Here is a 56373-nt window from a genome sequence, read left to right on the forward strand (position 1 = left end):
AGCGCGCCGCGCAGCATCATCAGGCGCAGGGAGTCGCCGCCCAGGGCGAAGAAGTCGTCGTCGATGCCCACGGTGTCGAGGCCGAGGACGCGTGCCACGAGTACGGCGGCGCGCTCCTGGTCGGCGGTGGTGGGCGGGGTGCAGGGCACATCGAGGGCGGGGCGGGTGCGCGGTGACACGCGCAGTGCGCCCCGGTCGACCTTGCCGCTGCCGAGCAGCGGCAGGGCGGGGACCGAGGCCAGGTGCGCGGGCACCATGAAGTCCGGGAGCCGGGCGGCGAGATGCTCGCGCAGCCGCTGGGGCGGGACCTCGTCGTGCTCGGGCACGACGTAGGCCGCGAGGACGGCGCCCTGGTCGGGGTCCGGGATGCCGACGACGGCCGCGTCGGCGATGTCCGGGTGCGTGCGCAGTACGGTCTCCACCTCGGCGGGTTCCACCCGCTGTCCGCGGACCTTGACCTGGTCGTCGGCGCGTCCGAGGTACTCGATCTGGCCGTCGGGCAGGTGGCGGGCGAGGTCTCCGGTCCGGAAGAGGACCTCGGGGCCGGTGGGGTCGATCCGATTGGGGCGGAAGCGCTCGGCGGTCAGGTCCGGGCGGCCGAGGTAGCCGTCGGCCAGCCCGGGTCCGCCGGTGTGGATCTCACCGACGACGCCGGGCGGCACCAGTCGGCCCGCCGTGTCGCAGAGGTAGGTCCGCATGTCGAGCGGAACGCCGACGACGGTCCCGACCGCGCCCTCGGGTCGGGGGGCGGTGAGCGGTCCGGTGCGGTGGCACACGTAGTCCGCCTCACTGAGGGTGTACGTGTTGTGGACCTCGAAGCCGAGGGCGCGCAGTTCGTCCTCGAGGTCCTGCCCGAGGGCCTCGCCGCCGACGAAGACGTGGCGCAGTGCGGGCGCGGTGCGGAACGCGGGCTGGGTGAGCAGCAGCCGCAGCATGGACGGCACGAAGCTGACGGTGGTGATGCGCTGGTCGTGGATGAGTTCCGCGAGGTGGCGGTCGTCCCGGTCCTTGCCGGGGGCCGCCAGCACCGCCGTGCCGCCGGTCGCCAGCGGCCAGGCGAATTCCCGGAAGCTGATGGGCGACTTCAGCAGGTGCCGGTCGTCCGGGCCCATGCCGTACATCCCCTGCTCCAGCCGGATGCGCGAGGTGTGCATGCGGTGCGGACGGACGACGCCCTTGGGGGTGCCGGTGCTGCCGGAGGTGAACAGGACGTAGGCGGTGGTGTCGGGGCGGGCCCGGTCGTCGGGGGCACCGGGCGGGCCGTCGGCCGCGCCGGGGTCCGGTGCGCCGTCGAGGAACGCTGCGGCATCGAGGGCCCGGTCCGCGACGGCCCGGTGACCGGTCGCGGTGGTCAGCGTGATCGCGGGCGCGGTGACGCGCAGGACCTCCTCGGCCCGCAGGTCCGGCAGGTGCGGGTCGAGGTGGACGAAGCCGGCCCCGGCCTTCCAGATTGCGAGGATGGCGGTGAAGAGCGCGAGGTCCCGGTCGCCGGTGAGGACCACGAGGTCACCGGGCCCGGCGAGGTGTGGGCGCAGCCGGCGGGCGAACCGGTCGGAGGCGGCGTCGAGTTCGCCGTACGTCAGCTCGGCGGCCCCGTCGCGCAGGGCGATCGCGTCGGGGGTGCGGGCGGCCTGCTCACGGATCATGCGGTGCAGGGTGGTGTCCGCGTGCGGGGTGGGTGGTGCGTTCCAGGTGTCCAGCAGCAGTTCGCGCTCGTCCGGCAGGAGCAGGTCGACGGCTCCCGCGGTGGTCGAGGGCTCCCGCGCCGCGCGGTCGGCGAGCAGGGCCAGGTGCCGGGCCACGTGTTCCGCGGTGGTGGCGTCCACGAGGGCGCCGTCGTAGGCGAGGTGGAGGTCCGGGCCCTCGGCGGCGGCGGTCCAGACGGGTCGTCCGAGGGCGGGCGGCTCGGTGTCCGGGCGGGCGGGGAGCACCGCCGCGTACGGTGCGCCGTCGGACGGCAGGGCGGCGTCGACGGCGCGGGCGGCCGCGGTGAGCTGTGCCAGGGTGGCGCTCTCCTGGTCCTCGGCGGGGAGGTAGCACCGCGATGTCGAGCCGGTGGCGCCGAAGACGTCCCAGCCGGTTCCGTAGCGGTGGAGCAGCAGATGGGTCAGCGCGGCGAGCGCCAGGTGGCCTTCGGGTCCGTCGAGCAGGGCCGCCGCGGGTGCGGACAGGGGGGTGGTGCAGCGCGCCGGGCGGGGCGGGGTGGCGGCGCGTACGCGGTGCGGCAGGACGATCATCGGGGTCCCCCGCTCGCGGCCGGGGTCATGGCCGAGGCCGTGCCGGCCGCAGGTGGTGTGGCGCCCCGGCGCTGCAGGACGGAGCGGGCCGCGGCCATGCCGGTGGCGGCGCCGTACGTGATGCCGATGATCTTCGAGGAGCTGTCGCCGACGAAGTACAGGCCGGGGACGGAGGACTCCAGGTCGTCGGAGAGGTCCAGGTCGGGGAAGAGGCGTTCGACGACGGGCGCCGCGACCGTGGCCGTGCCTGGAACGAGCCCCGGGTGGAGGGTGTTGAGCCGGTCGACCATGGCGAGGACGTCGCGGACGGTGGAGGCGGGCAGGCAGTCGCGCAGGTCGCCGTGGTGGTAGCTGATGAGGCTGGTGGCGAGCGGTCCGTCCGGGGCGGGCCGTCCGGCCAGCTCGTCGACGGTGCTGACGACGGGCCTGCCGGAGCCGTGGGCGGCGACGCGCCGGGCGAAGGCGGCGGCGTGTTCGGTGCCGTCGCTTCCTTCGGGCAGGTCGACGGTGGTGAGGATGCCGAGGTTGGACTTGGTCGTGGGCTGGTTCAGGCAGTGCTGCCCGTCGAGCGCGACGGCGTCGAGGAAGCCGTACTGCATGACGCGACCGCCTTCGCACACGCAGAACGTCCGGACCGAGTGGCCCTCTTCGTTGAGGAACGACAGTTTGGGGTTGTGGCAGCCGTCCAGCAGGGGCGCGAGGTCCTCGCGGGCCGCCTCCAGCCGCACGCCCAGGTCGACGCGGCCGCTGGGCCGGTGGCGTACGCCGATCCGTCCGGCGAGGTCGCGCACCCAGGGCAGGCCGAGCTTGCCGACGCCGACGATGACGTCGTCGGCGCGGAACACGGCGGGCCCGTCGGGGGTGTCGGCGCGGACGTGGAAGCCGCCCCCGGTCAGCGGCTCGACATCGGTGGCCCGGTGGCGCAGCAGGACGCTGCCGCCGCCGTGTTCCAGTTCGGCCTTGAGCCGGGCGATGACGACGAGGGAGTCGTCCACGGTGACGCTCTGCGAGTACGCCGTGTCGACGTGCTGGAAGACGGTGCCGTCGCCGAGGAGGGCGCCGTCGGCCTCGTGCGCCGGTCCGGCGGGCGGCAGGCCCAGCTCGTAGAGGATGCGGTACGCCTCGGAGATGAGGTCCTGGGCGCGGTCGAAGGAGCCGAGGGCGCGCTCCAGGCCGCTGTAGGAGCGGACCGTCCCGTCGGGCGCCGTCTCGATCTTGGAGCGGGTGAGCGAGGAGATGTATCCGAGGTTGGTGTCGAAGTGGAACGCCGCGCCGCCGAGTCCGGTGAGGCAGGTGCAGCGCGCGCACTGCAGGCGGAACTTCTCCGCGTCGCGGACCGTGCGCCCCTTCATGCGGGCCACGAGCCGGGGGCACAGGCTCTCGGTCATGTCGCCGCCCGCTTCGAGGAGGACGACGCGCCGGCCCGCCCGGACCAGGGTGAGCGCGGCGAACAGTCCGGCGGGGCCGCCGCCGATGACGACCGTGTCCGCGGGCGTGGTGCGGGTCTGCTCAGACATGGCTGCTCCCGTGGTCCGTGGGGCGCCGCTCCAGGTAGCGCTCGATAAAGGTGCGGTAGAAGAGCCCGCTGGTGTCGCGGCCTTCGGCCTCGATGCGCTCGATGAGCCACTGGCAGGTGAAGGGCAGCAGGTCGAGGACGCGGCCGGGGTGCTGCCCGGTGAGCGCGGCGTAGTGGTCCAGTCCCTGCCGCAGGACGGACCGGAACCAGTGGTCGGAGGCGAAGACCTGGTCGTAGAGCCAGTCGAAGCCGTGTTCCGGGTAGTCCGGGAAGACCGGCAGGGCCGTCGTGACGAGCAGGTTCACGACGTCCATGGCGGCGATGCCGGTGGCACGGTAGTCCTCGAAGTCCAGCACCCGGGCGGAGCCGTCACGGGCGTCGTAGCGCACGTTCCACGGGCCCAGGTCGCCGTGGGTGGGCGCGAGCAGGGCCGTGCGCAGCGCCTCGTCGGCGTGCGGGACGCCGAACTCGGGTTCGCGGACGTACGCGGCGGCCGTCTCGAGGGCCTGGTCCGCGGTGGTCGCCGGGCCGGACGTTCCTCCGGACAGGTGCAGTTCGGCCACCCGTTCGACGGCGGGGCGCAGCACCTGCCACAGGGTGCCGGGCCCGTCGGTGCCCGCGACGGCGGTGGGCAGGTCGACGCCGGGCAGGTGGGTCATGGTGAACCCGCCGCACAGGGCGTCCAGCGGCACGGGGCTTCCGAGGGGGGCGGGGGCGGGGAAGCCGCGCAGGATCTCCAGCTCCCGGGCGAGTTTCGGATCGGTGACGGACAGCGGGACCTTGGCGACGGCGACGGGCGCGCCGTCGATGTCGAGCCGGACGAAGGTGCGGCGGCGGACCTTGCGGGCGCCGGCCGGTGTCCAGGTGGCCGAGCGCACGCGGTCGGGACCGGGCTCGGGGGTGCCGGTGCGTTCCAGGTGGGCGGCGAGCATCAGCCGGGCCACCTCGTCGGTGTCGACGCTGCGTTCGGTCAGGTCGGCGAGGTCCGCGGGGGCGGGCGGGGGCGGGACGGGGGTGCGGGTCATGCGGTGCTCCCGGCGGTGGCGGGGGTGAGGTCGACGAGGTCCAGGAGTTCGGCCAGTGCGGGTCCGCCGAGCAGGGCGCCGAGTTCGTCGACGGCGGCGCCGCGTTCCTCTTCCGTCAGCTCCTGGTAGGCGGTCAGGCGCGTGTCCAGGTGGTCGGCGAGTCGGCGGTAGCCGGACTCGTCCGTGAGCAGTTCGCGGGTGAGCCGGTCGAGGGCCTTGGTGCCCTCCAGGTCGTCCTCGGGGACGATGAACCTGCTGCCGAGGTCGGTGAGGCTGGCCGCGATGTCGCCGGCGACGGTGCCGCGCAGGGCCCTCAGGTTGGCGATGTGTCCGTAGTGCTGCTCCGGGAGCAGCAGCGGGAGCCGGCGCAGGATGACGGACTCGTGCAGCGAGGTGAGGCTCGGCGGGACGGCGTAGAGCGGGGCGTGGGCGAGCTGGCGCAGGAACTCCGTCTGGGGCAGGAAGGCGTACTCGACCTCGACGTCGCCGTGGGTCTCGGTGACGCCCTGGCGGAACGCTCCGCCGCAGACCAGGATGCGGCCGAGTTCGGGCCGGGCCACGGCCAGTTCGGAGACCCAGCGGCGCACGAGGTCGAGGTAGGCGTTGTGGGACTCGTAGTCCAGGAAGAAGTTCTGGAAGCCGCCGAGGTTGATCAGCAGGCCGGCGGGCCGCTCCGGGGGCGGTTCGGTGAGGGCGCCTTCCAGGGCGCCCCGGTCGACGATGGGACCGCACAGCTCGATGTGGTCGGCGCCCGTCGCGGCCAGGGCGGCGATGCGCGCGGGGACTCCGGGGAAGTTCTGCGCGTAGGACCGGCGGGCGAGGAGGTGCGCCAGCAGGATGCGCTCGTGCGGGGCGAGGGTGTCGAAGACGTAGCGGGCGGTGTCGTGGTCGGCCCAGTGGACGAGCTGCGCGCGCGCCGCCAGCTCCTCGAAGCTGCGGTCGGTCAGCCAGAAGCCGAGGAGGCTGTCGAAGAAGAGCACGGGTCGGCCGGCGCGCACCGCTCGGAAGACGAGCTCGGCGTCCATGACGCTGACCACGAGGTCGGCGTCGGCGAGGCCCTGTGCGAGGTCCTCGTGCCGGCTGGTGTCGCCTTCGGTGATGCGGTGGAAGCGGTGGCTGTGGCGCCGGGCGAAGTCGAGTGCGACGCCTTGGCCGACGAAGTCGACGCGGCTGCCGGCGAGCAGGGGGGTGATGGCGACCAGCTTGGAGACGGGCCCGAATCCGCAGGCCTGGGCGCTGGAGAGGATCCTCATCGTCACGCTTTCCTCGTGTTCCTGGTGAACCGGCCGAGCACGGCGGACCGGATGCCGCGGCTGTCCACGCCGTAGAAGTGGAGAAGGTCTTCGTGGGAGGCGACCGGCGGGTAACGGTGGTCGGTCTCCAGGCGCACCAACGGGGGGCCGTCGCGGCCGAGGGTCAGTGCGGTGCGGTCCCCCAGGCCGCCGGGGCCCAGGGACTCCGCGGCGGTGACGACGAGCGCCCGGCGGCGGGCCAGAGCGCGGACGGCGTCCCCGGGGAAGGGGTGCAGGGTGGTCACGGAGGCCACGGCGGCGTCCACTCCGTCGGCGGCGAGGGCCTCGGCCGCGGCGAGGGCCTCGGCCACGCAGCGGCCGGTGGCGAGCAGCAGGACCTCGTCGCCGTCGCGCAGCAGCCGGGGGGTGCCCGGGTCGCCGTCGGACGCCGCGGCGGGCAGCGGCGGGTCCTGGCGCGCGGAGAGCCGTACGTACGCGGGACCGCCTGACGACAGCGCGCTGCGCAGGACGGACACGGCGTCGGCGGCATCGGCCGGGCAGTGCACGCTCATGTGGGGCAGCGCCGACATGAGCGTGATGTCGTCGGTGGCGTGGTGGGTGGGGCCGAGGGGCCCGTAGCCGAGTCCCCCGCCGACGCCGAGCAGGACGACGGGCAGTGCGGGCACGCACACGTCGAGGCGCAGCTGTTCGTAGGCGCGGCGGACGAGGAACGGGGCCATGGCGGCGGCGACGGGGCGCAGTCCGCTGCGGGCGAGTCCGGCGGCGACTCCCACGAGGTTGGCCTCGGCGATGCCGACGTCGAGGTACCGGCGCGGGTGGCGCGCCATGACGCCCTGGAACAAGGCCTGTCCGTCGGCGCCCAGGGTGATCAGGGCGGGGTCCGCGTCGACCGCCTCGGCGAGTGCGGCGGCGAGTGCGGTGCGCATGGTGGGCGGTGTGGTGGTCACGGCCGGCCACCTCGCGCGGCCGCCAGGGCGGGGACGGCGGGTGCGCCGAGTGCGGCGAGGGCCGTCCGGAGCTGCTCCGCGTCCAACGAGCCCATGTGCCAGGCGGGATCGCCCTCGGCGAAGGGGACGCCCTTGCCCTTGACGGTGTGCGCGATCAGTACCGCGGGGCCGTCGCCGGACCGGAGTCCGGCCAGGGCGTCGGTGACCGCGGCCGTGTCGTGCCCGTCGGCCTCGGCGACGCGCCAGCCGAAGGCCCGCCACTTGTCGGCGAGCGGTTCGAGTGCGTTCACGTTCTCGGTGTCCCCTTCCTGCTGGAGCCGGTTGCGGTCCACGACGGCGACGAGGTTGCCGAGGCGGTGGTGCGCGGCGAACTGCGCGGCCTCCCAATTGCTTCCTTCGTCGAGCTCGCCGTCGCCGGTCACGACGACGACCCGCTGGTCCCGGCCGGCCAGCCGCGCGCCGAGGGCCATGCCGCAGCCGAGGGACAATCCGTGGCCGAGGGCACCGGTCGCGGCCTCGACACCGGGCACGGAGTCGGAGGGGTGGCCGGGCAGGGTGGCCAGGTCGGCCTCGATGACGCCGAGTTCGGCGAGGACCGCGTACAGACCGTAGGCCCCGTGGCCCTTGCTGAGGACGAGCAGATCCCGGTCGGGCCAGTCGGGCCGGTCCGGGCGGTAGCGCAGGCCTCGGGTGTAGAGGACGGCGAGCAGGTCGGTCATGGACAGTGCGGCGCCGAGGTGGACCGCCTTGCGTGCGGCCAATTCGACGACCCGCTGCCGGGCACGCCGGGCCAGTTCGTCCGGGTGGAGCACGACGTCCTCCGGTCTGCCGCGACGGGGCGGCTCGTGGGTCGGGTGCGTATGAGCCGGCGGGGATCCGCTGAGGGAGCTCCCCGGGGCGGCCCGCGAGGCGGCGCCCCGACGCCGGGCGAGGCAGAGTCAAGCCGCTTCATGATTGCTTGTCAAGCTCAGTCACTAATCTAGTCACTAACGGGCCTTCATGGATGATCGAGAGAAGTGTCCGCGCATTGACATTCGCAAGTCGCGTGACATTGACTGAAGTCGAGAGCCCGCCCCGCGCCTTTCCCTTCATTTGCGCTGCCGTCCGGCGGGCAACCGCGAGACCCGAGGAGTTCTCAGTGAAACCCCTTGTCCATGCCGTGGTGGGCTGCGGTCGCGTAGCCCCCAACCACGTCGACGGATTTACCGCGCTGCCGAACGCCGAACTGCGCTGGGCCTGCGACCGCGACCTGTCCCGGGCGCGCACCCTGGCCCGGGAGTACGGCCTCCCGCGGGTGACCTCGGACGTGCGCGAGGTCTTGGCGGACCCCGAGGTCGACAGCGTCTCCGTCGCCGTCGACCACGCCGGACACCACGAACTGGTCGCCGCGGCGCTCACGGCGGGCAAGCATGTCCTGGTGGAGAAGCCGCTGGCCATGACCGTCAAGGAGGGCGCCGCCCTGACGGCCCTCGCCGAACGCGCCGGCCGCGTCCTGTCGGTCGTCTCCCAGCACCGCTACGACCCGGTCGTCACCGCCGTGCGCGACTGGATCGCCGACGGCCTGCTCGGACGCCTCGTATCCGGCACCGTCAGCCTCCAGTGCGGCCGAGACGACGCGTACTACGCCGAGAGCTACTGGCGCGGCACCTTCGCCGGCGAGGGCGGCTCCGCCCTGGTCAACCAGGGCTACCACGCACTCGACGTGACGCGCTGGCTGACCGGCGGCCTCACCGTGGTCGGCGCCGCCACCGGGCACACGGCTCCCCGTGGCGGCATGGAGACGGAGGACACCCTGGCGGCCGTCCTGCGAGGCACGCAGGGCGCTTTGGTGACGTACCAGGTCACGGTCGCGAGCAGCATCACCTGGCGCACCCGCATCGAACTCGTCGGCACCGGCGGCTCGGTCCTCTTCGACCTGGACCACCCCGGCACGCTGCACCTGGCCGAGGGCGGCGACGCGCTGCGCGCGGCGGCCCGCACCGTGCGCGGGCAGGTGTCACCCCCACCCGCCGGAATCGGCTACTACGGCATCTCGCACCGCCGGCAGATCGCCGACTTCGCCGCCGCGGTCCGCGACCCCCGGCACACCATGGCCGCCGACGGCACGGCGGGGCTCGATACCCTGCGCCTGCTCCGGGAGATGTACCGCACGGCCCGCTCCGGGGGCGGGGCCGCGGCACCGTCCGGGACCGCGGCCGTGGGCGCGGTGACGGCGCGTGGCTGAGATCGTCGCGGTCGCCGGGGTCCCGCACACCCCCGGCTTCCCCGCCCTGGCCCGCACCGACACGGCCGCCGGGGCGGACGTGGCACAGCGCTACGCGGCGGTCGACGAGGCGGTCGAACGGGCGGACGCGGACGTCCTCCTCGTCCTGACCTGCGACCACATCAACACGTTCACCCCTGACATGTGGCCCACGTTCGCCATCGCCACCGGGGACGGCGCGCTCGGTCCCAACGACGACGTCCCGGGCGTCCCCCCCACCGCGTACGCGCTCGACGCGGGCGTCGGTGCGACCCTCCACCGGGGCCTGGTGGGCCAGGACTTCGACCCGGTGGCCCTGCGCGGCCACTCGGTCGACCACTCCGTCGTGGTGCCGCTGCACTTCCTCAACACACGCGGGCTGCCCGTCGTCCCGGTGTACCTCAACGGCATGGTGGCGCCCCGCCCTTCGGCCGAACGCTGCAGACGGCTCGGCCGGGTGCTTCGGGGCGCCCTGGAGGACCTGCCGGGCCGCCGCATCGCGGTGGTCGCCAGCGGCAGCTTCTCCCTGGAGGTCGGCGGCCCCCGGATGCTGCCCGACCAGTTGTACGGCGTACCGCGGCCCGGCTGGGCCCGGACGGTCGCCGACCGGCTGCACCGCGGGGACCTGGACGGGCTGGTGGCGCAGACGACGGAGCGGCGCATCGAGGAGGCCGGCACGGTCGCCGGCGAGGTGCTGCCGTGGATCGCCGCCGCCGAGATGGCCGCGGACCTGTCCGTCGCCCACATGGACCACCGGGACGGCGAGGGACACGCCTTCGCGGCGTGGGGACCGGCCTGAACCTCCGCGGGCCGGCCGCGGGTCGCCCGCACGGTGCGGGCGAGGCGAACGGCTCCGGAACGCGATCGACGCGTGCCGGAGCCGCACGGGGCACACCACACACGACGAAAGGACCCCCTGATGAGCGTCCACGCGATCGACCGCCTCTGCTACGACATCGCGCACGAGCCGGGGACCCTGGAACGGCTGCGGGCGGACCCGCGGCGGGAGCTCGCGGACCGCCCGCTGACCGCCGACGAGCGGGACGAGCTGCTGCGGGGCGACGTCGCCGCCCTGTACCGCCGCGGGGCCCACCCGGTGCTGCTCGTACGGCTGGCGGCCTTCCGCGTACTGGGCCTCGACCCCGCGCTCTACGCCGCCCGCATCCGGGCGGCCGAGCCGCGCTTCAGCGTGCCGGCGCCGCCGGAACGGGAGTGAGCCACTCGTCGTGCTTGGCGGTGACGGCGCGGACCGTGTCGTGGTAGCACGCTTCCAGCGCCCGGGTGATCTCCCCCGCGGTCTTGCCGTCACCGAGGCGGAACCCGTCGACCTCCACGGCCGGCAGCACCTCCGCCGCGGTGCCCATCAGGAAGATCTCGTCGGCGAGGTACAGCTCCGTGCGCTCCACGGGCCGGACCTCGACGGTCAGGCCGAGTTCCTCCTCGGCCAGCTGGAACAGGGTCTTGCGGGTGATGCTGTCCAGGACCCCGCTGGCCAGGTCCGGGGTGATGATCCGGCCGCCCTTGACCAGGGCGATGCACGAGCCGGACGACTCCGTGACGTTCCCGGCGCCGTTGAGGAAGACGGGCCAGTCGGCGCCGCGGGCCCGGGCGTCGACATTGCCCAGCCGGCCGTTGTGGTAGTTCGAGAACACCTTCATCGATGCCGGCGAGGCACCCGGGTTGAAGCGGGGCCAGGAGCTGACGGCGAGCGTGCAGGTACGCCCCCGGCCGAGCTTGCTCTCGAACTCCCAGGTCTCGATGGCTATCTCGGCCGGAGTGCCGCGCGGCACCATCTGCTCCTTGTGCGTCCCGGCGGCGAAGCCCCACGGGCGCACGTAGAGGTCCTTGCCGCTGGCCTCCCACGAGGCGAGCAGCTCGACGGTGGCGGCGACGAGCGCGTCCGCGTCGAACTCGGGCTCCAGCCAGCTCAGCCGGAGCGAGTCCAGCAGCCGCTGCATGTGGTCGCGGAGCCGGAAGCCATGCAGGACCCCCCGCTCGGCACTCCAGTAGGAGTGCACGCCTTCGAACGCGGCGGAGACCGAGGCGTGCCCGACGGAACTGATGTGGACCGTCGCCTCTTCCCACGGCATGAAGGTGCCGTTGCGCCAAATCAAATGCCCGTATTCAGAAGACACACTTACCCCTATCGGCAACCCTCTGGACGTGGGCCCGCAGGGAGCCCTGACCGAACTCTAGATTTGGCCGTGAATCACTGTCAAGGTAGTCACAATTAACAGTCAATATCTGTGTCATGGGCGCGGTTCGGCCCACCGGGGACACCGCCGACACACTTCGCGCGGCGATCCGGCCGCGGAACGACCCCTCATCGAGGAGAACGGGCGCCACGTCCTCGTCCGGCACGCCACCGGCAGTCAGGGCCCGGACGTGGTCGGGGCGGCCGACCGGCAACCGACCGGCTGGCGGTGGGGCGTTGGTGGAGGGTGATGTCGATGCCGCACCAGGTGCGGAATCCCGTCGATCACCTGCCGGTGGTCCCGTGCCCCCCGACAGCGATTCCATGAACACGTCATCGTCGTCGACAACCGCCCACTCGATCTTGTTGAACGCCTCCACCTCTCCGCTGTCGGACGCATCCCTGCAACAGAGCTTCCGGTCCTGGTACGCCGGGTACTACGACTGCGAAGTGGCGGGAACAGCGGGTGCGGTGAGCCGGCAATGGTCAAGCACACCTGCCTCACCTACCCGCATTGTCCGAAGCCGCTACGCGACCGAGGCCGCCACCGAGCTCGCCTGAAGCCGACTGCACAGCACGGCCCTGCCACCCTCCTTTCGACCGGCAAGGCGGTGGCGCTGCCGCCTCTCGGCATTCGGGTCCTCCGGGCGCCCGACCGGACCTTCGCCAAGGCCCTCAGGGCGCTGGAGCGGTCGAAACAATCGGCGCGAAGGGCCTGATCCTGAACGCCGGTGCGCCTCCGGAACCGGCGAACAAGTGTGTCCCCCGAACGGGCGGCTCGGCGGGCACCCGCCTCCGGGTGGCCGGAGGATCAGTGTGGGAACACGCGATGGGAGCCGACCAAGGATGCCGAACACCGCCGGTTGCTCGAAGAGGGCGCGCATCGTGCTGTCAGGCGTGGTGGTCCTCGCCGGGGTCGTTCTGACCGGGTGCGGCGGCGATGCCCGCAACGCCGGGCAGGGGCCAGGAGCAGGCCCTCACCTCCAGGCAGCTCGCTCCGGCAGGGTAACCGTCGTCTACGAGGCCCGGACGGTCAAACCGGAGGACCGGGAGGCCGTGGCATTGATCCGGAACTCCCGTGTGCTGGAGCGGACGGCCGACTGGGTGAACAGGACCCTCGTCCTCCCGCACAACATGACCGTCAAGGTCACCGCCGACGTACCGCCCGGTGTCACCGACGCCGTCACCCAGCCCGACGGCAGGACCATCTTCATCCCGCCGTCGTTCCTGACCGACATCGAGAAGGCCCTCGCCAACGTGGTCAAGACCGTCGAACGGCCCGCCCCGTTCCCCGCGTCCGAGTACAACACCGACGATCTGACCGTACTGTCGACCGAGTTCATTTTCGGACATGAGATGGGCCACGCCTTCCAACGTCAGCTCCTCCTGGCCAACCTCGGCCTCGAAGAGGACGCGGCTGACGGCTTCGCGTCCTTCTACACCGTCAACGAGGTCGGGCCGGGCCCCTCGCTGGCTGCCGCGATCCTCTTCGACGAGCTCGCCCGGAAGGAAGGCCGCCTGACCCTGGAAGGCTTGGCGAGCGACCACCCCGTCACCCAGCAACGGGCCTTCAACTTCCTGTGCTACCTGGAGGGCAGCGACCCGAAGAAATACCAGCAGTCCCTGGTCGACAGCGGCTACCTCCCCAAGACCCGCGCCCCCTTGTGCCCACAGGCGTGGGCAATGCTGGACTACGGATGGTGGACCCAGCTCCAGCCCCACTTCAGCGCGGCATTCAGGGCGCAGGGCGGCGAAGAGCAGAGGAAGGCGCACGCGCGGCTGATCGCGGAGACGGAGGCTCTGGCGAAGCGCATCGACGAGATCCGCAGCGGCCACTGAGCCTGCCCGGCGCAGGCCCGTGATGCCCGGCCGGCGCCGCGCCCGGCGCAGAGCCGTCAGCCGCTCCGCAAGCGGTGAGGAGCATGCCGCTCGGCGACTCCATCACCTTCGGCGGGTCTCGGGGTCGACGCTCGCTTCCGCCGGCTTCTTCAACGTCACGAGCTGCTTGCGCATCATGACGAGGTCGCCCCACGCCAGCAGCCGTCGGCGCACCCTGTCTCCGACGGCGTCCCCGCTGCCCACCACAACCTTGACGACCACTCTGGTCCCGCCCTGCCGCGAACGCACGCAACAGCTCACGGCCATGTGGCCGTGGCGAGCGGCGAGGTGTTCGGGGAGCAGACCGGTGACATGCGTGTCGATCCCGAAGTCCGTGATCACGAAGACGAGGAACTGCTCAGTTCCGGAAGGCCGGGGAGGGGCCCCGGGGACTCTTCCGGCCGCGGAAGTCGGTGAGGTCGGCGACGTGGGTACGGCCTCACACAGCACGCCCGCCGATGTCGAGGTGACCAGGACGCTTCCCGGAGCGGCGGCAGCGGTCTGGTGGGAGAGCTGCACGACATAGGTTCCGGGGGCGCTCCGCCGTACCGTCGCGGTTCCCGACGCGCCGGCGCCCCGTACGCGCGCCTGGGCCGCCGTGGGCAGGAACGGGGGGTCGGTGGCGAGACGGGGTACCGAGAGGACGCCTTCGGCCGGGTGGAGGGGTCCGCGGGCTGGAGCGTCGCGCGGCACTGGGCGCGGTCGATGGGCCCCGGGCCGCGCAACGCATCGAGCGCGTCCCCAGGTCGGCACGGCAGCGTTGAGAAGGGTCCGCCGGGCGTGGACGACCGCGGCTGCCGTTCGGACCGAGCTCCGACGGACGCGGCGGCGGTGCGTGCCCTACGAGCTGGCCGTCGGGCTGGTCAGGAACTCGGACCAGACGGCCTTGCCGGTGAGGGCCTAGGCGGCTGATCGGCTCGTACAACCTCGGCTCGATGGCGAACGCCATGCCGCAGGCCCTCGGGGCCCAGCTCTGGGCACCCGACCGGCAGATCGTCGCCTTCTGCGGCGACGGCGGGCTGAGCATGTTGCTCGGCGACCTGATGACCATCACGACGTACCGGCTCCCGGTGAAGCTCGTCGTCTTCGACAACCGGCGGCTGGGCACGGTCAAACTGGAGCAGGAGCAGTCAGGACTGCCCGAATTCGGTACGCAGCTCGACAACCCCGATTGCGCCGCGGTCGCCACGGCCCTCGGCCTGACGGGCATCCGGGTCACCGATCCGACTGAACTCCACGACAGTGTGCGCCGGGCTTTCGAGACCCCGGGGCCGGTCCTGCTGGACGTACTGACCAACCCGAGGAAGTGGCCGTGCCGGGCAAGCCGACCGTGGCCCAGGGGTGGGGCTTCGCCATCGCCAGGGTCAAGGAGACCTTGTCGAGCCGCGAGGACTGAGGGAGCACCCCGGATCGGCGGTCAGCCTCCTCCGCCCGACTCGGGGAGCTGACGCGTCGGCTCCATCGTCTCCCGCCCTCGCCAATGCGTGGTCGTGCTGGAACGCCAACGTGACCGGCTGCCCTTTGTGTCCTGGAGCCGGTCGCCGCTTGGTTCTCAGCGACCGAGGCCGACCGTGTCGGCGAACGGGCTGTCGCTGAGGTGGGCGAGGAGATCTGTGGGATGCCGGTACACGGCCCGGGCCCCGGCCTCTTCGAGGTCGCCGCGGGGGATGCCGCCGCACAGGAGTCCCACGCAGGCGACGCCGGCGCGGCTGCCTGCCCGCATGTCCCAGATCGTGTCGCCGACGAAGACGGAGTCGCGCGCGCGTGCGTCCACGAGATCGAGGGCGTGGTACACCGGGTCGGGTGCGGGCTTGCCTTCCTCCACGTCGTCTGCGCTGGCCGTCGCGGTGATGGCGTCGTCGGCGTCGACGGCACGTCGCAGGGCATCGAGTTCGGCCTGCTGAGCGGAGGTGACGAGCACCACGCGCCAGCCGCGCCGGTCCAGCTCGCGCAGCAGATCGGCTGCCGCGGCCAGCGGCGGCAGCCGGTCGAAGTACGTGCCGTAGAGAGTGTCGTGCGCGGTGGTCAGCGTGTCGTCCTGGTCCGTGTCGCGGTCCTCACCCAGCAGATGCGCAAGGAGGTCCTCGCCAGGCAGACCGATCGCGCGGTGGATGTCGTGCATGGCGACGTCGTGGCCGCCCTGCCTCAGGGCCTCCCACCAGCACGTAACGTGAAGGTGGTTGGTGTCGGCAAGGGTTCCGTCGACGTCGAACAGTGCGGCCCGGTTCATGCGCGTCTCCCGCCGGGTTCAGTGGCCGAGCTTGCGCTTGAGTTCGGCCTCGTTCATGGAGGAGCGGCCGTGCAGGTCGCGGCGCTGGGCCTCCGCGTAAAGCTGGTCGTAGGTGTGTCCTTCCGAGCCGCTGTGGGAGCGCTGTCCGCCACGCTCCTGCGCACTCTCCTTGATGTGCTCGTACTGCCGCTGACGCTTCGGACTGGATCCTCGGGGCATGACGGACTCCTCTGCGAGGTGGGCGGCCGACGCGGCGGAGCCTTCGCGCGGCCGTTTCCGGATGGGGTGGAGCGGGATCCACAGACCCTGCCCTCCTCCGGAACGTCGAGGTCGAGCGGCGGCGGCCGGTGCCCGCGGCCCGCCGTCCTGGGTTGCCAGGACCGGATCATGTCGGGTGTCTACCCGCTCCTCCCCTTCGCACTCCTCACACCCCGGCGCCCGGGCTTGCCCCTGGCGGACGCGGGCGCGGACGGATCTCATCCGGGAAAACGCGCGGCGGGTTGAGGCCCGGTTTCCGGGTAGCCGCCCCTTGCCGACGTCAGATGTGTTCCATTGCCGCGGGCCACGGCCCGTCCGGGAGGTGACCGCGTGCTCAGTGCCGCATCGACGGCCGCGCAGACCCCACGGCCGGCAGTTTTCGCACGGTCCGGCGCGTACCGACCGCACGCCGATACACGGCTGCTGGCCGAAGCTCTCGCCCGGGAGGAACTGGCGCCCGTGTACGGCCGTGATGGCGATCGGCACCGGCGCTCGCGCTCCACGCAGCCGCCGTGGGAGCCCGTGTCACGGCGGTGGACGTGTCCTGGTCGGCCGTGATCGCCGCGCGCCAACCCGCCGTACGTTTCCTCCCCGCACCCGCGGCTGCCGACCCGCGAGCCGAGCGAGCCTGGGAGGCCGGTCGGACCGGACCCCTGTCATCCACAGGATCTGTGCGACGGCGACTTCGACGCTGCGGCCCGGCGGCGTTCTGCTCATGGTCCACTCCGGCATGTGCGACGCGCGGGCCACTGTGCGGCAGCTGGAAGGGATCGGGCTTACCGTCCGGGTGGTTCTCCGCACGCCTGAGCGGTCGCGCCAAGGCCCGCATGGTGGGCGTCGAGTACGACGAGTTCGGCGCCGGCCGCGCCGACCGCATCCACGCGCAGCTCTTCGCCGACCTCATGACCGCCCTCGGCCTCGACCCCGCATACGGCGCCCACCCGTACCGCGCCCCGGCAGCCCTGCTCGCCAACGTCGCCCGGCCGGCGCCGTACACGAACAGGCCGTACGCCACGAGGTCGTCTGCGGACTACTCGCGACGAGCCCGAGCCGGAGGGGGACGTCACCTTCGGGTGCGAGGAACAGCCGTCCCCCTCTCCTCGGTATCTGCCTCCACGATCATCTGACCGGTGCCGGTTCCGGTACGGCGTGTGCCTGGTGATCGCTCGCGGCCCTGGCCATGCGCAGGAGGCGGTTTCACAGCTCCCCCAGGGCCGGAAGCAGCTTCCTTGCGGACCACTCCAGGAAAGGCTCCTGCTTGTCGCCGCCGATCTGGATCAGGGCGACCTCGGTGAATCCCGCCTCGACGTACGGGCGTGCTGCTTCGACGAAGGCGTCCACGTCCTCGCCACAGGGGACGGCGTCTGCGACGTCCTCGGGCCTGGTGCGCTGCGAGGCCTGGGCGAAGGCCGCGGGGCCGGGGAGTTCCGCGTTGACCTTCCAGCCGCCGAGCGCCCAGCGGAACTGGTCGTGCGCCCGGGCCACCGCCGCGTCCCGATCGGGGTCGTAGGACACCGGGAGCTGGCCCACGCAGGGCTTGCCCGAGCCTCCGTACGCGCCGAACGCGGTCAGCAGCTCCTGATTCGGCTCCGTGGCGATGAGCAGATCGCCGTAGCGGCCCGCGATCTCGCAGGAGCGGTCACCGGAGACGGCGACCCCGATCGGGGGCGGAACGTCGGGGAGGTCCCAGAGTCTGGCGTTCTCCACGTCGAAGTGGGTTCCGTGGTGGCTGACGTACCCGCCGGCGAACAGGGAGTGGATGATCCCCACGGCTTCCTCGAGCATGTCCAGGCGGACGTGGGCGGCGGGCCAGCCCGCGCCGACGATGTGTTCGTTGAGGTTCTCGCCCGAGCCCAGGCCCAGCCGGAAGCGCCCCTGGGACAGGAGCTGCATCGTGGCCGCCTTCTGGGCGATCACCGCGGGGTGGTAGCGGAAGGTCGGGCAGGTCACGTACGTCATGAGCGGGATCCGGGAGGTGGCCTGCGCGGCGGCGCCCAGGACGCTCCACGCGTAGGGCGCGTGTCCCTGGGCTTCCAGCCAGGGGAAGGAGTGGTCGGAGATGACGGAGAAGTCGAACCCTGCTCGCTCCGCGCCCACCACGTGGTCGACCAGTTCCCGGGGCCCGGCCTGCTCGGTCATCATCGTGTACCCGATTCGCACCATGCCGGGCGCCTTACCGCTTCCGCCCCGTGGAAACGTGTCGGCCCGTCCGGCCGAGGCGGTGGCCTCAGGCCGGGTGACCGGGCTCCAGATGCTGCAGCTCCCGGTACCGGAGCAGCGGCGGCGGGCCCTCGTTCTGCGGGCATACTGCCACGGGTACCAGGAGGAAGCCCACGTGGTCGCCGCGCTCGATACGCCCTTCGATCCGGCCGGTGAACCACGTGGAGAGCTGCTCCAAGACCGGACTGCCTGCTTCTCCCGGACGCCATCCGACCCGCGCGAACTTGTCCACCCGGTCGCCCGTCTCCCCTCCGAAGAGCTCCGCCAGTGCCCGGTCCTCCCGGTGGAGCAGGTGCACGGTGAGGTACTCGGCCTCGCACGCGACGCGGTAGGTGTGGTTGGCGATCGACAGCCAGACGACGAACCTCGGCGGGTCGATGGAACACTGCGAGGCGAATCCCACGAGGCAACCCGCCCGCTCGCCACCGGATGCGGCAGTGACCACGTACATCGGGCCGTCGAGCGCGTCGGTGAAGGGGTCGAGCTCCGTCACGGCGCCTCCTAGGCAGGGGTGCGCTCACAGACCGAGGTCGAGGAAGGCCTTCTCCACGACCTCGGTGAGCGCGGGATGGATCCAGTACGCAGACGTGGCAAGGGTGGTGGCGTCGATGCCGAGCGTCGCCGCCAGGAGCAAGGGCTGGATCAGGGTGGCGGCCTGCGCGCCCATCAGGTGGGCGCCGAGGAGTCGTCCGGTGCCGGGCTCGGCGAGGACTTCGCAGAAGCCGGTGATGTCCTCCATCGCCCGGCCGTACGCGATGTCGCCGTAATCGGCGATGCATACGCAGTAGTCCAGCCCCTTGTCACGGCAGTCCTGCTCGGTGGCGCCGACCGAAGCGATCTGGGGCTGGGTGAAGACCGCCGCCGGCACCACTTCGTGGTCGCACGCGATCAGGTCGTCCGGGCGGCTGAGGTTGTGCGCCACGACCTCAGCCTCGCGGTTGGCCACGTGCTTGAGGGACACCGGCGAGCAGACGTCCCCCGGAGCGAAGACGCCGTCCGCGCTGCTCCGCTGATGGCGCTCGACGCGTACGCGGCCGTCCTCGTGGGTGGCGATGCCGGCCGCTTCGAAGTTCAGCCGGTCGCCGTTCGGGACCCGGCCAACCGCGACGAGCAGCATGTCGGCCTCGACCGCCGACCCGTCGTCCAGGGTCAGCCGCAGCGCACCCGGCCGTCCGCCGAGCGCCGTGCCCTCCCGGCCGTGCCTGAGGTCGTAACGGGAGCGGACCAGTGATGTGAACCGTTCTGAGACCGTTTCGTCCTGTGGGCCGAGCAGGCGCTCCTCCTTCTCCACGATGGTGACGGAGCTCCCCATCTCGGTGAACACCTCAGCCAGCTCAGCCGCAATGCAGCCCCCGCCGAGGTCGGCCAGGCGCCGCGGCGGAGCCTCGTTCCGCATGACGGTGTCGGAGGTCTCGTACGGCAGGCCCGCCTCCGCGTCGGGCGCAGGGACCAGGGGCCGACCGCCCGTAGCGACGACGATCCGCCCGGCGCTGATGTCGACGGGCCCGCCCGGCCGGTCGATCCGGAAGGTCTTGGGCCCGGTGAACCGGGCACCGTCCTCGTACACGGTGATCGAGTCCTCTTGCTCGCGATCCCTCCGCCCAGTGTCCCGTGCGGCGTCCAGCCGGCCGAAGACCCGGTCACGCCCACGGCATCCCGTTCCCGACGGGCCGCGGAACGCATTCAGACCGGGTTCACGCCAACCTCACGCAGAGTCCGCCTCTCGGGCGTTGTCCGGGTGGATCTGCTCTTCACGGCCGATGCCCGAACGGTGGCGCTTGGCACGGTGACCCCCGGCATCCGCGTCGTCCTCTACCCTCCCCCGGACGACGGCATCGTCCGCCTGGCGCCGGGCCTCACGGTCGCCGCTCTCGCCTACGGCTTCGGACGGCGTGGTCCGCGGCCGTCGCCCGGACTTCTCGTTGTCCGCCATCGCGTCCTCCTTCGGTGGTCCCTATCTCCCGCGACTACCCCACACCGACGCCCCGAAGCCTGTCGATCCGTGAGCGGCCATGGTCTCCGTGGCGGGCGGCAGCCTTCTCGACACGGTCGTCGTGACCTCTTCCGACGTCGCTGCCAGGGCAACAGGTGAGAGATCGGCCCGCAGCACCCGCGGCCTTGCCGGGGAGGTCCGGGCAGAGACCCGGAACAGCACTGCGTTACCGAGCCCGGAGCCTGGTGGAGTGCCTCGTCGAGCATGATCCGTACGGTGTCCATGTGAACGGCGTACACCCGGGCGGAGCTGCGCCCGGCTCTCACGCCGGCCAGGTACCGGACAAGCGCCGGACGGCCACGGCCCCCGACCTCTCCACGGCCGCTTTGACGAGGGCGAAAATCGCCCCTTGGATGGCGGCCGCGATCAGTATCTCGCGCCACTTCCGCTCTTCGTCCGTGGCGTTCGGCGCATCGCCTTCGTGGCCTGCGAGTTTCCACACCTTCTTGAAGAGCGCCCCGGACACAAGGCCGGCCCCGGCCCCGAGCGCCAGCCCGACCGGCTTGTAGGCGACTTTCGATGCCTTCATCTCAGACCTCCACGGCGACGGACCCCCACGGCCGCCCCTATCAGCAGGGCCGCCCCGGCCAGGAGCAGAAGCTCCAGGTCCCGGGCGACGGCATCGGCGCGTCCGGCCCTCGCCCCGACCATCGCGGGGACCGCGTCCTGTACGAGGCTTCCCGCATCGGCGGTCGTCCGGGGCATCCGGGTGGCGGTAGCGCTCGCTTCGGCGCCGACCCGTTCGATGGCCACGACCGCCCAGTGTCCGGCCGTTGTACGCGGGTACATGCGTGCGGCGACGTCTTTCATGCGCGTGACCTCTCTTCGTCCCGGCGGGGGCTCGTGCGGGTCGGAGTTCTCATGCCGGCGGCCCGGCAGGGTCACCGGGTGCCCTCGTTGCGCGTCTGCCCGTCCGCCGCCCATGCACACCGCGAATCACTCAGGACGGAAAGTCCATTGCGATCCGTCCCACCCGGGTCTGCGCGCCGCGAACGGGATCGTGGTCCCGGCCACTGCCTGCACCAGGGCGGCGGCGCCCGAACGCGGTGTGGCTCTTCGTCGCCTGCGCTTCGAGGAGCCGCACCGGCCGAACCCTGGGGGCTCTGCCATGGCCTGCTGGGCCTGCCGCCGGGTTCAATCCCCGGACCGGTCCCGCTTGCCCGCCCGGCGCTGGGCCCCAGTGCTCAGCGTAAGCGCGTCACCGGCCTCCCGGTCCTGAGCTGCTCGGGTCGGACCGGCTTCCGCCGGTCGTGCCACGTCTCTCGCGAAACCGGGACGCGGGCGGCAGGAGCCACATGTGACAGCCCGCCTGCCCCTCCCGCCCCGGTCTCCCGCTCGGCCGGCAGCGCGTCGATCTGCTCCACGAGACCCCCGCTAGCCACGGGGTTTGCCCGCTGCGGTCTTCCATCAGTTGCGCTTCCAGGCCGGGAGCCATTGGGCCACCGCCTTCACGGCGTACTGGGAGTCCATACGGACCTCGACGGGCGTCCCGGGACCAGGGACTCCAGCAGCCGTGAAAGCCATCGGCCAGCCGGGCGTTGTATAGAGCCGCCGATGCCGGGCAGGAGCGCCGGATCGTGGTGGTCCGGCTGCCAAGGCAGTACCCAAGCACTGGTCGGCCGGGGGCGCCACGACACCCCACAGGCAGGGCGCCGATGCCGAAGGCCTGCTCTCGGTCGTGACGGAGACCTCGTCCGGGCTGACCGGACTCGTCATGGTGGGACACGACCCGGGTGTCCACGAGCTGGTGACGCGTCTGTGCGGCGACGGTCCGAAGCAGCTTGTGCAGCGGGTGCACTCGATTCTGGGTACCCGGCGACGACTGAGTGTCCGGTTGCGGCGTGGGACCGTGCGATCGCCGGCAGCCGGCCTAGAACGCGCCGCGAGGGAGGGACTGGCCAACGGACGGACCGGCAGCCTGGGTGCGGGCGTTGCTGCCCGGGGCAAAGACCCGGAGGGCACACATCGTGCGCAACCTTTCGAGCGTCTCGGCTTGTTCTTCCGCCCGGTCCAGGAGCCACGCGAGCTGTGCCTTGTCGAGGCGGTCATCACCGTCTGCGAGGCTGCGCAGGCTGCGCCAGCAGGACCGCTTTCCTTCCACGCCCAGCCGCATCGCTTCGAGTTCGATGACGTCGCTGAGCGGCGAACGCAAGAAGAGGCGTCCGTTCAGCTTCAGGCGCCCCGCCTTCTCCCCCAGCCAGCCCAGGGCGGCTCGGGAACGTCGTACGGGTACCTCCAGGCTCCCCATGATCTCCTTAAGGGATTCCCGGTCCTGCTCGACTTCCCGAGCCAGACGTTCCAGCTGCGGGCCGAGGGGCCTGCCGTCATGGGCCTTCGCTGCCCGGTTCAGCAGCTCGAGTCCTGCGCTGGATCCCGCGAGGTGATCGTTGAGGTAGAGACCAAGCAGATGGGAGGAGTCCTGTGCCGATGGCGTGTGCATGATCGCACCTCCAGTGGATCGGTGCCGGGGGACGACGCCCCGAGTTGCGGCTACCCCCTGCCGGGCCGTTCCACGCACGCGCGCTTCGAGGCCTGTGGCGTTGATCAGCGCGCATCGGCGGGAGCGCGCGCCGGAAGTCCCCTGTCTGCGCAAGCTGGTCGCGGGAGGCCTCGGCGACGTGAATCTGCTGCCGCACGCCCCTGCCGCGCGGTCAACCGTCGGCGCCGCCGGCCGGTGTGCCTCCCGCCAACGCGCAACGTGGAGTCGGGGGTCTGCAAGGTCTACGCGGTCAGCGCGGGAACCGGCGCCGTTCGTGCCTGCGTTCGCCTTCCGGGGTGGCGAAGGACGACTCGTGGACGACCAGGCTCGCCTCGTCCGCGGGCACGGCCCGAACCAGCTCGTCATGGGTCGGATCGCCCTCCAGCTCCGTCACGAGGCCACCCGAATCCGTGTGCACCGCAGCCGGGGCCCTGCGTGTCCGGACGACGACTCACCGTCGATCTCCCCACCGACCTGACGTCCCCTTGGTTTGGCAACCGAAATCGCGGTCAGAAGCAGCACGTACGGTTTGTCCCCATCCCCCCGGGAGTGATCGGCTGTGTCGAAAAACGAGAAGAGCCGAGCCAAGGCCGAGCAGGCCAAGGGCAAGCTCAAGGAGACGGCTGGCCGTGCGGTGGGCAACGAGAGCCTGACCGCCGAGGGGCGCGCCGAGAAGGCGAAGGGCGACGCCCGCCAGGCCAAGGAGAAGATCAAGGACGTCTTCAAGGGTTGACCCGCCGAGGCGCCCGTCATGGTTCCCGTCCCGGGCCCACGGCGGGCGCACGGCCCCAGTATGGACAGCTGGCACCCAGACCGACTCATGGCCCGACCGGTCTGGCCAGCCCGGTCGGGCCCTTACCTTTACACCCACCAGCTGCGCGCGGCGTCGGAGCCGGGATCGGGAGGGGGTGCCGTACTGGCGGCCGCGGGCCGGTCGGTCGGGCACCCGCCACAGGGCGGTGGCGCGCCACGACACTCTTTCGAGAAGGAACTGCAAAGGGAACAGGCGAAGTTCGCCACCGAACCGGTGACTCGAAGCATCGACACCCGTGCTCGTGGCCGCCCTGGTCCGTGCCTTGTCGAGACCGCCGCCCGAGCCTGGCGCGACGGGGAGCCGCCCGCCCGCATCGGTACGCACCCGCTCCGGTTGGCGGCATGGCGGGCCGGCCGATCAGGGCTGGGCGGACCTCTTCTCCATCCCGAAACCATGAAGGGATCGCCGGTCTGCTGGAGCGGGGCAACGGGGCCCGTATCCAACGCGAGTCCTTGCCCACACAGGGCGACCTCGCCGCCGCCGTGATCACCCACTGCGCGCACATCACGGCCGACTCCCTCTCCTGACCCCGGACCAGATCGCCCCCAACGGTGGAGTCCCCACCCGGGACGTCCTACCGTGGGAACAGCGGCAGCTGGAGCGGCCATGATCGTCACGTCACTCTCGGACCCCGCGTCCGGATCGTCACGCTCGGCAACGAAGATCCTGCAGTGCCGACCGGGTCGTCGGCACCCGCGGGTGCCCCGTCGCGATGCCCGAATCTGAGCGGCCCGGCCGGATGTCGCCCTTCGGGCGCCTAGGCAGCGCGGTCCGTCGTGTCCGGGCCGGGCGCCGTTGGGGACGCGTGCGGGAAGTGGACCTGTGGCACCGCGCGCTGGGGTTCGCCGCGCTCGGGTTCCTCACGCTGGTACCGCTGCTGATCGTCATATCCGCGGCGGACGCCGCCGGCGGGCGGGGGTTCGCCCAATGGCTCGGGGACGGACTCGGCGTGTCGGCGGCCGCCAGGGTCGAGATCGAGCGGCTCTTCGCCCTCCCGGGCCAGGCATGGCGGACCACGACGGCGTTCGGCCTCGCCCTGCTCGCCGTGTTCGGCCTGTCATTCGGCACGCTGCTGCAGAACGGCTACGAAAGGATCTGGGACCTGCCCCCCGCCCGCTGGTGGGCCAGATGGCGCCACGTGCTGTGGCTCGCCGTACTCATCGGCGTCCTCTACCTGTCGGCATTCTCCCCGCCGTGGCGCGACTCCCCGGCCCGCGGCTACGTGACGTTCGCAATAGGCATGCTGTTCTTCTGGTGGTCCCAGCGGCTGCTGCTCGCCGGACGGATCCGGTGGACCGCCTTGTTCCCGGGGGCGGCGGCCACCATGGTCGGGCTGCTCGGGCTCCGGATCTTCTCCCGGCTGGTCTTCTCACCGCTGATCGCCTCCAGCGCCGTGACATACGGGCCCTTCGGAACCGTCCTCGTCATCCAGTCCTGGCTCGTCGCCATCGGCGTCGTCGTGTTCGGCGGCGCGCTCACCGGCCGATTGCTCCACGACGAGCTGCTGCGCCGAGCGAACCCCGCGGACGGTGGTCGCTGAGGAACCCCTGGTCAGCCGTACCGCCCGGGACGGAGGGCAGGGCGGCGCAGCACGCCCCCCGGCGGGCCGGCAGCCCGCCCAGGTCCCCGGCCCCGGCGCCCGCCGCGTTCACGAGATGCCGGAGCGAGTCCTGCACCGAGGAGTCCCGCCGTTCCACCAGTCCCCCTGAACATCAGCAGGGTCTCGCCCGATTCGAGTTCTGCGGAGTCGGCGTAGGCGTGGGCGTGGGCGAGTTGGTCCCTGGTCGGCCAGCGCGACCTCGGTCCAGTGCTGGGCGGATATGTTCTGGTTCTCCCCGCGCACAGCGCACAGCTGCTGGTCCGCGTCGAAGACGTGCTCGGCAACGACGCGATGTGGCGGGCGATTCCGTCGGGCCTGCGGAGGCCGAGATCGACCGGGGCGGGACAGCGGATGGCGCCTGCTCGATGGCGGTGAATTCAAACCCGGCTGCCGGGATCGGCGCCACCCGTACGGGTTTCCGCGGCGCCCACTGGGGCAGCCGCGTGACGAGAGACGAAGAGCCCCCGGAACGGAGGCCTGAAGATGTCAACCAACTCGCTGATAGCCGTCATCGTAGTGGCGGTGGTGGTCGTGCTCGCGCTCGCGGCGCTGCTGTGGATGCTGGCCCGGCGACGCCACCTGCGTGAACAGTTCGGGCCGGAGTACGACCGGACCGTCGAGGAGCAGGGCGACAAGCGCTCCGCCGAGCGCGATCTGCGCGCCCGTGAGGAGCGGCACGACCAACTCGACATCAAGGAGCTGTCGCCCGAGCGCCAGCGCCAGTACGCGGACGAGTGGACACGTGTGCAGCAGCAGTTCGTGGACCGGCCGGAAGGCTCCGTGGCAGGGGCCGACGATCTCCTGACCCGGCTGATGGGTGAGCGCGGCTATCCCACCGACGGGTACGACGGGCAGCTGCGGGACCTGTCAGTGGAGCACGGGCGCACGCTCGAGGAATACCGGGCCGCCCACGCCGTCAAGGTGCGCAGCGGTGCAGGAGAGGCCACGACAGAGGAGCTGCGCGGGGCGATGGTGCACTACCGCGCCCTGTTTGAGGAGCTACTCTCCGACCAGAGGAGCCGATGACATGCGTGACCACGAGGAGAAGGCGGGGCGGGAGTCCGAGCCCGTCCTGACGACGGAAGACCTCGCACGTCCGGCGCCGCCCCGTGACCGGGACGCGGCCGTCTACCCCGGCGAGGCCACCGGCGGGCGGGACGACTCGACCCGAGCGTCGGCGGACGGGCCTGCCGGGGACCAGGAGAGGGAGCCGGGTCGCGAACCCGAGAGCGAAGAGGAGCCGCTGCTGGGCGCCGCGGAGGCGGAGCGGTACCGCACCACGTGGGGCGAGATCCAGGGCCGGTTCGTCGATGACCCTCAGGAGGCGGTCCGGTCGGCGGACGCCTTGGTGGCGGAGGTCATGCAGAGCTTCGCGGGCACCCTCTCCGAGCACCGGAGCGGGCTGGAGAAGCAGTGGGACCGCGGGGAGCAGGTGGCCACCGAGGACCTGCGGCAGGCCCTGCGGGCCTACCGTTCGCTGGTCAACCGGCTGCTGGACACCTGAGCCGCAGATCGGGAAGTGCTCGTGCCCCGCCGGACCACTGCCGGGCGGGGCACCTTCGTACGGGAACCGCATGCCGTTCCCGGCCGTACAGGCCTTGACGAGGGGATGCCGCCCGTCCACCCCACTTCCGGGCAGGACCGGACGAAGAGCGGCTGACCGCCGAACCGGGGACAGGCGCGCCATCGGGCGAGGGTCAGTGGTCTGGACAGCGGACAGCACAGACGGGTGCATGGTGAGGGCCTCCGTGTCGGGAGGGTGAAAGTGGCGGCGGTCGGCCCCATGAACGGGGCGTCCGCCGGAGTCAGCGCCCGGGCTTGGGGGGCCGCTGCGTCAGGAGAAGGGAACCTTGTCCGGGCGGCAGACCGTGCCGGAGGGTGGGAGCGTCCCGTCGACGAAGTAGCTGCTCTCGTACGCGCTGATGCAGCTGCTGCCGTTGTTGAACAGCGCGGTGTGTCCGTACCCGTCGTTCGTGAGCAGGCGGGCGTCCGCCAGCTCACCCGCCATGGCCTGGGCGCCCGTGTAGGGAGTGGAGGGGTCGTACCGGGTCCCGATCACCAGGACGGGACGGGCGGTGGGCCTGTTCCACGGGCCGTCGTACCCGGCGGCGGACCGGGCAGGCCAGGTGGCGCAGGGCTCCGCCGCCCACGTCCAGAAGCGTCCCGCGTCGCCGGCCCGCCGGGCGCTGTCCTCCTCCAGGCCCTGGTACACGGCGGGGTCGCGCGGGTTGGGGCTGTCGGCGCACCACACGGCAGCCGCCTGCTCGTCTCCCAGGTACGGGTTCGGCTGGGCAACCGGGGGCGGCGGCGGGTACACCGGGGGCTCGGGGGCACGGCCCTGCGACAGCTCCTGGAGCCTGCGAGCGAGAGCTGTCCAGCCGGGGTCGACGATATAGAGGCCGTTCACCGTGTCCGCGACCGTCCTGGCGTACGTCCATGGGCCGATCGGACGCTCTCGTAGCCGCTGCATCAGCCGGTCGAACTTGTCGCGGGTGCCCTCGGGGCTGCCTGCTGAGAAGGCGCAGCGGGCAGCGGGCGCCGATCCGCACAGGGCGAGGAACCGGTCCAGGGTGGCCGCGGCGGTGCGGTCCGAGCCCATGCGCAGGAGGGTCGTGGTGCGGGGCTCACCCCGCGGGGCGCCGTCAGTCCAGGCCCGGGGGGCGATGTTGCTGTCGAGGACCATGGCGCGGACGCTGCCGGGGAAGAGGTTGGCGTAGGTGGCGCCGAGGATCGTGCCGTAGGAGACGCCGAGGTAGTTCAGCTGCGGGTCGCCCACCGACCGGCGGAGCAGGTCGAGGTCCCGGGCGGTGTCGGCGGTCGACACGTGGCGCAGCAGGTCCGGGTCGCGCTTCTCGCAGCGTCGGCCGAGGTCCTCGTAGGCGTCGATCCACGCCTTCCGCTCCTGCCCGCCCACCGGGAAGCCGCCGGGTGGGCGGGCTGCCCAGGTCCTGGCCTCCTCGGTGGTGTCGAAGCAGTTCACGGCCGTGCTGTTGCCGATCCCGCGCGGGTCCCAGCTGACGATGTCGAACCGTTCCCGCAGTTCCTTCGGGAAGGCGTCATAGTTCTGCGGCACCTGCACGGTCCCGGGGCCCCCGGGACCGCCGGGGTTCACAAACAGGGTGCCGATGCGCCGGCCGGGACCGGTGGCCTGCCGGCGGACGAGTGCCAGGTCGATGGTGCGGCCCGCGGGGGCGGCGTGGTCGAGCGGCACCTTCGCCGTGGCGCAGTCCCACGGGCTGCCAAGCCTGCACGGACTCCAGTCCAGTCTCGGAACGGTCACCGAAGGTGAGGGGTAGGGGGGCGCGGGCGCGGGGGGCGCATCGTGTGCGGCGGCGGGTCCGGGCCCGGTGAGCAGCACCGAGCAGGCGAGCGCCGCGGTGAGAACTGCCGCACGGCGTCGGCGGCGGGCTGGGGGCTCTGGTGCGGACATGTTCCGCCCTCCTCCGTCACGGCGAGGGCTCGGTCCGGCGGTCGATGCCGCCGCATCGGTACACACGCCCATGCCACCACGAAACCGCAATTCGGCGGCGCGCGCGAGCCGGGCGCGGGACCTGTGCGGGGTTGTCCGACGGCTCGCTCCCGGGCGCGGCGACCAGGGTAGGTTGGACGCGTGATCGACTTTCTCCGGGGCGCCCCGGTCGCAGGCAGTCTCGATGTCGTCTGGCACGCGGGCTGGCCCTCCCCGAAGCACGACCCGGCCCCGGAGATCCAGGTCCACGCCTACTCCGAACACACAGTGCTCCTGCGCCAGAACAAATCCGTGCACTACGAAGCCCCGTTCCTCTTCCTCCTCTTCGGCAATGACCGGGCCCTGCTCCTCGACACAGGCGCGTCCGCCGACCCGGCCCACTTCCCCCTGCGGGAAACGGTCGACCGGCTCGTGACGGACTGGCTGGAACGCCATCCGAGGCCCGCGTACTCGCTGCTGGTCGCCCACACCCACGGACACGGCGACCACATCGCGGCGGACCCGCAGTTCGCGGACCGGCCCCTCACCACGGTCGTGGGACCCGGACTGGACGAGGTCACGGCTGCGTTCGACCTCGCCGACTGGCCGCACCGCACCGGCGCACTGGACCTGGGCGGCCGGATCCTCGATGTGATCTCAGGCCCCGGCCACCAGCGGGCCGCGGTGGTCTTCCACGACCGCCACACCGGCCTCCTGCTGACCGGCGACTCCCTCTATCCGGGGCGGCTCTACATCGAGGACCGGAGGGCCTACTCGGCCACCGTCGACCGACTGCTGGACTTCTGCGCCACCCGGCCGGTCCGCCATGTCCTCGGCTGCCACATCGAGATGACCACCACGTCGGGCGAGGACTACCCTCGCGGCACCATTTACCAGCCGGACGAGCCGCCGCTCCAGCTCACCTCAGGCCATCTGCTCAGCCTGCGCAGGGCCCTCGACGAGACGGCGGACCGCCACGGCACGCACCCCTACGGGGAGTTCATCCTCGTGTACCGGGACTGACCCGGCTGTGACTGGTTCCCAATGATGGTTATCAACCGTCGAGGGTGCTCACTCACCGGGTGACTGAGTTCATGCCGATGAGACGCCGGAACCTTCCCCACGGAGAAGTTTCCGGGCAGGTCGGGGGTCACATTCTCGGACGGCAAGATCTACTTCAGTGAACGGGCGGTGGCCGCCGAGTACGCCGGGCCGACCGAAGCGAACTTCTCCAAGGGCTTGGTCACATCCGAAATTCCTGGAGGAGTTCGGCGACCGTGCGAAGGTCCACGACAGGAACGGACCGAACGGTGCCGTGCGGCTGGGGTTCGAGATACCCGTGAAGAGGCTCGACCGGTTAAACGCGCTGCCCCTGCGGCGCAGCTGGATCGACATCCACTCCGACGCACCGTTCCAGTGGCTTCCACACGCCCTTCGGTCGGGCCGCAGAGCCGACTCCAGCGCTCTCAGTTCTCAGCGACGTTTTCAGAGTGCCCTGCCATCAACCGCTCTTGAAAGCCGCCGATGAACGCTCTCCGGTCTCACCTACGCAGCCAGCGACCGGACCAACGGTCAGGAGAAAGGTAGCCAGGACCATAAAAGTACGCGCCCAAACAGTGTGATGGTCGCCGCACAACAACAGCAGGCAATCCCGGTCGGCAGGCTTCAGCAGGCCGCCCATGCCGCCTCTACGACCTCGGCCGTCTGATCGACCCGCCACGTCCCGAAACCCGCCAGCCCCGAACCACCAATCACCCCGCCGACCTGCACGGACGCCCCGAAATGCGCGAAATAGCGCCTCGTGCCTTTAGACCCGGACTCCATCTGCAACACCCGCCTGGTTCTCAACCAACCTGGAACAACCGCAGACCACCCCGCAGCCGGCGCCGCAAAGCCGTTCTCATACGAACTGCAACACCCCAGCTCAGCCATCACCCACACCAACTGCCCCCCCTCTCAACGACACCTGTCGATCGCAAACCGCACAGCCGGTAAAGCGTTGACCCCTATGGAGTGAATCGCACCAGAACACCGTGACCTTTGGCCGGAACCCTCCATACGGTGGCCCCTCTTCGCTCATCACCACAACTGGGGGGGCCGGTGCGCAACCACCGACTCGTAATGACCGCCGCCTTCGTGGCGGCCGGTCTCGGCATCATCCCGGGCATCGCTCAGGCGGCGGATCCCGTACCTGTCGCGGCCGGCGTGGCCGAGGCGATCGCCGAGGCATCCACGTCCGAGGGCTTCCACAGCCCCGCGGATCACACGGTCCGTACCACCCTGCCCACCGCCACCGAGGGGAAGGCCAAGCCGAACTCCGATACCGCTGCACCACAGAAGGCACAGGCTGCGCGTACCGAGCAGGCCGCGCCCGCGCAGAACGCGGAGGCCGCACCGACCGAGCAGGCCGCACTCGACGCGGGGGCCAACCCGGCCCTGGCGGTCGATGTCAGCGGCACCAGCTACACCGCGCACGGGATCGAGCTCACCGCCCTGATCACGAGCGCCGACTTCGCGCTCGACATCGTCATCGACTGGGGCGACGGGAAGACCGACACGGTCACCGCTCAGGGCAACTACGAACTGCACCACTCGCACACGTACGACAAGTCCGGCGAGTACCAGGTGCAGGTCAAGGTGACCGACACGGCCAATGCCGTCCAGGCCACCAACGGCGGGGCATTCCTCACCCCCGGCGCCGACTTCACCCCGCACACCCCCACCCGCCTCCTCGACACCCGCAACGGCACCGGAGCCGCGGTCGGCAAGGTCCCCGGGCAGGGCTCCGCCCGCGTCAAGGTGGCCGGCAACGCCTCCGTCCCGGCGGGCGTAACCGCGGTCGCCCTCAACGTCACCGTCACGGAGACCGTCGACAGCGGCCACGTGACCGTGTGGCCCGGAGCCGGCTACGACCGTCCGAACACCTCCAACCTGAACTACACGGCCGGCCGGTCCGTCCCGAACATGGTGATCGTGCCCGTCGGCGAGGACGGGTACGTGGAGCTCTTCAACGGCGGCTGGCAGCCGGTCGACCTGATCGCCGACGTCACCGGCTACTTCACCCGGGCCTCGGCGAGCGGCTACACCTCGATGACGCCCGCCCGGTTCGTCGACACCCGAGAGGGCGTCGGCACGGCCCGCGGAAAGCTCGCCGCCCGCAGCGCGTTCACCACCCGGATCGGCGGACTGCAGGGGGTGCCCCAGAACATCAAGGCCGTGGCGCTGAACGTCACGGTGACCGAGCCCGAGGGGCCCGGCCACATGACCGCCTTTTCCGGCACCGGGCCGGTACCGACGGCGTCGAACCTGAACTTCGCACCCGGACAGACCGTGGCCAACGCCGTGATCGTGCCGGTGGCCGAGGACGGCACGATCAAGATCTTCAACGGGGCCTGGTCCCCGACCCACGTGGTCGTCGACGTCGTCGGCTACTACAGCCCGGACAGCAAGGCCGCCTTCCTGCCCTTCACCCCCTTCCGTACGCTCGACACCCGCGAGGAGGCGTACGGCTGGCCCGGCGGGAGGTTCCGGGCCCGGGAGTACATCACGCAGGGGTTCACGCCCGAGGCGTCGACGGGTGTCGAGGCCTACGTGCTGAACGCCACCGTCACCGAGACCCGCGGCACCGGATTCCTCTCGGTCGCCCCGAGCCCGTACGCGCTGCCGGCGGAGGGCGAGCCCGCCGCACCGGCCGGACCGCGCCCCGTCTCCTCCACCCTCAACTGGACGACCGGCGACACGGTCCCCAACCTGGTCCAGGCGAGCGACGGCGACCACGGCGTGATCACCTTCTGGAACCAAGGCCATGAGGACGCCGACCTGGTGCTCGACGTCTTCGGTGTCTACCAGACGAAGTGACCCCCGGGGTGGCGCGCCCGAGCGCGCCACCCTCGCCCCTTTCGGCCTACGCCGTGGCCGCCAGGACGCGGTCGCCGGCCGATGCCGCCCCTGGGTGTGCAGGTGCTGCGGTGCGGCGCGCGGCGACCCCGTGTGGCGTCGTCGGCCGAGCTGCTGGAGGTCGTACGCCAGCTCTTCAGCGGCAGAGAAGGTGCTGTCGCTCGACAGCACATACAACGGCTTGCTGCCACCGAAGCGCGCACCGGGAACGTGCGGCAGGCTCCAGGACTGCTCGCTGCGCCCGCCGCCTCGCCAGTGCATGGTGTTGAGGTGGGTGCGCTCGTCGAGTAGGTAGCTGCAGACGAAGGCGACCGTGTCCGGGTCGCCGCCCCGGTTGGCACGAAGGTCCACGATCAGCGCCTGGGCGCGGGAGGCCAGGGTGAGCGCGGCGCCCAGCGGTTCGGCGGCCCACTCCAGCGGAAACAGCATCGGTGCCGGCTCCACCACGCCGACCCCTCCGACGAGCGTCCGGAGCGGCCGGTCCGCTACCACCACACGGACGGCCTTGGGGCGTGCGTCGCCCACCTCAACCCCTACCCCACGAGTCTCGTCCGCTCTCCCGCCATCGCCTTCGAGTCGGAGAACCAGGACGAGACGATCTTCGTGCAGGTCGCCATGCAGTGGAACACCTGGTCCCCGAGAGAGTTCCGCCCCCTCGCGAACAGCAGCACCCGCACTCACGAGGGCGGCGCACACGGACAGGGCTTCCACACCGCACTCACTGACATGGTCGACGACTACGCACGCCGTCAACGGCATCTGTCCGCAGACGACGAGGACATCACGGTCGAAGCTGTCCAAGAGGGCCTAACCACGGTCGTCTCCGTAAAACTCGCCCATCCCGTCTTCGAAGGCTCCACCAGAACCAGACCCAGCAATCCCGAAGCGGAACGCCTACGTCCAAGAGGTCCTCCGCGAACACCTCACCGACTGGCTTGACCAGCACCGAACGACGCCGCGGCCATCATCCGCCACATCGGAAATCTCAAGGCCCGCCGCGACCGACTCAACCCCGCCCAGCTCGCAGCCCTCGCCGAACTGGGCGTGGAGTGGGCCTGATAGCGCTACCCGGGCGCCCGCAATGTCCGTATTCGCCGCCGCTCCAGGGGTCAGCGAAAGGCGTTACGGCGACGCCGGACCAGGACCCAGGTCACCGCGCCCGCGGCAGCCAGAGCCGCGGTACCGGCGCCGAGCAGCCACGCGGCCGCTTGCCCCGTGGCCGTTTTCGCCGCCTCGCCCCCGCAGGCGCGGCGGGCCGTGTCATGGGTCCGGGCCACCCGGTAGCGGGCCCAGACCTGGTCCGTGCCCACCCAGCGGACCTTGTACAGACCGGGCTCAGCATCACAGCGGATCACCGCCACTGTCATGACCGCCTTGGCTCCGTGCATGACGGGCCGGTTGGTGAAGCCCGGCGAGGTGAGAGTGTCGCCATACATCAGATCCGCGTCCGAGCCCGTGAGCGTCACCCTCTCGCCGGGCCGGAACGTCCGTACGTCCCAGGACGACTGCGGCCAGGAGTCACCCGCGGGCCAGCGCTCCTCCGGCTGATCCGGCGGAAGGGCCGCGACCATCCCGGGACAGGCCTTGCGTTCGGCCTCGCCGATGTCCGCAACCTTGACGGTCACCCAGGCATCGCCCTTGGCGCCTTTGGCGGGCCCGCCGGGCCCGGTCCGCTCGACCGGGTAGACGCCCGGCGGGGTGTCACACGCCACGGTCGCCACGGCAGTGATGACCGGATCGTTCATCCTCAGCGTCCCGTGCTCAACGAAGATCTCGGAGACCACCCAGTCTCCGTTCCTCCCCGGCAGGTACGAGGCCACCGTGAACGTGAGCCGCTCACCGGGACGCGCGGACAACTGCGCCCCCTCAGGCGTCGGGGCAGGCGGATCCACAGCCGGCACCGCGAGAGCACCGCCCGCCACGGCTGGTAACAGCAGCACCGCCAGCACGGCGACCACACCGACCCTCATCCTCATCGCACCCATTCTCCCTCATTCACATCCGTTGGCGATCTCCCATACCGCTACAGCCTGCCCTCTCATCGAACTGACGCACCATTACAGCGAGGTGAGCCGGCAGTTCGCGAACGGCGGCGTCCGGCCTCGGCACGATGCCCGGGCGAGCAGGGCGATGACCCGGGTGCCACCGGCAATGTGCTCGCTCCCGGTCGGGGCGCGGCGCAGGTGGCGGAACGTGCCGAGGTGCCCCTGCCGGCCGGCGGGGGCACCTCGTCAGGTCAGGTGCCGTCCAGAGCGCCTGGGACACCTGCCCTCGTCCGCACACCCGCCATTGACCACCGCTGCTCTGCCGGCGGTCTCGCCGCCGCACGGGCCTACTACGAGCTCCGCGGCACCCTCGCCGCCGCGCGGGGCGCGGCGATCCTCGACATCCAGATCGGACAGTGGCTCACCAACGTCCGCCGGACCGGCGGGCTCGGGAAGGATCCGGTTCGCGCCGAGCGGCGGGCGGCGGCGCTGGCCGCGATCGACGAGAACTGGAACCCCGCCGTGCGCGGGTGGACGGTGGACTGGCAGCGGCACTACGCCTACCTCACCCAGCTCCTGGACGAAGCCGCTCGCATGAGGGCCATCACTCCCGGGGTGACCCGGCACGGCGAGGACGTCGGCCGGTGGCTGGCCACCCAACGCCGGGACTGGGACCGGCTGGACGAGGAGCAGCGGCGCCGGCTCGGCGAACTCGGCGTGAAGAAGGCCCCACGGGCCCGCGGGGCCCCGGCGAAGACGGCTGCGGCGTCGGGGCTGCGCGCGGGCGGCGAGGCGTTCCAGAAAGGCCTTGAGGCCCTCCGGCAGTACATCGCACGGGAGGGTGCCCTGCCGGGGCGCGCCGGTGTGCAGGAGATGCCCGATGGGGACATCCGCCGCGTCGGGGGGGGGTGGCTGGCCAACCGGAAACAGCGCCGCGACCGGCTCGACCAGGTGCAGCGCGCCGCTCTGGCCGAGCTGGGCGTGGACTCGGCCGGGTAGCGGGGTCGGGTGGCTGCTCCAGAATTCTGCAACAGCCGCTCCCTCCCGGGGCCGAACACCCGGTCAGCGCCTGCGTTTTACTCCATCGGCGGGCGCGGCCCGCTGTCGGTGTGCGGGGACGCCGGCTTCGGCCGGGGCCGGCTGTCCGGGGGCCGCGCGGTCAGCGGTGTTGTCAGGGCGTGGAGGGTCGCGTCCACGAGGCGGCCCACCAGGGCCGTGCCCGTGGCCTGCTTCCAGGAGGTGTCGGCCGTCAGGCGGTTCAGGTGCCGGGCGACGGTATGTGTGTGCTGTCGCTCTCGCGGATGTTCTGCATGCGGGCGGCCAGCAGGAGCCACCGGCGTGAGCCGACCAGGAGGCCCGCTTCCCGCTCCGGCAGGATGTCCACGACCAGCGACACCATCTGGGAGTGCCTGGCCGGGTGCACCTTCAGCTGTTTCAGGGCAAGGGGCGGTTGCCGAGGTCGAGGTCGCGGGGGACGTCCAGGCCCTCGGCCAGGGACCCCAGGAGCGCTTCGCGTCCGTGCTCGCGGGCGCAGCCCACGGATCGGGTGCTTCCCGCACCGGCGACGCAGCGGCGGGTGCGGGGGTAGCGGCCGAAGCGGGAGCGGGCGCGGCGGCGGTCTGATGACCACCATCTCGACGCGAGTATGTGTGGGTGATCCCCGATCAGCGGCGGCCGGTGGCCAGGATGACGAGGAACTGGCCGCCGCCCGCCTGGATGTCGGCGGTCACCGGCATCCCCGGTACCAGTCGGGAGAACCGGTCCACCAGCCAATCCGCCGCCTCTTGGGCGTCCTTCCTGGTCGGACAACGGCCCACCATCTCGCGGCCGCCCTTGCGCTCCAGCCTCTCGGCAACGGCGATCAGCGGTGCGGGTTCGACTACGTACAGGCGCTCCGGCCAGGCGATGACCGCCTTGACCGCACCCTTGCGGGTGTTGCACCCGCGGTGCGCGAGCCGCTCGGCCACCTTGGCCTTCCGGTCGGCGGTCCGGCTGTCGACGCTAGGCCCCCGCGGGTCGTTCACCGACTCGTCGGGGTCGACCGGTTCGTCACACACCCAGCACCGCCAGCCGTCGCGCTCGGCCACATCATCAAGGAGACTCATCCGAGCAAACTATCCTGCCCGCCGCCACCCGCGCACCAGGGCCCTGGCAAGGCGGCCGGCCCCCGCCGACCGCTCACCCGGCAGCCGCAGCCGACGCGCCCCACCTTCTACGGAAACGGGGGGCGGGCGGCTACCAGCTCTGCCACGCCGGGGCGGGGTAGCGGGGTGCACGTTGCTTGCGGGCTTCGAGCCCGAGAAACGCGGCTCCCGAGGCGAGGGTCGCGAGGAACGACACCAACATGGCCAGCGGCAGCAGAACGCTGGCGGGTTCCCCCAGGCCGAGCCACAGCGCCGCCGTACCCATCGCCAGGGCCACCAGCAACAAAACCCTCGCGGTGAGCGACAGCTTGCCGCTCACCGCGACGAAGGCATACCCGACGAGCAGACCCGGCGCGACGGCCACCATCAAGCCCAGGAACAACAGGAACAAGAAAACGAGCAAGGCGATGATCATGTCGTACCGACCTCCGGATCTCATGGCCAACTCGTACCAAAGGTAGACGGATCCACGTCAGCTCCCGGTCTGACAGGCCCTTCCGGACGCCATACTGTCAGCCTTTCTGAACACGTTCAACACAGCTCGTGGTCGGCGTCCACGAAGGCGCGGATCCGGGCACTCTTGCCGGCCTTCGACCAGAAGAACCCGTACTCGACGGGAGGGGCGTCGCTGAAGGGGGGTGAACAGGCACGTCCATGGCAGCTGGCCATCTTCGGGATTGGCGCCCGACGGCAGCAACTTGGTCACCTCGTAACAGCCATGATCACTACGGCCGGGCAGCGTGCGCAGGGACACCCGCCCCGTCCTGGCTGACGCCCATCTGGAGGCACGGCCGCACCCATTCACACGGACCGCCGGCCATACCGGGCCCGCGGTCGCGGTGTGCTCGCTGGAGGACAACGCCCGGCTCTACGGCCTGAACGTGCGCGCCACGACATCGGCGGCCCTACCCGATCCGCCTGAACATCCAGTAGCGGCGCGCGACAGCCTGATGCGACGGTTCTCCGGATCGACGCCGATGATCCGGACGGTGAGGAGGTCTCCGACCTGGACGCCCTCCTCGGGCCGGTCCATCATCGGTGTCCCGGCCGGTTCGATGTGCTGCAGCAGTCCCTCGATTCCGTCGTCGCGGTCCTCGATGCGGACGTAGACCCCGGAGGGTGTGAGCCGGGTGACCGGGCCGGTGACGATCCGGCCGACCTGCTGCGCGATCACCCGCAGAGGGTCTTCTTCCTGCGATTTGATCGACAGCGGCACCCGCTGCCGGACCAGGTCGACGTCGAGGATCTCGGCGGTGACCTCCTGGCCCACCGTCAGCACGTCGGAGGGGTGGTCGATGCGGCGCCAGGACACCTCGGGCAGATTGACCATCGCGGTGAAACCGCCAATGTCGACGAAGGTGACGCCGAAGTCGGGCATGGCCACGACGGTGCCCGTGCAGATCTGTCCCCGGCGCAAGGTGGTGAGAAACGCCCACTCGCGGTCGTCGGCGGTCGGCTCGGTCTGCCAGCGTGCCCGCAGGACGCCGTCCTCGTCGGGCAGGACAGCCGTCATGAGCGGTTGCCGTTCGTCGACGAAGAGGGACAGGACGGCTGCGGCACGGGCACCGGAGACGTGCGCCACGAGTTCCGCGAACTCGGTCTCGTCGGAGTCGGCGACGATGCTCGCGATCCGGCCGTGCTCGTCCTCCCAGACGAGCTCGATCAGCCCCTCCTCCGGCAGATCCGCGAGGACGGCGCCGACATCGGTGGAAAGGTCGGGCCAGACCGCCAGCCGGGCGCGGGGAGCCAGCCGAGCGCGGACCGCGTCCAGGGAGTGGGCTTCGAGTCGGTGCCAGCGGGCTGCGTTGCCGACGTGGCGCTCCTCCAGGAGCACCGCCTGGCGCGACGCGAGGAACCAGCCCACGCGGGCCCAGAAGACGTCATCGGCGGGCCGCCGCATCCCCGGCTCGTCGAACTCGGCATCGTACGGGGAGACTTCCTGTGGTTCCAGGCCATCGGCCTGGGTGGCGTGCGCTCGGAGCAGGTCGGGTGAGGTGGGTGGACCCCGCGGGGTCCGTACCGGGGAGGGCGCGGTGCAGGGGGGCTTGGATCAGCCGTACCCGTACGTCCGGCGGGGGCCATGACGGCTGGTCATCAGCGCCTTCTCGGAACGCCGTTGTCAGTGGCGGGGGTTACGTTCGGGGTGTTGCAAGGGGCTGTTTCCCGACAGGAGTGGACGATGACCGAGAGCAGTGTTCAACCCGCGCTGAGGGTGGTGCTGACAGATGTGAACGAGCGCGTCGTGGAGGCATGGCGGGCGGCGTTCGCGGACACGCCCGGCATCGAGATCCGCAGGGGATCGATCCTCGACGAGGACGTCGACGCCTGGGTCACCCCGACGAACTCCCGGGGCCGGATGGACGGCGGGGTGGACGCCGCCATCAAGCGTCACCTCGGATCCGGCATCCAGCTGCGCGTGCAGCGCGCGATCCGCGACCGGTTCGCCGGAGCCCTCCCCGTGGGCAGCGCGGTCTGCGTCCCGTCGGGGGCAACCGTCCCCCGGTACCTGATATCGACACCGACCATGGTGCAGTCCTCGCAGAACGTGAGTGCCACGCTGAACGTGGCGCTGGCGTGCGCCGCCGCGTTCCAGGCCGTCCACCGGCAGAACCGGCAGGCCCCGGGCAGCATCCGCTCCGTGGCGCTGGTCGGGATGGGTGCGCAGACCGGGCGGGTCCCGGCCAGGGTCTGCGCCAACCTGATGTGGACCGGCTACACGCTCTTCAACGACCACTGGTTCGAGGACGACGACGAGTTGCGCGCCACCATTGTCACGCAGCTGGGCGGCATCGAGAACGCCCCCGCCGAGGAGCGGGTACGCATCGTTCCGCCCAAGGCCGTCCCGCCCGTCCCGCCCGTCCCCGCCGGCCACGTCCCTCCCTCGACCGCGACGAACGAAAGCTCCTCCCCCATGACCGACGCGTACGACCCCCTGGCTCTCACCGAACTCTTCGACGGCGGCGGTGAGCCCTGGCTTCCGCTCCTGAAGCCCGTCATCGAGGCCCTGCCGGACGCCGCCCGGTTCATCGGGAAGGGCCGCAGCCCTGAGGTCGTTCCGGTGCGTGAGCTGACCTTCCAAGCTCTCAAGCCCAACCCGCCGCACAAGTGGAAGGTCGTCGCCTTCGGCCAGAACCCCTACCCGCGGCCGGAAAGCGCGACCGGAATAGCCATGTTCGACAACGCCTTCAACGACTGGAAGGACAGCCAGTTCGGCAGGGTCATCAGCATCCGCTGCATCATCAAGGCGGCGGCGATGTGGAAGTACGGCATCGCCAAGAAGACGCCCATCGCCGACGTCCGCGCGCTGTTGAAGGAGCGGGACACCGTCCAGCCTCCGGAGTGGTTCCAGGCGATGCTCACCCAGGGCGTGCTGCTGTTGAACGCGTCGCTCACGGCCAGCGGCGACGGAGCGATGGGTACCGACCGGCACACGGCGTTCTGGCGGCCCGTCGCCGAACGGATCGTCGAGGAGATCCTCAAGGCCAAGCAGGACGCCGACGAGGAGGACCGCGGGATCGTGTTCGCCTGGTGGGGGGCGCACGCCCGCAACCTGAAGGCGGTCGTGCTGCGGCTCCAGGAGAAGTACCCGGACGTCGAGGTCCGGCACATCGACCACGTGAACCCGGCGGCGCAGGGTGACATCTTCTGCGAAGGCGACCACTTCGCCATGGTGAACGAGGCTCTCGCGTCGCTGGGTGCGGACGTGATCGACTGGCTTCCGAGCAAGGGGTGGAACGAGGGGGCGGCGGCCGGCGCGGACGGCGGTGTCGCTGCGCGCATGGGTGCCTTCATCGAGTCGACCATGAACCTGCACCAGCTGTACCTGGAGCGGCTCACCAGCGTCAAGGACGAGGGCCTGGTCCTCCCCGCGATCACCGGCGTGTTCGATACCCCGCTGATGGATTTCCAGGACGCCGTCGCACCGGTCGCCGAGACGCTGTCCGGGCTCGCCGGACACATCGACCGGTCACGCGACTTCGGCAAGCGGCGGGCGGACGAGACGTCCGCCGGCCTGTCCGCCGACGCGATCGCCGCTCTCTACCTCTACACCTGCGAGTCCGCCTTCTACCGCGAGATCAACGCCGTCCTCCGGTCCCCCGACCGCACCAGGGTCACGCCCTATCTGCCGTACCTGCGGCTGCTGTTCTCGGCGGTGTCGGGGCTGCCCGCACGTACGCAGCCGCTGTGGCGGGGCGTGTCGTTGGACCTGCGGGCGCAGTACCCGGTGGGCCGGACGGTCACCTGGTGGGGCGTCTCCTCGTGCACCTCCGAGCTGAACGTGGCCCGGTCCTTCCTGGGCAGCCGCGGCAAGCGGACGCTCTTCGAGGTGACGCCCGCCCACGCGGTCGGGATCAGAAACTTCTCCGCCTTCACCGGCGAGGAGGAGTACATCCTCACGCCAGGCACGCAGCTCAAGGTGACGGACGTGAAGAGCGAGCGCGGTGGGCTGTGCACGGTCAAGCTGACCGAGGTGGACGCCGCTCCCGTGGTGTCCTGACGCACGTCTCGGGGTGAGACCGGCGGTGGCGTCTCGCGGTCACTCGCCCGGGGGCCGGGCGTCGGACCTCAGGGGCCGAGTGCCGAGGGGCGGGGGCGGGGGCGGGGGCCGCGGAGGTTCGGTCCCGGGCGGGCAGCACGTGGGTTTCGGGCGGCGCGAACAGCGGCGGGACCCTATCGTTGAGATCAGCGGAGATGGCAGGCGCTGAAGCGAGCTGGCATGACGGATGCGGAGATCGACTACCCGGCGGTGTTCCAGACGCTGCCGGGCATGGTGGCGCTGTTGACCCCTGAGCTGGTGTACGCGGACGCGAACGAAGAGTTCCTGCGCGCCTCCGGGCGCACCCGCGAGCAGGTGATCGGCCGCTACCTGTTCGATGTCTTCCCCGACAACCCGAACGACCCCACCGCCAGCGGCGCACGCAACCTGCACGCCTCGCTCCGGCGGGTCCTGGCCACCGGTGAGCGCGACACCATGGCCCTGCAACGCTACGACGTCCAGTCCACACAGCGGCCGGGCGAGTGGGAGGAGCGGTACTGGAGCCCGGTCAACGCCCCCGTGCTCGGCCCCGACGGCCAGGTCGTCCTGATCGTGCACCGGGTCGAGGAGGTCACCGAGCTCATGGCGGCCCGCGGCTCCCCCGACGGCAGCCGGGCCCGGGTCCTGGAAGCCGAGCTCTACACCCGCGCCCGGGAACTGCAGGAGGTCAACGAACGCCTGCGACAGGCCCATGCCCGCGAACGCGAGATCGCCCTTGCCCTGCAAGAGGCGATGCTGCCCACCCCCGGCAACATCGGCCACCACCGCGCCGCCGTCCGCTACCGGCCCGCCGTCGGCGCCCTCAACGTCTGCGGCGACTGGTACGACCTCGTCGACCTGCCCGGTGACCGCATCGCGGTGGCCGTCGGCGACGTCGTCGGCCACGGCCTGCACGCAGCCGGCATCATGGGTCTGCTCCGCAGCGCCCTCAGCGCCGCCTCCCTCGTCTCCGATGGCCCCGCCCAGGCCCTGGAGGTCCTCGGGCTGTACGCCCGCTCCGTCGCCGGCGCCGAGAACACCACCGCAGTCGAGACCTACGTCGACTGGGACACCCGTACTCTCACCTACAGCAGCGCCGGTCACCTCCCACCCGCCCTGCTCCGCACCCACGGCGGCGTCGAGTTCCTCGACCAGGCCACCGACCCCCCGCTCGGCGCCCGCCCGGAACACGTCCGACGTCCCCAGGCCGCCACCGGCTTCGCCGAAGGGGACACCCTCGTTCTCTACACCGACGGACTCGTCGAACGCCGCCGCGAGGACATCGACACGAGCCTCGCCCGCCTCGCCCGCGCCCTCACCCGCCACCAGGACACCGACCCCGAGACCCTCGCCGACGCGATCCTCCTCGACCTCCTTCCTCCCGGCGGCGCCACCGACGACTCCGCCCTCGTCATCGTCCGCCTCTGAACCATCCGCCCCGGCCCCGGTGGCCGGACCCGCGTAAAAGGGTTCGGGAGCAGCATATTGACCTGGAGGCCGCCTGGCCGCTCCTCGGCGCGCGCTCTCGCGAGCACTGCCTGGTTGGAACAAGGCATGGGGCGTCGAGTCCCCGGCCTGGATGCGCCGGGAGTAGGCCCGCAGGCTCAGCGCGCGACACCGACACCGCCCGGGCCGAGCGGCGGAATTCATGTACTGCGCGGGGACGAGGACGGTGAACGCCGAGCAAGCCCTGGCGGACCTGGCCACCATCACCCCGTACATCACCAGCAAGATCCGCCGCTTCGGTGTCTGGAACCTGGACATGGAGCCGCCCGAGGGACAGGCCATGGGCCGACTGCGGATGGCCGCGTGACCGCCCATTTGGTCCCCGGCCCATCTACCAACACATCTCACCTAAACCAGCCTTCGGTACGCTTCCGTCCGGACTGCATCTCACCCCTGATATCGGGGTTGTCCGTACGCCATTGGTTCCATTCCGACAGGCTCCTTTTCAGCAGGGCGACTTGGTCGGCATCGGCTCGCTGGGACGTGGCGGCCACTCTGAGGGTGGGGGTGGCGTAGGCGGCGGGGGCGGTCAGGGCACAGCCGGCGAGGATGAGCGCGGCGATCAAGGTACGGGGGATGGTGATGCTCGTTCGCATCCTGAGCCCTTTCCACTGGGTGAGGTTCCCTGCTGGATGGCGTGAGGGACTTCAGCCCTGCCCCCCGTACGGGTCCTTCTCACGCTTGAGGGATGGGAGGGCACTCTTCTGGTCGAGGCCATGGTCCTGTGAACGTGTGATCGGGGGCACGGCACTCGTCGCCGGGCGCGGGGGTGGTGGTGGAGCGGGACCCGGCGGCGGCCTCCGAGACCCGGGGCGCGGCTGCCAAGCGACACGTCCAGGGGTGTGGTGAAGGCCTGGTGGGTGGCCATGGCGGACGAACTCGGAGGGCGGGCCGGGGCCCCAGGAGTCGTCTTCCTTCAGGCCGGCCAGGTGCGCGCCGATGGCTGTCGGCCCGCCGTAGCTCTCACCGATCTTCTGCAGGCGAGCGGCCGGCAGAGGCACGGGGCGGGCACCCACGAGCAGGCCCGCGTCCCGCTCGCCCAGGACATCCGTAACCGCGGCGACAATCCGGGTGCAGACGGAGGAGCGGACACCGAGCGGGTCCAGTGGCCCGCCCCGGTGTGACTGTGCGGGCTGGTGGCAGCCGATTCGCCAGCACTCAGCCGCTCCCCGACAGCCGGCTGGTCACCCCGTAACAGCAGCCACCCGGGCACAGGGGCTCCCCCTCACCAGGCATGCCGCACGCGCCTGCGCCGACGCCCACTCGCTCCCAACAGACCGCACACTCACAAGGAGGCACAGGGCAGCGACCACGAGGTACGACAAGCTCGCTGTCCGCTACGAGGCGACGGTGCTCAGACGACGTCGAATTCGTTGCCCTCGGGGTCCTGCATGGCTGCGGCGTAGAGCCCCATGTCCGGCTCATCCTTGATCCGCAGCAGTGTGGCACCAGCTTTGACCAGCCGTTCCACCGTAGCCTTGACCCGCTGTGTGCGGACGTCCAGTGGGATGTCACGGCCCCCACCGGCCTTCAGGTCGAAGTGCCACCGGTTCTTGGCGACCTTCGGCTCCGGAACCTGCTGGAACCACACCCTCGGTCCACGTCCCACGGGATCGATGATCGACTCCGGAACATCTCCGGCACCGGCCGGCAACTCTGCCTCGGGCACCCCCACCGCCGCCCAGTAAGCACGCCAAGTGGCGTGCCCGCCCGGCGGAGGCTCGGCCACGTAACCCAGGGCCTCGGCCCAGAAAGCCACCATTCTCTGCGGATCGGAGCAATCGATCGTTACCTGCACTGTCATCTCCATACTCGGAGCATCCCAGGCAGGTCTGACAGACGATCCACTTTCGCAACAGACCCTGTAGGGCCTGTCTCGTGCATCAAGTGAGAACGATCAGGGGCCTGCCGTGGATGCCCTGGGTGCTTCACGTCTGCTCGTGCTGGGGGAACCACGTGGCGTAGGCAGGATCGATTCATCACTGCTCCAACCAGGGTAACCAGGGCGGTCGCGGGTTCGAGAGGGGACGGCACAGCGGGCGGGCTCAGGCCGAACGGTTCCCTTTACCAAAGGACATTCACCTCATGCGTCTTCACCAGACCCTTGGCGCGACCGCCGGCGCGCTCCTCCTGGCCCTGGCCGTACCGACCTCCGCCCACGCGGCAACCGGCGACTTCCTCTACAAGACCAGCACGGGCCAAGAGGCCGGCGTGGCCGACGCGGAGAGCGGCGTGTGCATCAACCTGCCGGGCACGACCACACAAGAGCCAGGGCACTCGCCCCAGAACTTCACCACCTCCACCGCGACCGTCTTCCCCGAACCCGACTGCGAAGGCGACGCCTACGTCGTCATGAAGCCCGGCACCAAGCTCGGTGAGACGACCAAGCTCAGCTCCGTCGTCTTCTCCTGACAGAGCGGCAGTAAGGATTCGTAGGTGCCCGTCTCCAGCAAGCGGGCACCTACGGTTACCGCTGCCTGTTGCCCGATCCTCGACGTCGTTGCCACTGCACGGAGCGACACAGATGACTGACCGGCCGGGGTGGGACCTTACGCACCATCCTGACCGCGTTCCATGCACTCGCCGACGCGGTGGGTGAGATCGACTGGATGGTCGGCGTGGACTCGACCACCGTACGTGCCCACCAGCACCCGGCGGGAGCGCACACCGGGCAGCGGCCCGCCGGTGAACCGGAGGATCACGCCATGGGGCCGGCCCTTGTCCTCTCTGCGGGGCAGCGCAACGATGCGGTGCTCTTCGAGGCCGTGATGGCCCGCACCCGAGTCCCACGCCCCAGTCCTGGCCGGCCACGGGCCCGCCCCAAGCAGGTCAGCGCGGACCGTGTCCACTCCTCCCGAGCCATCCGCAACACCGTCGAACGGTGCATCGCCCGGCTCAAGCAATAGCGCGGAATCGCGATGTGGACGGACAAACTCGCCCTCCACATCGGAGCCGCCCTCACCGTCGCCGCGATCGCCATCACGGCAAGAACATGAGCCACGAGACAGGCCCTAGTCCGGCCGCCGGTCCAGGAGCGCGGCCAGGTCCCGGCGGCGGTACTGGCCATCGTCGAAGCCCCCGTGGCACCCGATCCGGCAGACCCCACCACCACCCTCGGAACCAGCTCAATGTCCTGAGCGAGCTTGCAGAGCGGAGAGCCTCTTCGGCAGAGGTGGAACCGCCGACTCGAAGCGCTGGGCGAGGACCCGTTCGGTGATCCCCACCGTCCCTCCGAGCCCCGGATCGAAGTGGCCACCTACCCCGAAGTCATCGCACTCACCTGCCTGTTCACCTCCCCGCACTGGCGCGACCACCCCCAACCGCCTGCAGAGGCAGCATGCCGTTTTGGCGTTGCTCAGACCCAGCTCGGGCCAGGACTGGTCCGGAAACCGCCACCTTCACTGCGAATCCTGGAGCAGGGCGCCTCACCACCCTGACTTCAGTGAAGATCCGACTGGACCTCGGTCAGTCGATGCCTTCGACGATGCGGAAGTCGCGCTCGACGCCGTCGGAGAGGGCGGCCAGCGCCTCCTGGTAGGCCGCACTCTCGCGTGCCGCCACGGCCTGCTCGAAGCTGTCGAACTCGATCAGGACGGTGCGCTCGGCAAGTCCGGCGTCATGCGCCACGACCCGACCGCCACGGGCGAAGGTCCGACCGCCCCCGGCCTTGACGGCCGGACCGGCCAGCTTGTTGTAAGCAGCCAGCTTCTCAGGGTCTGAAATGGTGCGGTAGACGCTGACCCAGTAGCCCTTGGGCATGGAACCTCCAGTGTTGGGATGAGTGCATCTGACTTACGGGTTGGTCTCGGACGAGCGTCGGCGGGCGAGAGCGAGGCTTGTCAGCGTCGTGATCGCCATGGCGCCGATGCCGACCAGCGCCGCGGTGGTGTAGGCGCTGTCGTCGGGGAAGAGGTGGCCGGGGCCGGTGCCCGCGGCGAGGATCAGGCCGCCGATGGCGCTGCCCAGGGAGTACCCGACGCTGCGGACGACGTAGTTGAAGCTCATGGCGCTCGAAGTCTCGCTCTTGGGGGTGACGGCCAGGATGACGCCGGGTATCGCGGCCGAGAAGCCGCCGACGCCGAAGCCGAGCACGCCCATCGCCGCGAACAGTTCGGCCAGGTCCGACCGGGCCGCCGCGAACAGGGCGAACCCGCCGCCGACCACGACGGCGCTGCCGGCCAGGAGCAGGGGGTCGGCGATCCGCGTCCGGACCCGCGGCGTGAGCTTGCCGGCGACGAACCCCAGCACCGAGAACGGGATGAGGACCAGCCCGGCGACGAAGGTCGTCAGCCCGAAGCCGTAGCCGGCGCCGTGCGGCGTCTGCGCGTACCGGGTGATGAGCGTGAGCAGGAGGTACATGCCGATCCCGCCGACGAACATGGCGAGGTTCGCCCCGGCGACCGCCGGGTGCCGCACCGCCCGCACATCGACCAGGGGCGTCGTGCTGCGCACCTCGATGACGGCCCAGACGCAGAGCAGCACCACCGCGACGACGGCGAGGCCCGCCGCCACGGCGAGGTGCCGGCTCCACAGATTCCGTTCGCCGGCGAGGAACAGCACCAGGAGCAGCGCAGCGGCCAGGACGACCGCGCCTGCCACGTCCACGTGGGCGGAGCGGCCTTCGGGGGCTTCGGGCATGGAGCGCCACGCGGTCAGGAGGGCGGCGGCGGTGACGACCAGGCCGAGGCCGTAGGCGGCCCGTACCCCGCCGAGCTCGGCGAGCAGTGCGGCCAGCGGGTAGCCGACGCCGGCCCCGATGATCGAGACCACCGAGATCAGGGCGATCACGGCCGCGCTGCGCTCCTCGGGGAGGTGGTCCCGGGCCACGCCCATCATCAGCGCCGTCAGCCCGAGCCCGACGCCCTGGGCCGCCCTGCCGGCCAGCAGCCACGCGAACGGCAGCGGCAGCACGGTGAGCGCGCTGCCGGCGACGACGACCGCCAGCGTGGCGAGGATCGTGGCCCGCCGGTGCGGGCCGGCTCCGAGCCGGCCCAGGACCGGCGTGGCGACGGCGCCGCTGAGCAGCGCGACGGTCAGCGTCCACTGCGCGCTGCCGAGCGAGACGTGGAACGAGGTCGCCACGCTGGTGATGAGCGGCGTCCCGAGGCTGGCGACCGCCGCCACGACCAGAGCGATGAACATCAGGGCGGGGACCAGCAGCCGCGCCTCGGAACGCGCCACCGGGAACGCCTTCACCGCGACCCCGCCGACCGGCTGCCCGGTCACCGCTTCGGCCCTTCGCGGTCCTGGCTTTCGAGCTCTGCCAGATGCTTCAGCGCCGGAAGGGCCGCCACCAGCGCCTCGACCTCGTCGCCGGTGAGCTCGCCGATCAACCGCTCGAACGCGTGGACGCCCGCCTGGCGCCGCGTCCGGACATAGGAGGCGCCGGCCTCGGTCAGGCACACCAGCGTGACCCGCCTGTCGGACGCGTCACCCCGCCGCTCGACCAGGCCGGACTCCTCCACAACCCGGACCAGGGCGGTCATCGCGGGCTGGGTGACGCCCTCGACCGCGGCCAGATCGGTGATGCGCCGCGGGCCGGTCCGGTCCAGGGTGGCCAGGGTGGCGGCGGACGTCAGGCTCATGTCCCGGGGCAGGCGCCTCGCGGCCCTGGTGGCCAGGCCGTAGAGGGCTGCCCCGATGGCGGCGGACGCACCAGGAGCGGTGTCTTGACGACTCATGCTCGAAGCATAGCATTTTTATATTCATAGTTTATGGAAATGGTCGACTGCGCTGTGGTGGCGCCAAGGAAAGTGACCCCGGATCTCAAGATGCCCGACAGAGTCGCGGAGAGCCTCTTCGGCAGAGGTGGAACCGCCGACTCGAAGCGCTGGGCGAGGACCCGTTCGGTGATCCCCACCGTCCCTCCGAGCCCCGAATCGAAGTGGCCACCTACCCCGAAGTCATCGCGCTCACCGGCCTGTTCACCTCCCCGCACTGGTGCGACCACCCCCAACCGCCTGCAGAGGCAGCACGCCGTTTTGGCGTTGCTCAGACCCAGCTCGGGCCGGGACTGGTCCGGAAACCGCCACCTTCACTGCGAATCCTGGAGCAGGGCGTCTCACCACCCTGACAATGCCCAGCTCAGGAACCGGTCTCGCCATGATCGATGAGACGCGAACCCGGCGCCGCGCTCAGCCCGCCCCGAAGCCCGGGCCTCCACGCTCCGAGTCGCACCCGACCTGGATCTGCCGGGCCGGCGGCTGCCGCGCCTACGCGCTCGTCAGGCGTCGGCGAGGAGGGGGTCGTACGGGGTGCCCGTGCGGCGGCCCGCCATGAAGGAGAGGAAATCGCCCACGAAGGCGCTTTGGCCGTAGGCGCCGTCCGTGGTGGTGAGGTCGCGGTGGAAAGCGGTGCGGAAGAGCGTTCGGTACTCGTCCGCGTCGATGCTCCCGTTGCCGTCCTTGTCGGTGGCGTCGAAGAGGACCTCGGCAACGCGGATGAGCGCGGGGCCTGCCAGGGAGGGGACGGCGGTGGCGTACTCCTCGGCGCTGACGCGGCCGTCGCCGTCCGTGTCGAGGGCGGCCTGGAGCTCGCGCCACCAGGCGGCGAAGGCGTCGTAGAGCCGGGTCTCCTCGGGTTCGTCCAGGTCGAGGCGGGTGGAGAGTTCGCGTGCCATGGCGGCGAGGTCGGGCCAGTCGAGGTGGCCGTCGCCGGTCTGGTCCAGCACCCGGCGGAAGAACTCCTCCGCCGAGCGTCGGTTCGCTTCCGTGCCCGTCGAAGGTGCCGGGCCGAAGTCGGTGTCGCCGCTCAGTGGTGTGAGGAGGCGGAGCAGGGCCGATGCCCGCTTCATGCGGGCGCGCAGGGCGGTGACGGTGCGGGCGCGGGGGTCGTCGCTGTCGGGCGAGAGCGAGAGGGCTTCGATGATGCTCTCGGCGTTGATCCACCCCTCGGGCAGGAACCGGGCGAGCCCGGCAGCGAGGTAGGCGCCCTGCATGAGGGTTGCGGCGCCGGGCATCTCGGGCAGGCCGGCCCGGCGCCGGTAGGGCTCGGGGAGCGAGGCGACAGTGATCGCGCCCAGGAGCGGACCGACCACGGCGCGGCCGGCCGCCCACAGCGTCGGCGCGCCGTCGAGCAGGGCAGGGGCGGGGAGGTGGTCGAAGAGCCGGTAGAGGATGACGCGGGCCGCCTCGGTGTTCTCCAGCTCGTTCTCGACGACCCGGTCGAAGTATCGCCAGAAGTCGTTCAGATCCTCGGGGAGTTCCGCTGCATCGCCGTCTAGCGCGGCGAGGAACGCACGGTACTCGGCGTACATCCGCTCCATCGTGTCCTGGTCGAGCGGCTGGCCGCTCAGTCGGCACATGGTGACGGCGCTCTCGAAGAGGGTGGCGACCACCCAGGCGCGGGTGGCCCGGTCCATCGCGTCGTAGGCGCGGCCGCGGGAGTCGGCGCCGCTCATGCGGGCGTGCAGCCGGTTGAGTCGGGCGGCCTCCCGTTCGCGCACCGCTGGGTCGGGGCCGAACATGCGCCGCATGCTGAGGAAGGTGTTGCGCAGGCGGCGCCAGGGGTGGGTGACGAACGTGGAGTTGTCGGCGAGGGCGGCGCCGATCTGCGGATGAGCGGCCTCCAGTACGGTGGCGCGGATCATGGCCAGGGCCCAGCGCGGGTCGTCGAAGAAGCCGCTGAACTGCGATTTCGGGCCGAACAGGGATGCCTCGTCGGCCGTTCCCGTGGTTTCGGTGGTCATGATGGGTCTCCGTTCGTCCGGGCGGCCACGCCGCCGAAGCGGCGGTCGCGGCGCCGGTAGGTGTGCAGGCAGGCCAGGAAGTCGGGAGCCCGGAAGTCCGGCCAGAGCACCTCGGGGAAGACCCACTCGGCGTAGGCCACCTGCCAGAGCATGAAGTTGGAGATGCGCTGCTCACCGGAGGTGCGGATGACCAGATCCACATCGGGGGTGTCGGGGAAAGGCAAGTGGTCCGCGAAGAGCCGCTCGGTCACCTCGTCGGCGGGCGTCCCGCTACGGATCAGCGACCTCGCGGCCTCGACGATGTCCCGGCGGCCGCCGTGGTCGAAGGCGACGGTCAGCGTCATCCCCCGGTTCTCGGCGGTCAGCGTCGCCACGTCGTCGAAGTCCCGGGCCAGTTCACGGGGGATGCGTGGGTCGGTGACTCCGAGGAAACGGCAGCGAATGCCGCGCGCGAGCAGCAGCGGTGCGTGCTTGCGCACCACCCGGCGCACCAGACGCATCAGGAATTCGACCTCGGTGCCAGGGCGGTTCCAGTTCTCGGTGGAGAAGGCGTACAGGCTGAGCCACTCCACGCCGGCGGCCCGGGCCGCCTCGATGACGTCGATGACGGCACTCTCCGCGGCCCGGTGACCTGCCGTACGGGGAAGCGAACGCCTCTGCGCCCAACGGCCGTTGCCGTCCATCACGCAGGCCACATGCCGCGGACCCGTACGCGCCGCCCCCTCGTCCCGCCGCTGCCCGCCGGGTCCGCCACCGGGCTGTCGCCCGCCCGGCGGATCCTCCGTCACCGCGCGTGCGCGCGGAACGCCGTGGTCCGTCACTCCAGGCCCCGCCCCGTCCGGAGCGGCACGACCGGCCGTACCGTGCTCGGTCACGCCCACCCCGCCCCGCCGCTCCCGTCTCGCCCACGCCCCACCGGCGCGTTCCCTCCCGGGAGTCTGACAGCGCGCAACGGCCTTGATCGGCCGAACGAGTGGCCGTCACCTTTGACTCGCATGTTCGGATCCGTCCGAGTGTTGGAGCGGCGAACTCGCGCACAGGTCGTTCAAGGCCCCACGGTGCGCTGGCGCCTCTACCGTCCTCGGTGCACGCCCTGCCCCCCGTCTGCGCCGGAGCGCAGCGGGAGGCCGCTGTTCACTCTCACGGGTGAATCGGGTGACTGCGGGGGGAGAGAAGTGCGCCCTGGGGTTCGTCTGGGGGTGAGGACGTGCTCACACCGACCAGGTCCCGCCGATGGATGGAGAACCACTGACCATGACGCCGTTCTTGGAGTGGCTGGGGGCATGGCCCGGCAACCGTGAGCGCGGTGCACGCGCCGGTTGTCCTGGTGCGCCTGTGCCGGCGAAGTCTTGCCAACCGCAAGGGACGTCCGATCCCAGACAGCTGGGGGCCCGCTGGAGCGAGGCGGGTGGCTTCCGGTGTCGTCGTACGGGTGGATCTCGCAGCCGAAGCGCGGGTGAGCGTGCGGGTCACGGTCGCCGCTGCCCCTACACGGGATGCAAGTGGCGCGCGCCGCCAAAGGACTTCCTATTGGTTACGTGGAATTACGTGCCGCAGGATGCAGCTCGTATCCTGCGGCATCCCCACGCGGTGACAGGGGTCGTCGGTCAGATCCGCGACCAGCTCCGCAAGCGAGCACGCCGAGACGTGGGCCGGTCCCCCGGCGCGTTCGCCACCATCGTCGTCGCTCCTGCCCGGCCCGATCGGCCCATGCCCGCAGCAGGGGCGTCTCCCGCTTCCCGCCGGCACCGAGATGACTGTCACTGGCTGACGTGCGGAACGGTCCAGGGCGGCGACCAGGTCATGCCGATCGATCTGCCCGACTCTGCCCGGCCCATCAGCCATGCCGCATTCTCCTCAAGGCGGTCCGCCAGCGTAATCCGACGAGATCACCCGAATCCAGTGATGACACCTCACCAGCACGGCCGAGACCCTGACGGCCCAACGACCGGGTGGGGCAGTGCTCGGTCGCTGCCGGGCCGGGCGCTTCCGAGGAACACACTGCCTTGCTCTTCTGCGTGTGGAACTCAGTTGCCGGCGTCGTGCACGGCGGCGGTCGCCTGGGCGAGGTCAACGACCTCGCCGCCGGAGCCGTGCTGATGCAGGTCACCGCCGGGCGACTCGATGCGTCCGGCATCGGCCAGGCCGCCGGCCTTGACGGGATCGAACCCGGCCGTGCGGATCAGCCGCTCGGCTGTCGCCGCGGCGCTCTCGTCGTCCGTGGTGTAGAAGAGCGCCGCCCGTCGCGGCGTGCGGTTCGCGCTCGCGGCGAGCACCTCCGCCGCGAGGGTGCCGAACGCCTTGACGTAGTGGGCGTTCTTGGGCAGCAGGGCGGCGACCACCGACCCGGCCGACTCCCCTTCGGGCAGCGACCGCACGATCTGGCCTTTCTCGTCGAAGGCGATCGGGTTCGAGGGGTCGAGTACGACCTTGTCCTCGAGCAGGGGCGCGACCTGCGGGATCAGCTCCCTCATGGCGTCCAGCCAGACTGTGAACACGACCGCATCCGCATCGGTGATCGCGTCCTGCACAGAGGCGGCGCGGGCGAGGGGACCGAGCTCGTCAGCGATCGCCGCGGCTCGCGCGGCGCCCCTTCCCGCCAGGAGGACGCTCTCGCCCCCGGCCACCAGGTTCCGGGCGAGCGCGGCTCCGATGTTGCCGACACCCACGATTGCGGTGGTCATCTCCGGCCTTCCTCTCCGTTGACGTGGAATCAGTTCAATCCTCGGTGTTCCAGCCGTCCCAGATGTCTCAGGCGTCCCGGATGTCGTCGGACAGCAGCCCGAATGCCTGATACTCCCGCACCCAGTCGACCGACTCCCAGTGCTCGACGATCAGCCCACCCTCGATGCGGAAGAAGTCGAGCGTGGTGAAGTCGGCCGCCCGCCCGCTCCCGGCGATGGTGCCGTCCCACACGCTCCGGGACGCGAGCCGGTTGTTCTCGGCGAACGCGTCGCGGCCGTCGGGTGTCCAGCCCGATCTCCCGACTTTCGCGCGCGCAGTTCGGCCGGGCGGCAGAACCACCCAGCCCCGTCCAAGCAACCGTCCGACGTGGGGCGACGCTTTGACGACGACTTCCAGGCTCGTTCGAGGGCCTGGAGTACGCCGCCGAGGGCCAGCACGGGCAGCGGCCCCGGGGCGGTCGCCGCCGCCGAGACCCGGCTGATGCCGACGATTCCCGTCAGCGTCCAGCGCAGCGGAAAGTGGAAGATCCGGTCCACGGCGTCTGGACGTCACGCCGGAGTGTCGCCGAGGGAACCGCCCACGGCCTGGCCGCCACCCGCGGCGCGCCGGTCGGCCGCGCTGCCGACGTCACGCCGCGAGGCCGGCCGGTGTCACAGCCAGGTCGTCGCCAGCGAGGCGGCGACGGTGGCAGCGAGGAGGAGCGTGAGGTTGAGGGCCACCTGACGGTCTCCCCGCCTCAGGTGAACCCGGGTCGCGCCGATCTGCAGGACCACGAAGCCGACGGCAGCGGCCAAGGCCAGCCAGGGCGCAATGCCGGTCAGTGGCGGAAGGATCAGCCCGGCAGCACCGAGCACCTCGACCACCCCGATGGCCCTGACGGCCGGCATCGGGGTGCTGTCCACCCACGCCATCATCGGTTGGAGCCGCTCACGGCTGCGGACCGCCTTCACCCCGCCCCCGTAGAGATAGAAGAGAGCGAGCAGACCGGCGACGATCCAATACGCGATGTTCACGGTTACCATCCAGGGTTGCCAGTTGCAGGAGAGGACCTTGCGCGACACACGCCGGCTCGGCTGACCGCGTCCGGGAACGGGCAGCCGGAGGCGTTGTTCTGCCCGTTTCTAGGCGAAGTCGGTCGCGGGCTCGGTGGCGTAACGGCTCATCACTTGGATGCCTGCCTGCGGCGTCATCGCCTGGTCGCCGGCGAACATGTCCCGCAGGTCGCGGAAGTACTGCACGTACAAGTCCGGCGTGAAGGTGCTGAGCATGACGGCCGGGGCGTCGCTCACGTTGGCGAAGGTGTGCGGGGCTCCGGGCGGGACCATCACCAGCGTGCCCGCCGCCGCGTCGTACTCCCGCTGCCCGACCGTGAACCGCACGGTGCCGGAAATGATGTAGAAGCCCTCATCGTGCTGGGCGTGGCGGTGCTGCGGCGGTCCGGGCGTGTGGGGCGCGAGGACGGACTCGGCGATCCCGAGACGGTGCCCGGTGTTGCCGCCGTCCTCCAGGACGCGCATGCGGGTGGTACCCAGGAGGATCGTCTCACCCTCGCCAGGACCTACCACCGACACGGCGGGGTCGGGCATCGGCTCACTGGTCTTCGGTTCATCGGTCATGCCCCAATTCCACTGCCAGGGCACCGCGCCCGTCCAAGACCCGTTCTGTGATGCCCATACCGTGCGGGTATCGTTGCCTGTCATGGAGTTACGTACGCTGCGCTATTTCGTGGCCGTCGCCGAGGAACTCCACTTCGGCCGGGCCGCCTCCCGGCTGCACATGAGCCAGCCGCCACTGAGCCGGGCGATCAAGCAGCTGGAGACCGAGCTCGGCGCCGCTCTCTTCGACCGCTCGCCCGCCGGAGTCGCGCTCACTGCGGTGGGGGCGGTGCTTCTCGACGAGGGGCGCGCCCTGCTCGACCAGGCCGACCGGGTGCAGGTGCGCGTGGCCGCGGCGGCCGGCGCCGCGGCCATCACAGTCGGTGTCCTGGGCGGCACCACCGACCCGGGCGCGACGCGGCTGGCCGGCGCGTACCGCCGACAGCATCCCGGGGTCGAGGTCCGCATCCGCGAGACCGACCTGACCGATCCCACGTGCGGGCTGCGCGCCGGCCTGGTCGACATCGCGCTGACCCGCGCTCCGTTCGACGAGACCGGCCTCACGGTGCACGAGCTGCGCTCCGACCCGGTGGGAGCCGTGCTCCGCTCCGACGACCCGCTGGCCCGCCATGACCGCCTGAGGCTGGCCGACCTGGCGGACCGGCCCTGGTTCCAGTTCCCGGACGGCACCGACCCGCTCTGGCGCACGTACTGGAACGGCGGCGAGCCCCGCCGGGGCCCGGTCGTGCGTGCCGTACAGGAGTGCCTGCAGGCCGTGCTCTGGAACGGCACCGTCGGCATGACCCCCCTCGGACACAAGCCACCCGAGGAGCTGGCCGTGATACCGGTGACGGACATGGCGCCGAGCCGCGTGGTGGTGGCGTGGAACGCGGGCGACACGAACCCGCTCATCCGCTCATTCGTCCGGATCGCCACCACAGCCTACCGAGGCTGAGCGCTGCGGCTCCGCTCGGCCGGACGTGCGGGCGAAGTCGGCGGGTGTGCGGGCGAAGTCGGCGGGTGTGCGGCCGAACTGGCTCTTGAAGGCTCGGAGATGAAGTGGCTGCTGTCGGCGAACTGCCAGTGGGCGGCCAGTTCGGAGATGCTCGGCGGGACCGCTGATTCGAGGAGGTTTCTTCACAGGCTCCTTCGGGCTCGGTGCTGCCGCTCGCCGGCCCCGGCGCAGCTCGGGGCGCGGCGTGGGCCTCGGGTGTGGGGCGGGTTGGCCGCACTGCGCAGCCACGATGAGCGCCTGATGAAGCAGCTCGCCCGGACCCTTCGGCACCTGGACCGAGGACGACGACCGGCAGCACGACGACCCCGGCGCCCGAGTAGGAACGCCGGACGACAACGATGTCGCGGCAATTCTGCGAGGTCATCGACTCGATCACCCAGCGTCGGGGCCGTCACCACGGTGGGTCAGAACGGGACGCCGGGAACAGAAGCAGAGCTGAACGGCCGCCTCACTCGCCATGGTTCATGGTGAAGACGAAGCTCTCGGAGTTGTAATAGTTGGGCAGGTGCGCGAGGTAGGAGCCCTCGCGGGGTGGATTCTCGTTCCACCAGTCCTCTGGACCGAACAGATGTGAGGAGTAGTCGCTGGATGCGACGCGCGGCACGAACTGCAAGCGGAACGCATCTGATCCCTTCTCCGGGCTGATCCTCCACAGCTGTGCGGCGTGGCGGCTTGAGGAGCGGTCACCACAGTCGTTCAGGACGACCCTGACGATGTTTCCGCCACCCTCTGTACCGTCGAGGCACTTGTCGCTGCCCGTGTTATGGAGCTGGTACGCGCCGGATACGTCCTTGATCGTCTCCCACCGCTGCAAGGCCACGCCCCGGCACTCCTCAAGGCGCAGTGCGGCCCCTGCGGCACGGCTCTGCGCGCCCACGCACAGCCCCGTCGCTCTGCTGACGAGCAGCAAGCCGATGGGAGGGCTGCTCTGTGTGGGGGTGGGGGTGGGGGTGGCGTCGTCCTCCGGCACCGGGTCTTCCGGCGTGCTCGACGGAGTGGGGGAAGCAAG

General features: G+C 71.1%; 55 protein-coding genes and 5 pseudogenes (2 of these 60 cut by a window edge). 21 read left to right on the forward strand and 39 right to left on the reverse strand.

Annotated elements, in window-relative coordinates; genetic code table 11:
• The 6 genes in view from OG509_RS01245 to OG509_RS01270 are tightly spaced (each overlapping or abutting the next) and all read right to left on the reverse strand, a layout consistent with a single transcriptional unit that may run on beyond the window.
• On the reverse strand, positions 1-2237 hold the 5' portion of the coding sequence (locus OG509_RS01245) for an amino acid adenylation domain-containing protein (RefSeq protein ID WP_406179305.1). Its footprint begins 199 nt before the window's first position; only the first 2237 of its 2436 coding nucleotides appear in the window; its start codon is at positions 2235-2237; the stop codon falls past the left edge of the window.
• Positions 2234-3754 carry an FAD-dependent oxidoreductase gene (locus OG509_RS01250; RefSeq protein WP_406179307.1) on the reverse strand — a complete coding sequence of 507 codons (1521 nt, stop codon included), beginning with the start codon at positions 3752-3754 and terminating at the stop codon, positions 2234-2236. The genes OG509_RS01245 and OG509_RS01250 overlap by 4 nt, the downstream gene beginning before the upstream one ends.
• Complete coding sequence (locus OG509_RS01255) at positions 3747-4778, reverse strand: phosphotransferase (protein ID WP_406179309.1); 1032 nt, start codon at positions 4776-4778, stop codon at positions 3747-3749. The genes OG509_RS01250 and OG509_RS01255 overlap by 8 nt, the downstream gene beginning before the upstream one ends.
• On the reverse strand, positions 4775-6037 hold the full coding sequence (locus OG509_RS01260; protein ID WP_406179311.1) for a hypothetical protein: 1263 nt from the start codon (positions 6035-6037) through the stop codon (positions 4775-4777). The genes OG509_RS01255 and OG509_RS01260 overlap by 4 nt, the downstream gene beginning before the upstream one ends.
• Positions 6034-6978, reverse strand: coding sequence for a transketolase C-terminal domain-containing protein (locus tag OG509_RS01265; protein ID WP_406179313.1), 945 nt, complete (start codon positions 6976-6978; stop codon positions 6034-6036). Before OG509_RS01265 ends, OG509_RS01260 begins: the two co-directional genes overlap by 4 nt.
• Positions 6975-7790 (reverse strand): transketolase, encoded by an 816-nt coding sequence (locus OG509_RS01270; protein ID WP_385575845.1) that lies wholly within the window; start codon positions 7788-7790, stop codon positions 6975-6977. Before OG509_RS01270 ends, OG509_RS01265 begins: the two co-directional genes overlap by 4 nt.
• Positions 7791-8116: 326 nt before the next feature.
• Between OG509_RS01270 and OG509_RS01275 the strand changes: the two genes are divergently transcribed.
• The 3 genes from OG509_RS01275 to OG509_RS01285 all read left to right on the forward strand — a co-directional run bounded on the left by OG509_RS01275 (position 8117) and on the right by OG509_RS01285 (position 10436).
• Positions 8117-9202 (forward strand): Gfo/Idh/MocA family protein, encoded by a 1086-nt coding sequence (locus OG509_RS01275; protein ID WP_406179315.1) that lies wholly within the window; start codon positions 8117-8119, stop codon positions 9200-9202.
• Positions 9195-10019, forward strand: coding sequence for a hypothetical protein (locus tag OG509_RS01280; protein WP_406179317.1), 825 nt, complete (start codon positions 9195-9197; stop codon positions 10017-10019). Before OG509_RS01275 ends, OG509_RS01280 begins: the two co-directional genes overlap by 8 nt.
• Positions 10020-10139: 120 nt before the next feature.
• Positions 10140-10436, forward strand: coding sequence for a hypothetical protein (locus tag OG509_RS01285; protein WP_134068654.1), 297 nt, complete (start codon positions 10140-10142; stop codon positions 10434-10436).
• Here OG509_RS01285 and OG509_RS01290 read toward each other — a convergent pair.
• Positions 10405-11310: an aminotransferase class IV gene (locus OG509_RS01290; RefSeq protein WP_406179319.1), complete on the reverse strand. Its 906-nt coding sequence runs from the start codon at positions 11308-11310 to the stop codon at positions 10405-10407. The two genes, OG509_RS01285 and OG509_RS01290, sit on opposite strands and share 32 nt — an antisense overlap.
• A 950-nt stretch (positions 11311-12260) precedes the next feature.
• On the opposite strand from OG509_RS01290, the gene OG509_RS01295 reads away from it, so the two are divergent.
• On the forward strand, positions 12261-13253 hold the full coding sequence (locus tag OG509_RS01295) for a DUF4344 domain-containing metallopeptidase (RefSeq protein WP_406179321.1): 993 nt from the start codon (positions 12261-12263) through the stop codon (positions 13251-13253).
• Positions 13254-13355: 102 nt separating this feature from the next.
• On the opposite strand, the gene OG509_RS01300 is transcribed toward OG509_RS01295, so the two are convergent.
• Positions 13356-13634 (reverse strand): hypothetical protein, encoded by a 279-nt coding sequence (locus OG509_RS01300; RefSeq protein WP_406179323.1) that lies wholly within the window; start codon positions 13632-13634, stop codon positions 13356-13358.
• Between the two features lie 554 nt (positions 13635-14188).
• On the opposite strand from OG509_RS01300, the pseudogene OG509_RS01305 reads away from it, so the two are divergent.
• Positions 14189-14688, forward strand: a pseudogene (locus OG509_RS01305) (thiamine pyrophosphate-dependent enzyme); the annotation flags it as partial.
• A gap of 156 nt (positions 14689-14844) precedes the next feature.
• Here the strand turns inward: OG509_RS01305 and OG509_RS01310 are convergent.
• Positions 14845-15522, reverse strand: a complete 678-nt coding sequence (locus OG509_RS01310; RefSeq protein ID WP_406179325.1) for an HAD family hydrolase — start codon at positions 15520-15522, stop codon at positions 14845-14847.
• Positions 15523-15540: 18 nt separating this feature from the next.
• Positions 15541-15741, reverse strand: coding sequence for a hypothetical protein (locus tag OG509_RS01315; RefSeq protein ID WP_406179326.1), 201 nt, complete (start codon positions 15739-15741; stop codon positions 15541-15543).
• 833 nt (positions 15742-16574) lie between these two features.
• On the opposite strand from OG509_RS01315, the pseudogene OG509_RS01320 reads away from it, so the two are divergent.
• A pseudogene (locus tag OG509_RS01320) lies at positions 16575-16757 on the forward strand (iron-containing redox enzyme family protein); the annotation flags it as partial.
• A 220-nt stretch (positions 16758-16977) separates the two neighbouring features.
• Here OG509_RS01320 and OG509_RS01325 read toward each other — a convergent pair.
• From OG509_RS01325 to OG509_RS01365, 9 genes and pseudogenes are all read right to left on the reverse strand, one after another.
• Positions 16978-17943: an LLM class F420-dependent oxidoreductase gene (locus OG509_RS01325; protein ID WP_406179328.1), complete on the reverse strand. Its 966-nt coding sequence runs from the start codon at positions 17941-17943 to the stop codon at positions 16978-16980.
• Positions 17944-18007: 64 nt separating this feature from the next.
• Positions 18008-18493, reverse strand: coding sequence for a flavin reductase family protein (locus tag OG509_RS01330; protein ID WP_406179330.1), 486 nt, complete (start codon positions 18491-18493; stop codon positions 18008-18010).
• A gap of 24 nt (positions 18494-18517) precedes the next feature.
• On the reverse strand, positions 18518-19567 hold the full coding sequence (locus OG509_RS01335; RefSeq protein ID WP_406179332.1) for an FAD-dependent oxidoreductase: 1050 nt from the start codon (positions 19565-19567) through the stop codon (positions 18518-18520).
• Positions 19568-19705: 138 nt separating this feature from the next.
• On the reverse strand, positions 19706-19933 hold the full coding sequence (locus OG509_RS01340; RefSeq protein ID WP_406179334.1) for a hypothetical protein: 228 nt from the start codon (positions 19931-19933) through the stop codon (positions 19706-19708).
• Between the two features lie 322 nt (positions 19934-20255).
• A complete protein-coding gene (locus tag OG509_RS01345) occupies positions 20256-20522 on the reverse strand; it encodes a DUF4235 domain-containing protein (protein ID WP_406179336.1) in 267 nt (88 codons plus the stop codon).
• Entirely contained in the window at positions 20519-20803 is a 285-nt protein-coding gene (locus tag OG509_RS01350) for a hypothetical protein (protein ID WP_406179338.1), read from the reverse strand. Before OG509_RS01350 ends, OG509_RS01345 begins: the two co-directional genes overlap by 4 nt.
• Before the next feature lie 533 nt (positions 20804-21336).
• Positions 21337-21487 (reverse strand): annotated as a pseudogene (locus tag OG509_RS01355) (RNase H family protein); the annotation flags it as partial.
• 376 nt (positions 21488-21863) lie between these two features.
• Positions 21864-22433, reverse strand: coding sequence for a hypothetical protein (locus OG509_RS01360; RefSeq protein WP_406179340.1), 570 nt, complete (start codon positions 22431-22433; stop codon positions 21864-21866).
• Between the two features lie 289 nt (positions 22434-22722).
• Complete coding sequence (locus tag OG509_RS01365) at positions 22723-22866, reverse strand: hypothetical protein (RefSeq protein WP_406179342.1); 144 nt, start codon at positions 22864-22866, stop codon at positions 22723-22725.
• A 165-nt stretch (positions 22867-23031) separates the two neighbouring features.
• Between OG509_RS01365 and OG509_RS01370 the strand changes: the two genes are divergently transcribed.
• Both OG509_RS01370 and OG509_RS01375 read left to right on the forward strand, forming a co-directional pair.
• On the forward strand, positions 23032-23205 hold the full coding sequence (locus tag OG509_RS01370; protein WP_406179344.1) for a CsbD family protein: 174 nt from the start codon (positions 23032-23034) through the stop codon (positions 23203-23205).
• A 793-nt stretch (positions 23206-23998) separates the two neighbouring features.
• On the forward strand, positions 23999-24826 hold the full coding sequence (locus OG509_RS01375; protein ID WP_406179346.1) for a ribonuclease BN: 828 nt from the start codon (positions 23999-24001) through the stop codon (positions 24824-24826).
• Between the two features lie 209 nt (positions 24827-25035).
• On the opposite strand, the pseudogene OG509_RS01380 reads toward OG509_RS01375, so the two are convergent.
• Positions 25036-25236 (reverse strand): annotated as a pseudogene (locus tag OG509_RS01380) (antitermination regulator); the annotation flags it as partial.
• A gap of 133 nt (positions 25237-25369) precedes the next feature.
• On the opposite strand from OG509_RS01380, the gene OG509_RS01385 reads away from it, so the two are divergent.
• Positions 25370-25912, forward strand: a complete 543-nt coding sequence (locus OG509_RS01385; protein ID WP_406179348.1) for a hypothetical protein — start codon at positions 25370-25372, stop codon at positions 25910-25912.
• A gap of 1 nt (position 25913) precedes the next feature.
• On the forward strand, positions 25914-26390 hold the full coding sequence (locus OG509_RS01390; RefSeq protein WP_406179350.1) for a hypothetical protein: 477 nt from the start codon (positions 25914-25916) through the stop codon (positions 26388-26390).
• Positions 26391-26720: 330 nt separating this feature from the next.
• Here the strand turns inward: OG509_RS01390 and OG509_RS01395 are convergent, their stop codons facing one another.
• A complete protein-coding gene (locus tag OG509_RS01395; RefSeq protein WP_406179351.1) occupies positions 26721-28316 on the reverse strand; it encodes an alpha/beta hydrolase in 1596 nt (531 codons plus the stop codon).
• Positions 28317-28496: 180 nt separating this feature from the next.
• Between OG509_RS01395 and OG509_RS01400 the strand changes: the two genes are divergently transcribed.
• Together OG509_RS01400 and OG509_RS01405 are read left to right on the forward strand one after the other, a co-directional pair.
• Complete coding sequence (locus OG509_RS01400) at positions 28497-29357, forward strand: MBL fold metallo-hydrolase (RefSeq protein WP_406179352.1); 861 nt, start codon at positions 28497-28499, stop codon at positions 29355-29357.
• A gap of 1098 nt (positions 29358-30455) precedes the next feature.
• Positions 30456-32192 carry a PKD domain-containing protein gene (locus OG509_RS01405; RefSeq protein WP_406179354.1) on the forward strand — a complete coding sequence of 579 codons (1737 nt, stop codon included), beginning with the start codon at positions 30456-30458 and terminating at the stop codon, positions 32190-32192.
• A gap of 180 nt (positions 32193-32372) precedes the next feature.
• On the opposite strand, the pseudogene OG509_RS01410 reads toward OG509_RS01405, so the two are convergent.
• A pseudogene (locus OG509_RS01410) lies at positions 32373-32660 on the reverse strand (S41 family peptidase); the annotation flags it as partial.
• 135 nt (positions 32661-32795) lie between these two features.
• Here OG509_RS01410 and OG509_RS01415 point away from each other — a divergent pair.
• Positions 32796-33170: a hypothetical protein gene (locus tag OG509_RS01415; protein WP_406187441.1), complete on the forward strand. Its 375-nt coding sequence runs from the start codon at positions 32796-32798 to the stop codon at positions 33168-33170.
• 170 nt (positions 33171-33340) lie between these two features.
• Here the strand turns inward: OG509_RS01415 and OG509_RS01420 are convergent, their stop codons facing one another.
• Positions 33341-34207 (reverse strand): hypothetical protein, encoded by an 867-nt coding sequence (locus tag OG509_RS01420; RefSeq protein WP_406179355.1) that lies wholly within the window; start codon positions 34205-34207, stop codon positions 33341-33343.
• A gap of 207 nt (positions 34208-34414) precedes the next feature.
• Here OG509_RS01420 and OG509_RS01425 point away from each other — a divergent pair, with 207 nt between their 5' ends.
• A complete protein-coding gene (locus OG509_RS01425; protein ID WP_406179356.1) occupies positions 34415-35215 on the forward strand; it encodes a helicase associated domain-containing protein in 801 nt (266 codons plus the stop codon).
• A 259-nt stretch (positions 35216-35474) separates the two neighbouring features.
• Here the strand turns inward: OG509_RS01425 and OG509_RS01430 are convergent, their stop codons facing one another.
• The 5 genes from OG509_RS01430 to OG509_RS01450 form a co-directional block, all read right to left on the reverse strand.
• The gene (locus OG509_RS01430) at positions 35475-35639 is read right to left on the reverse strand and encodes a hypothetical protein (protein WP_406179357.1); all 165 of its coding nucleotides are present in this window, start codon (positions 35637-35639) and stop codon (positions 35475-35477) included.
• Between the two features lie 241 nt (positions 35640-35880).
• Positions 35881-36321, reverse strand: coding sequence for a hypothetical protein (locus tag OG509_RS01435; RefSeq protein WP_401691287.1), 441 nt, complete (start codon positions 36319-36321; stop codon positions 35881-35883).
• Positions 36322-36451: 130 nt separating this feature from the next.
• The gene (locus OG509_RS01440; protein ID WP_406179359.1) at positions 36452-36775 is read right to left on the reverse strand and encodes a hypothetical protein; all 324 of its coding nucleotides are present in this window, start codon (positions 36773-36775) and stop codon (positions 36452-36454) included.
• Between the two features lie 116 nt (positions 36776-36891).
• The gene (locus OG509_RS01445; protein ID WP_406179360.1) at positions 36892-37029 is read right to left on the reverse strand and encodes a hypothetical protein; all 138 of its coding nucleotides are present in this window, start codon (positions 37027-37029) and stop codon (positions 36892-36894) included.
• A gap of 199 nt (positions 37030-37228) precedes the next feature.
• Positions 37229-38260: a S1 RNA-binding domain-containing protein gene (locus tag OG509_RS01450; RefSeq protein ID WP_406179361.1), complete on the reverse strand. Its 1032-nt coding sequence runs from the start codon at positions 38258-38260 to the stop codon at positions 37229-37231.
• Between the two features lie 279 nt (positions 38261-38539).
• Here OG509_RS01450 and OG509_RS01455 point away from each other — a divergent pair, with 279 nt between their 5' ends.
• The 4 genes from OG509_RS01455 (at position 38540) to OG509_RS01470 (ending at position 43506) form a co-directional block, all read left to right on the forward strand.
• A complete protein-coding gene (locus tag OG509_RS01455) occupies positions 38540-40858 on the forward strand; it encodes an ADP-ribosyltransferase domain-containing protein (RefSeq protein ID WP_406179363.1) in 2319 nt (772 codons plus the stop codon).
• Between the two features lie 219 nt (positions 40859-41077).
• Positions 41078-42304 (forward strand): PP2C family protein-serine/threonine phosphatase, encoded by a 1227-nt coding sequence (locus OG509_RS01460; RefSeq protein ID WP_406179365.1) that lies wholly within the window; start codon positions 41078-41080, stop codon positions 42302-42304.
• A 244-nt stretch (positions 42305-42548) separates the two neighbouring features.
• Entirely contained in the window at positions 42549-42689 is a 141-nt protein-coding gene (locus OG509_RS01465; RefSeq protein WP_406179367.1) for a hypothetical protein, read from the forward strand.
• A 559-nt stretch (positions 42690-43248) separates the two neighbouring features.
• On the forward strand, positions 43249-43506 hold the full coding sequence (locus tag OG509_RS01470; protein WP_406179369.1) for a hypothetical protein: 258 nt from the start codon (positions 43249-43251) through the stop codon (positions 43504-43506).
• A 230-nt stretch (positions 43507-43736) separates the two neighbouring features.
• Here OG509_RS01470 and OG509_RS01475 read toward each other — a convergent pair whose 3' ends face one another.
• A complete protein-coding gene (locus OG509_RS01475) occupies positions 43737-44192 on the reverse strand; it encodes a VOC family protein (protein WP_406179371.1) in 456 nt (151 codons plus the stop codon).
• Between the two features lie 275 nt (positions 44193-44467).
• Between OG509_RS01475 and OG509_RS01480 the strand changes: the two genes are divergently transcribed.
• The gene (locus OG509_RS01480; RefSeq protein WP_406179373.1) at positions 44468-44794 is read left to right on the forward strand and encodes a hypothetical protein; all 327 of its coding nucleotides are present in this window, start codon (positions 44468-44470) and stop codon (positions 44792-44794) included.
• Between the two features lie 179 nt (positions 44795-44973).
• Complete coding sequence (locus tag OG509_RS01485) at positions 44974-45288, forward strand: hypothetical protein (RefSeq protein WP_406179374.1); 315 nt, start codon at positions 44974-44976, stop codon at positions 45286-45288.
• Positions 45289-45847: 559 nt separating this feature from the next.
• Here the strand turns inward: OG509_RS01485 and OG509_RS01490 are convergent.
• The 9 genes from OG509_RS01490 to OG509_RS01530 all read right to left on the reverse strand — a co-directional run bounded on the left by OG509_RS01490 (position 45848) and on the right by OG509_RS01530 (position 54370).
• Positions 45848-46141 carry a DUF1330 domain-containing protein gene (locus OG509_RS01490; protein WP_406179376.1) on the reverse strand — a complete coding sequence of 98 codons (294 nt, stop codon included), beginning with the start codon at positions 46139-46141 and terminating at the stop codon, positions 45848-45850.
• 33 nt (positions 46142-46174) lie between these two features.
• Positions 46175-47608 (reverse strand): MFS transporter, encoded by a 1434-nt coding sequence (locus tag OG509_RS01495; RefSeq protein WP_406179378.1) that lies wholly within the window; start codon positions 47606-47608, stop codon positions 46175-46177.
• Entirely contained in the window at positions 47605-47967 is a 363-nt protein-coding gene (locus OG509_RS01500) for a MarR family winged helix-turn-helix transcriptional regulator (protein WP_406187442.1), read from the reverse strand. Before OG509_RS01500 ends, OG509_RS01495 begins: the two co-directional genes overlap by 4 nt.
• Before the next feature lie 638 nt (positions 47968-48605).
• Positions 48606-50069: an oxygenase MpaB family protein gene (locus tag OG509_RS01505; protein ID WP_406179380.1), complete on the reverse strand. Its 1464-nt coding sequence runs from the start codon at positions 50067-50069 to the stop codon at positions 48606-48608.
• Positions 50066-50752: a polyprenyl diphosphate synthase gene (uppS, locus tag OG509_RS01510; protein WP_406187443.1), complete on the reverse strand. Its 687-nt coding sequence runs from the start codon at positions 50750-50752 to the stop codon at positions 50066-50068. The genes OG509_RS01505 and uppS overlap by 4 nt, the downstream gene beginning before the upstream one ends.
• A 1344-nt stretch (positions 50753-52096) precedes the next feature.
• Complete coding sequence (locus tag OG509_RS01515; protein ID WP_406179382.1) at positions 52097-52753, reverse strand: NADPH-dependent F420 reductase; 657 nt, start codon at positions 52751-52753, stop codon at positions 52097-52099.
• 67 nt (positions 52754-52820) lie between these two features.
• On the reverse strand, positions 52821-53093 hold the full coding sequence (locus tag OG509_RS01520; RefSeq protein WP_406179383.1) for an ester cyclase: 273 nt from the start codon (positions 53091-53093) through the stop codon (positions 52821-52823).
• 311 nt (positions 53094-53404) lie between these two features.
• Positions 53405-53767 carry a DoxX family protein gene (locus tag OG509_RS01525; RefSeq protein ID WP_406179385.1) on the reverse strand — a complete coding sequence of 121 codons (363 nt, stop codon included), beginning with the start codon at positions 53765-53767 and terminating at the stop codon, positions 53405-53407.
• Positions 53768-53875: 108 nt separating this feature from the next.
• The gene (locus OG509_RS01530; protein WP_406179386.1) at positions 53876-54370 is read right to left on the reverse strand and encodes a cupin domain-containing protein; all 495 of its coding nucleotides are present in this window, start codon (positions 54368-54370) and stop codon (positions 53876-53878) included.
• Positions 54371-54452: 82 nt separating this feature from the next.
• Between OG509_RS01530 and OG509_RS01535 the strand changes: the two genes are divergently transcribed.
• Entirely contained in the window at positions 54453-55304 is an 852-nt protein-coding gene (locus OG509_RS01535; protein ID WP_406179388.1) for a LysR substrate-binding domain-containing protein, read from the forward strand.
• 508 nt (positions 55305-55812) lie between these two features.
• Here OG509_RS01535 and OG509_RS01540 read toward each other — a convergent pair.
• On the reverse strand, positions 55813-56373 hold the final stretch of the coding sequence (locus OG509_RS01540; RefSeq protein ID WP_406179390.1) for an RICIN domain-containing protein. 738 nt of this gene lie beyond the right edge of the window; only the last 561 of its 1299 coding nucleotides appear in the window; the start codon falls outside the window, past its right edge — the gene reads right to left on this strand; the stop codon is at positions 55813-55815.

Source organism: Streptomyces sp. NBC_01006, from assembly GCF_045162725.1.
Lineage (GTDB): Bacteria > Actinomycetota > Actinomycetes > Streptomycetales > Streptomycetaceae > Streptomyces.

What these genes read in the sequence shown, in the direction of transcription:
- OG509_RS01440 (WP_406179359.1), bottom strand. Translation starts at nt 36,775, where the DNA reads ATGATCATCGCCTTGCTCGTTTTCTTGTTCCTGTTGTTCCTGGGCTTG.
- OG509_RS01315 (WP_406179326.1), bottom strand. Translation starts at nt 15,741, where the DNA reads ATGCCCCGAGGATCCAGTCCGAAGCGTCAGCGGCAGTACGAGCACATC.
- OG509_RS01445 (WP_406179360.1), bottom strand. Translation starts at nt 37,029, where the DNA reads ATGGCCAGCTGCCATGGACGTGCCTGTTCACCCCCCTTCAGCGACGCC.
- OG509_RS01515 (WP_406179382.1), bottom strand. Translation starts at nt 52,753, where the DNA reads ATGACCACCGCAATCGTGGGTGTCGGCAACATCGGAGCCGCGCTCGCC.
- OG509_RS01350 (WP_406179338.1), bottom strand. Translation starts at nt 20,803, where the DNA reads ATGAAAGACGTCGCCGCACGCATGTACCCGCGTACAACGGCCGGACAC.
- OG509_RS01480 (WP_406179373.1), top strand. Translation starts at nt 44,468, where the DNA reads ATGCGTCTTCACCAGACCCTTGGCGCGACCGCCGGCGCGCTCCTCCTG.
- OG509_RS01385 (WP_406179348.1), top strand. Translation starts at nt 25,370, where the DNA reads ATGTCAACCAACTCGCTGATAGCCGTCATCGTAGTGGCGGTGGTGGTC.
- OG509_RS01250 (WP_406179307.1), bottom strand. Translation starts at nt 3,754, where the DNA reads ATGTCTGAGCAGACCCGCACCACGCCCGCGGACACGGTCGTCATCGGC.
- OG509_RS01255 (WP_406179309.1), bottom strand. Translation starts at nt 4,778, where the DNA reads ATGACCCGCACCCCCGTCCCGCCCCCGCCCGCCCCCGCGGACCTCGCC.
- OG509_RS01420 (WP_406179355.1), bottom strand. Translation starts at nt 34,207, where the DNA reads ATGAGGATGAGGGTCGGTGTGGTCGCCGTGCTGGCGGTGCTGCTGTTA.
- OG509_RS01475 (WP_406179371.1), bottom strand. Translation starts at nt 44,192, where the DNA reads ATGGAGATGACAGTGCAGGTAACGATCGATTGCTCCGATCCGCAGAGA.
- OG509_RS01455 (WP_406179363.1), top strand. Translation starts at nt 38,540, where the DNA reads ATGACCGAGAGCAGTGTTCAACCCGCGCTGAGGGTGGTGCTGACAGAT.
- OG509_RS01285 (WP_134068654.1), top strand. Translation starts at nt 10,140, where the DNA reads ATGAGCGTCCACGCGATCGACCGCCTCTGCTACGACATCGCGCACGAG.
- OG509_RS01460 (WP_406179365.1), top strand. Translation starts at nt 41,078, where the DNA reads ATGACGGATGCGGAGATCGACTACCCGGCGGTGTTCCAGACGCTGCCG.
- OG509_RS01340 (WP_406179334.1), bottom strand. Translation starts at nt 19,933, where the DNA reads ATGGCGGACAACGAGAAGTCCGGGCGACGGCCGCGGACCACGCCGTCC.
- OG509_RS01435 (WP_401691287.1), bottom strand. Translation starts at nt 36,321, where the DNA reads ATGAGTCTCCTTGATGATGTGGCCGAGCGCGACGGCTGGCGGTGCTGG.
- uppS (WP_406187443.1), bottom strand. Translation starts at nt 50,752, where the DNA reads ATGGACGGCAACGGCCGTTGGGCGCAGAGGCGTTCGCTTCCCCGTACG.
- OG509_RS01375 (WP_406179346.1), top strand. Translation starts at nt 23,999, where the DNA reads ATGCCCGAATCTGAGCGGCCCGGCCGGATGTCGCCCTTCGGGCGCCTA.
- OG509_RS01295 (WP_406179321.1), top strand. Translation starts at nt 12,261, where the DNA reads ATGCCGAACACCGCCGGTTGCTCGAAGAGGGCGCGCATCGTGCTGTCA.
- OG509_RS01500 (WP_406187442.1), bottom strand. Translation starts at nt 47,967, where the DNA reads ATGAGCCTGACGTCCGCCGCCACCCTGGCCACCCTGGACCGGACCGGC.
- OG509_RS01405 (WP_406179354.1), top strand. Translation starts at nt 30,456, where the DNA reads ATGACCGCCGCCTTCGTGGCGGCCGGTCTCGGCATCATCCCGGGCATC.
- OG509_RS01345 (WP_406179336.1), bottom strand. Translation starts at nt 20,522, where the DNA reads ATGAAGGCATCGAAAGTCGCCTACAAGCCGGTCGGGCTGGCGCTCGGG.
- OG509_RS01310 (WP_406179325.1), bottom strand. Translation starts at nt 15,522, where the DNA reads ATGAACCGGGCCGCACTGTTCGACGTCGACGGAACCCTTGCCGACACC.
- OG509_RS01390 (WP_406179350.1), top strand. Translation starts at nt 25,914, where the DNA reads ATGCGTGACCACGAGGAGAAGGCGGGGCGGGAGTCCGAGCCCGTCCTG.
- OG509_RS01360 (WP_406179340.1), bottom strand. Translation starts at nt 22,433, where the DNA reads ATGCACACGCCATCGGCACAGGACTCCTCCCATCTGCTTGGTCTCTAC.
- OG509_RS01395 (WP_406179351.1), bottom strand. Translation starts at nt 28,316, where the DNA reads ATGTCCGCACCAGAGCCCCCAGCCCGCCGCCGACGCCGTGCGGCAGTT.
- OG509_RS01505 (WP_406179380.1), bottom strand. Translation starts at nt 50,069, where the DNA reads ATGACCACCGAAACCACGGGAACGGCCGACGAGGCATCCCTGTTCGGC.
- OG509_RS01535 (WP_406179388.1), top strand. Translation starts at nt 54,453, where the DNA reads ATGGAGTTACGTACGCTGCGCTATTTCGTGGCCGTCGCCGAGGAACTC.
- OG509_RS01470 (WP_406179369.1), top strand. Translation starts at nt 43,249, where the DNA reads ATGGCGGACGAACTCGGAGGGCGGGCCGGGGCCCCAGGAGTCGTCTTC.
- OG509_RS01450 (WP_406179361.1), bottom strand. Translation starts at nt 38,260, where the DNA reads ATGCGGCGGCCCGCCGATGACGTCTTCTGGGCCCGCGTGGGCTGGTTC.
- OG509_RS01290 (WP_406179319.1), bottom strand. Translation starts at nt 11,310, where the DNA reads ATGCCGTGGGAAGAGGCGACGGTCCACATCAGTTCCGTCGGGCACGCC.
- OG509_RS01325 (WP_406179328.1), bottom strand. Translation starts at nt 17,943, where the DNA reads ATGGTGCGAATCGGGTACACGATGATGACCGAGCAGGCCGGGCCCCGG.
- OG509_RS01530 (WP_406179386.1), bottom strand. Translation starts at nt 54,370, where the DNA reads ATGACCGATGAACCGAAGACCAGTGAGCCGATGCCCGACCCCGCCGTG.
- OG509_RS01490 (WP_406179376.1), bottom strand. Translation starts at nt 46,141, where the DNA reads ATGCCCAAGGGCTACTGGGTCAGCGTCTACCGCACCATTTCAGACCCT.